Annotated in this window: 51 protein-coding genes and 1 tRNA gene (2 of these 52 running past the window's edge); 30 read left to right on the forward strand and 22 right to left on the reverse strand. The window is 63.5% G+C overall.

The window, feature by feature from the left end:
* The 10 genes from ACUXUR_RS09365 to ACUXUR_RS09410 all read left to right on the forward strand — a co-directional run.
* Nucleotides 1–91, forward strand: the end of a protein-coding gene (locus ACUXUR_RS09365; protein ID WP_116528134.1) for a cold-shock protein. Its footprint begins 119 nt before the window's first position; 91 of the gene's 210 nt are visible here — the last part of the coding sequence; its start codon lies beyond the left edge, outside the window; the stop codon is at nucleotides 89–91.
* Between the two features lie 97 nt (nucleotides 92–188).
* Nucleotides 189–464: a translation initiation factor IF-1 gene (gene infA / locus ACUXUR_RS09370; RefSeq protein WP_445502078.1), complete on the forward strand. Its 276-nt coding sequence runs from the start codon at nucleotides 189–191 to the stop codon at nucleotides 462–464.
* Between the two features lie 40 nt (nucleotides 465–504).
* A complete protein-coding gene (locus ACUXUR_RS09375) occupies nucleotides 505–768 on the forward strand; it encodes a hypothetical protein (protein WP_047187073.1) in 264 nt (87 codons plus the stop codon).
* A gap of 20 nt (nucleotides 769–788) precedes the next feature.
* The gene (locus tag ACUXUR_RS09380; protein ID WP_445502079.1) at nucleotides 789–1010 is read left to right on the forward strand and encodes a hypothetical protein; all 222 of its coding nucleotides are present in this window, start codon (nucleotides 789–791) and stop codon (nucleotides 1008–1010) included.
* A gap of 93 nt (nucleotides 1011–1103) precedes the next feature.
* Complete coding sequence (locus ACUXUR_RS09385; protein WP_445502080.1) at nucleotides 1104–2018, forward strand: class I SAM-dependent methyltransferase; 915 nt, start codon at nucleotides 1104–1106, stop codon at nucleotides 2016–2018.
* Nucleotides 2015–2764 (forward strand): pseudouridine synthase, encoded by a 750-nt coding sequence (locus ACUXUR_RS09390; protein ID WP_445502081.1) that lies wholly within the window; start codon nucleotides 2015–2017, stop codon nucleotides 2762–2764. The genes ACUXUR_RS09385 and ACUXUR_RS09390 overlap by 4 nt, the downstream gene beginning before the upstream one ends.
* Before the next feature lie 730 nt (nucleotides 2765–3494).
* On the forward strand, nucleotides 3495–4175 hold the full coding sequence (locus tag ACUXUR_RS09395; protein WP_445502082.1) for a TerC family protein: 681 nt from the start codon (nucleotides 3495–3497) through the stop codon (nucleotides 4173–4175).
* Nucleotides 4176–4329: 154 nt separating this feature from the next.
* Nucleotides 4330–4406: transfer RNA gene (locus ACUXUR_RS09400), tRNA-Arg, on the forward strand.
* Between the two features lie 182 nt (nucleotides 4407–4588).
* On the forward strand, nucleotides 4589–4906 hold the full coding sequence (locus ACUXUR_RS09405; RefSeq protein WP_445502083.1) for a VIT1/CCC1 transporter family protein: 318 nt from the start codon (nucleotides 4589–4591) through the stop codon (nucleotides 4904–4906).
* Between the two features lie 205 nt (nucleotides 4907–5111).
* Complete coding sequence (locus tag ACUXUR_RS09410) at nucleotides 5112–5546, forward strand: PilZ domain-containing protein (RefSeq protein WP_445502084.1); 435 nt, start codon at nucleotides 5112–5114, stop codon at nucleotides 5544–5546.
* Nucleotides 5547–5646: 100 nt separating this feature from the next.
* Here the strand turns inward: ACUXUR_RS09410 and iolB are convergent, their stop codons facing one another.
* The 4 genes from iolB to ACUXUR_RS09430 all read right to left on the reverse strand — a co-directional run bounded on the left by iolB (nucleotide 5647) and on the right by ACUXUR_RS09430 (nucleotide 11297).
* Nucleotides 5647–6450, reverse strand: a complete 804-nt coding sequence (gene iolB, locus ACUXUR_RS09415; protein ID WP_445502085.1) for a 5-deoxy-glucuronate isomerase — start codon at nucleotides 6448–6450, stop codon at nucleotides 5647–5649.
* Between the two features lie 74 nt (nucleotides 6451–6524).
* Nucleotides 6525–7409, reverse strand: a complete 885-nt coding sequence (gene iolE / locus ACUXUR_RS09420) for a myo-inosose-2 dehydratase (RefSeq protein ID WP_445502166.1) — start codon at nucleotides 7407–7409, stop codon at nucleotides 6525–6527.
* A 23-nt stretch (nucleotides 7410–7432) separates the two neighbouring features.
* Nucleotides 7433–9280 (reverse strand): 3D-(3,5/4)-trihydroxycyclohexane-1,2-dione acylhydrolase (decyclizing), encoded by a 1848-nt coding sequence (gene iolD, locus ACUXUR_RS09425; protein ID WP_445502086.1) that lies wholly within the window; start codon nucleotides 9278–9280, stop codon nucleotides 7433–7435.
* Nucleotides 9281–9383: 103 nt separating this feature from the next.
* Entirely contained in the window at nucleotides 9384–11297 is a 1914-nt protein-coding gene (locus ACUXUR_RS09430) for a bifunctional 5-dehydro-2-deoxygluconokinase/5-dehydro-2-deoxyphosphogluconate aldolase (protein WP_445502087.1), read from the reverse strand.
* 150 nt (nucleotides 11298–11447) lie between these two features.
* Between ACUXUR_RS09430 and iolG the strand changes: the two genes are divergently transcribed.
* Nucleotides 11448–12437 (forward strand): inositol 2-dehydrogenase, encoded by a 990-nt coding sequence (iolG, locus tag ACUXUR_RS09435; protein WP_445502088.1) that lies wholly within the window; start codon nucleotides 11448–11450, stop codon nucleotides 12435–12437.
* A 52-nt stretch (nucleotides 12438–12489) separates the two neighbouring features.
* Here iolG and ACUXUR_RS09440 read toward each other — a convergent pair whose 3' ends face one another.
* Entirely contained in the window at nucleotides 12490–13350 is an 861-nt protein-coding gene (locus ACUXUR_RS09440) for a MurR/RpiR family transcriptional regulator (protein WP_445502089.1), read from the reverse strand.
* 268 nt (nucleotides 13351–13618) lie between these two features.
* On the opposite strand from ACUXUR_RS09440, the gene ACUXUR_RS09445 reads away from it, so the two are divergent.
* The 4 genes from ACUXUR_RS09445 (at nucleotide 13619) to ACUXUR_RS09460 (ending at nucleotide 17987) form a co-directional block, all read left to right on the forward strand.
* Nucleotides 13619–14560, forward strand: a complete 942-nt coding sequence (locus ACUXUR_RS09445; protein ID WP_445502090.1) for a sugar ABC transporter substrate-binding protein — start codon at nucleotides 13619–13621, stop codon at nucleotides 14558–14560.
* A gap of 73 nt (nucleotides 14561–14633) precedes the next feature.
* Complete coding sequence (locus tag ACUXUR_RS09450) at nucleotides 14634–15776, forward strand: ABC transporter permease (protein ID WP_445502091.1); 1143 nt, start codon at nucleotides 14634–14636, stop codon at nucleotides 15774–15776.
* Nucleotides 15776–16561: an ATP-binding cassette domain-containing protein gene (locus ACUXUR_RS09455; RefSeq protein ID WP_445502092.1), complete on the forward strand. Its 786-nt coding sequence runs from the start codon at nucleotides 15776–15778 to the stop codon at nucleotides 16559–16561. The genes ACUXUR_RS09450 and ACUXUR_RS09455 overlap by 1 nt, the downstream gene beginning before the upstream one ends.
* A gap of 280 nt (nucleotides 16562–16841) precedes the next feature.
* A complete protein-coding gene (locus tag ACUXUR_RS09460; protein WP_445502093.1) occupies nucleotides 16842–17987 on the forward strand; it encodes a Gfo/Idh/MocA family protein in 1146 nt (381 codons plus the stop codon).
* 86 nt (nucleotides 17988–18073) lie between these two features.
* Here ACUXUR_RS09460 and recQ read toward each other — a convergent pair whose 3' ends face one another.
* Both recQ and ACUXUR_RS09470 read right to left on the reverse strand, forming a co-directional pair.
* Nucleotides 18074–19876, reverse strand: coding sequence for a DNA helicase RecQ (recQ, locus tag ACUXUR_RS09465; protein WP_445502094.1), 1803 nt, complete (start codon nucleotides 19874–19876; stop codon nucleotides 18074–18076).
* Entirely contained in the window at nucleotides 19873–21144 is a 1272-nt protein-coding gene (locus ACUXUR_RS09470; RefSeq protein ID WP_445502095.1) for a BaiN/RdsA family NAD(P)/FAD-dependent oxidoreductase, read from the reverse strand. The genes recQ and ACUXUR_RS09470 overlap by 4 nt, the downstream gene beginning before the upstream one ends.
* Before the next feature lie 156 nt (nucleotides 21145–21300).
* Here ACUXUR_RS09470 and ACUXUR_RS09475 point away from each other — a divergent pair, with 156 nt between their 5' ends.
* Together ACUXUR_RS09475 and ACUXUR_RS09480 are read left to right on the forward strand one after the other, a co-directional pair.
* The gene (locus ACUXUR_RS09475) at nucleotides 21301–21765 is read left to right on the forward strand and encodes a CAP domain-containing protein (RefSeq protein WP_445502096.1); all 465 of its coding nucleotides are present in this window, start codon (nucleotides 21301–21303) and stop codon (nucleotides 21763–21765) included.
* Nucleotides 21766–21862: 97 nt separating this feature from the next.
* Entirely contained in the window at nucleotides 21863–23641 is a 1779-nt protein-coding gene (locus ACUXUR_RS09480; RefSeq protein ID WP_445502097.1) for an SLC13 family permease, read from the forward strand.
* A 7-nt stretch (nucleotides 23642–23648) separates the two neighbouring features.
* Here ACUXUR_RS09480 and ACUXUR_RS09485 read toward each other — a convergent pair whose 3' ends face one another.
* On the reverse strand, nucleotides 23649–23921 hold the full coding sequence (locus ACUXUR_RS09485; RefSeq protein ID WP_445502098.1) for a hypothetical protein: 273 nt from the start codon (nucleotides 23919–23921) through the stop codon (nucleotides 23649–23651).
* A gap of 610 nt (nucleotides 23922–24531) precedes the next feature.
* Here ACUXUR_RS09485 and ACUXUR_RS09490 point away from each other — a divergent pair.
* Nucleotides 24532–25530, forward strand: coding sequence for a DMT family transporter (locus ACUXUR_RS09490; RefSeq protein ID WP_445502099.1), 999 nt, complete (start codon nucleotides 24532–24534; stop codon nucleotides 25528–25530).
* A 167-nt stretch (nucleotides 25531–25697) separates the two neighbouring features.
* On the opposite strand, the gene ACUXUR_RS09495 is transcribed toward ACUXUR_RS09490, so the two are convergent.
* A complete protein-coding gene (locus ACUXUR_RS09495; protein WP_445502100.1) occupies nucleotides 25698–26660 on the reverse strand; it encodes a hypothetical protein in 963 nt (320 codons plus the stop codon).
* A 231-nt stretch (nucleotides 26661–26891) separates the two neighbouring features.
* Here ACUXUR_RS09495 and ribA point away from each other — a divergent pair, with 231 nt between their 5' ends.
* Both ribA and ACUXUR_RS09505 read left to right on the forward strand, forming a co-directional pair.
* Entirely contained in the window at nucleotides 26892–28004 is a 1113-nt protein-coding gene (gene ribA / locus ACUXUR_RS09500; protein WP_445502167.1) for a GTP cyclohydrolase II RibA, read from the forward strand.
* A 146-nt stretch (nucleotides 28005–28150) separates the two neighbouring features.
* Nucleotides 28151–29833, forward strand: coding sequence for an L-lactate permease (locus ACUXUR_RS09505; protein ID WP_445502101.1), 1683 nt, complete (start codon nucleotides 28151–28153; stop codon nucleotides 29831–29833).
* Between the two features lie 69 nt (nucleotides 29834–29902).
* On the opposite strand, the gene ACUXUR_RS09510 is transcribed toward ACUXUR_RS09505, so the two are convergent.
* The 5 genes from ACUXUR_RS09510 to ACUXUR_RS09530 all read right to left on the reverse strand — a co-directional run bounded on the left by ACUXUR_RS09510 (nucleotide 29903) and on the right by ACUXUR_RS09530 (nucleotide 36526).
* Complete coding sequence (locus ACUXUR_RS09510; RefSeq protein ID WP_445502102.1) at nucleotides 29903–31072, reverse strand: M20 aminoacylase family protein; 1170 nt, start codon at nucleotides 31070–31072, stop codon at nucleotides 29903–29905.
* A gap of 201 nt (nucleotides 31073–31273) precedes the next feature.
* Nucleotides 31274–32485, reverse strand: coding sequence for a peptide ABC transporter permease (locus tag ACUXUR_RS09515; RefSeq protein ID WP_445502103.1), 1212 nt, complete (start codon nucleotides 32483–32485; stop codon nucleotides 31274–31276).
* A 253-nt stretch (nucleotides 32486–32738) separates the two neighbouring features.
* Entirely contained in the window at nucleotides 32739–33629 is an 891-nt protein-coding gene (gene mmsB / locus ACUXUR_RS09520) for a 3-hydroxyisobutyrate dehydrogenase (protein WP_445502104.1), read from the reverse strand.
* A 101-nt stretch (nucleotides 33630–33730) separates the two neighbouring features.
* Nucleotides 33731–34882 carry an isobutyryl-CoA dehydrogenase gene (locus tag ACUXUR_RS09525; protein ID WP_445502105.1) on the reverse strand — a complete coding sequence of 384 codons (1152 nt, stop codon included), beginning with the start codon at nucleotides 34880–34882 and terminating at the stop codon, nucleotides 33731–33733.
* Between the two features lie 147 nt (nucleotides 34883–35029).
* Nucleotides 35030–36526, reverse strand: coding sequence for a CoA-acylating methylmalonate-semialdehyde dehydrogenase (locus ACUXUR_RS09530; protein WP_445502106.1), 1497 nt, complete (start codon nucleotides 36524–36526; stop codon nucleotides 35030–35032).
* Between the two features lie 111 nt (nucleotides 36527–36637).
* Between ACUXUR_RS09530 and ACUXUR_RS09535 the strand changes: the two genes are divergently transcribed.
* Complete coding sequence (locus ACUXUR_RS09535; RefSeq protein ID WP_445502107.1) at nucleotides 36638–37528, forward strand: LysR family transcriptional regulator; 891 nt, start codon at nucleotides 36638–36640, stop codon at nucleotides 37526–37528.
* A 71-nt stretch (nucleotides 37529–37599) separates the two neighbouring features.
* Nucleotides 37600–38571 (forward strand): transaldolase, encoded by a 972-nt coding sequence (gene tal, locus ACUXUR_RS09540; protein ID WP_445502108.1) that lies wholly within the window; start codon nucleotides 37600–37602, stop codon nucleotides 38569–38571.
* Between the two features lie 164 nt (nucleotides 38572–38735).
* Here the strand turns inward: tal and ACUXUR_RS09545 are convergent, their stop codons facing one another.
* From ACUXUR_RS09545 to ACUXUR_RS09555, 3 genes are all read right to left on the reverse strand, one after another.
* The gene (locus ACUXUR_RS09545; RefSeq protein ID WP_445502109.1) at nucleotides 38736–40415 is read right to left on the reverse strand and encodes a thiamine pyrophosphate-binding protein; all 1680 of its coding nucleotides are present in this window, start codon (nucleotides 40413–40415) and stop codon (nucleotides 38736–38738) included.
* Nucleotides 40416–40489: 74 nt separating this feature from the next.
* The gene (amaB, locus tag ACUXUR_RS09550; RefSeq protein WP_445502110.1) at nucleotides 40490–42034 is read right to left on the reverse strand and encodes an L-piperidine-6-carboxylate dehydrogenase; all 1545 of its coding nucleotides are present in this window, start codon (nucleotides 42032–42034) and stop codon (nucleotides 40490–40492) included.
* Between the two features lie 346 nt (nucleotides 42035–42380).
* Complete coding sequence (locus tag ACUXUR_RS09555; protein ID WP_445502111.1) at nucleotides 42381–43514, reverse strand: saccharopine dehydrogenase family protein; 1134 nt, start codon at nucleotides 43512–43514, stop codon at nucleotides 42381–42383.
* Nucleotides 43515–43634: 120 nt separating this feature from the next.
* Between ACUXUR_RS09555 and ACUXUR_RS09560 the strand changes: the two genes are divergently transcribed.
* Nucleotides 43635–44063 (forward strand): Lrp/AsnC family transcriptional regulator, encoded by a 429-nt coding sequence (locus ACUXUR_RS09560; protein WP_445502168.1) that lies wholly within the window; start codon nucleotides 43635–43637, stop codon nucleotides 44061–44063.
* Entirely contained in the window at nucleotides 44060–45268 is a 1209-nt protein-coding gene (locus tag ACUXUR_RS09565; protein WP_445502112.1) for an NAD(P)/FAD-dependent oxidoreductase, read from the forward strand. Before ACUXUR_RS09560 ends, ACUXUR_RS09565 begins: the two co-directional genes overlap by 4 nt.
* A gap of 147 nt (nucleotides 45269–45415) precedes the next feature.
* Here ACUXUR_RS09565 and ACUXUR_RS09570 read toward each other — a convergent pair whose 3' ends face one another.
* On the reverse strand, nucleotides 45416–46132 hold the full coding sequence (locus ACUXUR_RS09570; RefSeq protein WP_445502113.1) for a hypothetical protein: 717 nt from the start codon (nucleotides 46130–46132) through the stop codon (nucleotides 45416–45418).
* A 208-nt stretch (nucleotides 46133–46340) separates the two neighbouring features.
* On the opposite strand from ACUXUR_RS09570, the gene ugpB reads away from it, so the two are divergent.
* The 5 genes from ugpB (at nucleotide 46341) to ACUXUR_RS09595 (ending at nucleotide 52584) form a co-directional block, all read left to right on the forward strand.
* Nucleotides 46341–47648 carry a sn-glycerol-3-phosphate ABC transporter substrate-binding protein UgpB gene (gene ugpB / locus ACUXUR_RS09575; RefSeq protein ID WP_445502114.1) on the forward strand — a complete coding sequence of 436 codons (1308 nt, stop codon included), beginning with the start codon at nucleotides 46341–46343 and terminating at the stop codon, nucleotides 47646–47648.
* A 124-nt stretch (nucleotides 47649–47772) separates the two neighbouring features.
* A complete protein-coding gene (ugpA, locus tag ACUXUR_RS09580) occupies nucleotides 47773–48654 on the forward strand; it encodes a sn-glycerol-3-phosphate ABC transporter permease UgpA (protein WP_445502115.1) in 882 nt (293 codons plus the stop codon).
* Nucleotides 48654–49499, forward strand: coding sequence for a sn-glycerol-3-phosphate ABC transporter permease UgpE (ugpE, locus tag ACUXUR_RS09585; protein WP_445502116.1), 846 nt, complete (start codon nucleotides 48654–48656; stop codon nucleotides 49497–49499). The genes ugpA and ugpE overlap by 1 nt, the downstream gene beginning before the upstream one ends.
* 118 nt (nucleotides 49500–49617) lie before the next feature.
* Nucleotides 49618–50697, forward strand: coding sequence for a sn-glycerol-3-phosphate import ATP-binding protein UgpC (locus ACUXUR_RS09590; RefSeq protein ID WP_445502117.1), 1080 nt, complete (start codon nucleotides 49618–49620; stop codon nucleotides 50695–50697).
* A 255-nt stretch (nucleotides 50698–50952) separates the two neighbouring features.
* Nucleotides 50953–52584, forward strand: a complete 1632-nt coding sequence (locus tag ACUXUR_RS09595; RefSeq protein WP_445502118.1) for an HAL/PAL/TAL family ammonia-lyase — start codon at nucleotides 50953–50955, stop codon at nucleotides 52582–52584.
* 49 nt (nucleotides 52585–52633) lie between these two features.
* Here ACUXUR_RS09595 and ACUXUR_RS09600 read toward each other — a convergent pair whose 3' ends face one another.
* On the reverse strand, nucleotides 52634–52939 hold the full coding sequence (locus ACUXUR_RS09600) for a hypothetical protein (RefSeq protein ID WP_445502119.1): 306 nt from the start codon (nucleotides 52937–52939) through the stop codon (nucleotides 52634–52636).
* Nucleotides 52940–53017: 78 nt separating this feature from the next.
* On the opposite strand from ACUXUR_RS09600, the gene ACUXUR_RS09605 reads away from it, so the two are divergent.
* Complete coding sequence (locus ACUXUR_RS09605; RefSeq protein WP_445502120.1) at nucleotides 53018–53533, forward strand: GNAT family N-acetyltransferase; 516 nt, start codon at nucleotides 53018–53020, stop codon at nucleotides 53531–53533.
* Here the strand turns inward: ACUXUR_RS09605 and ACUXUR_RS09610 are convergent.
* From ACUXUR_RS09610 to ACUXUR_RS09620, 3 genes are all read right to left on the reverse strand, one after another.
* The gene (locus ACUXUR_RS09610) at nucleotides 53530–53970 is read right to left on the reverse strand and encodes a GNAT family N-acetyltransferase (RefSeq protein ID WP_445502121.1); all 441 of its coding nucleotides are present in this window, start codon (nucleotides 53968–53970) and stop codon (nucleotides 53530–53532) included. The genes ACUXUR_RS09605 and ACUXUR_RS09610 overlap by 4 nt on opposite strands.
* On the reverse strand, nucleotides 53967–55205 hold the full coding sequence (locus tag ACUXUR_RS09615; RefSeq protein ID WP_445502122.1) for an allantoate amidohydrolase: 1239 nt from the start codon (nucleotides 55203–55205) through the stop codon (nucleotides 53967–53969). The genes ACUXUR_RS09610 and ACUXUR_RS09615 overlap by 4 nt, the downstream gene beginning before the upstream one ends.
* A gap of 434 nt (nucleotides 55206–55639) precedes the next feature.
* A protein-coding gene (locus ACUXUR_RS09620; protein ID WP_445502123.1) for an NAD(P)/FAD-dependent oxidoreductase crosses the window boundary here: on the reverse strand, nucleotides 55640–56296 show its 3' portion. Its footprint extends 387 nt past the window's final position; only the last 657 of its 1044 coding nucleotides appear in the window; its start codon lies off the right edge, out of view — the gene reads right to left on this strand; its stop codon occupies nucleotides 55640–55642.

Here is a 56296-nt window from a genome sequence, read left to right on the forward strand (position 1 = left end):
CGGCCTTCGCGAAGGCCAGAAGGTGTCCTTCGACACGGCTGAGGACCGCCGCTCCGGCAAGGTCGCCGTCAACAACATCCAGACGGCCTAATAGCCCCGTCTCATCAGGCGGCGTGGCGTTCCGCGCCGCCTGATAAAGCCGCCCTTCGGGAGCGGCTTTTTTGTTTTTCACAGCAAGGAATTTCTCAATGGCCAAAGAAGAGCTGATTACATTCGAAGGCGAAGTTGTCGAAATCCTGCCGGACTCCCGCTACCGCGTGAAGCTGGAGAGCGGCCACGAGATCGTCGCCTACACGGCTGGGAAGATGAAGAAGAACCGCATCAAGACGCTGGCAGGCGACCGTGTCACCGTCGAGATGTCGCCCTATGATCTCGACAAGGGCAGGCTCATCTTCCGTCACAAGGACAGCGGATCCGGCGGTCCTCGTCCTGCTGCGCGCCGTCCGCAATTCCGCCGCCGTTAAGCCGCACCCAGGCGATCATTCAGTCCAGCAAAGGTTCACGATGCCTGAAAAGACTTGGACGTTCGAGGCGGGCGACTTGGTGCCGGAATGGCTCATGCGCCAGACCAATTGCGTGCTGCGGTTCGGTCGCGATGCCATCGTCGTCGAGAGCAACAGCGAGTTCCAGATCTACCCCGCCAGTGCCATGGGGGCCGATGACACGATGGTGCTGGCCGAGATCATTGACCAGGATATCGACGCGGAAGTCGAGCACACTCTGCCGATCAGGGCTCACACTCTGCCCAGGTCGATGTCACTCAATTGACCGTCACACAGGAGGTTTTCATGAGCCACAAATACGTCTTGGGCCAGCTGGTCCACTCTGCCGGGACACGCTTCGCCGATCGGACGGATGGCATTTACGAGATCGTCCGCCTCATGCCGGAAAGCACCAACGGCGAGTTCGGCTACCGAATCAGGCACACGACGAGCGGCACTCAGCGCGCCGTCGGAGAATCGGAAATCCGGGCTGTTTCCGCCGAGCCGAAGCCTCTTTCGACGCATTGAGGCGATGGGCCGAAAACGGCCGATCCTTTGAGACTTACCTTTCAAGCCCTGGCATAATAAGAACACGGCTCGTTCAGCGTGGACCGAGCAGCTTTGCAAGACATCACATCAACCGGCGTCTTCGGAACGCCGCCGGCAGAACTGGCTGATGCGCCGGCCGGCAGCACCCAGTTCTCGCCCCTGATCCCCGGCTCCGGAAAGCTGGAGGATCAGGCGGAAGGCTCCCTGAGGGAAATCGTGGTGCTCGCCCCTCCCGGCACGGTGGAGCGGCGCTACACCGTCGCTCTGGCCCTGAGAGCGCTGGCTCCTGGCGGCGTGCTCACGGTTCTGGCACCCAAGGACAAAGGCGGATCGCGTCTCGCCAAGGAGCTGAAGGGCTTCGGCTGCACCGTGAGCGAAACCTCCCGCCGCCACCACCGCATCTGCACCTGCGAGCGGCCTGACCAGCTCATCGGGATCGAAGAGGCCATCGCCGAGGGCGCACCGCGCCTCGATGCCGTGCTTCGGTTGTGGACCCAGCCCGGCGTGTTCAGCTGGAACCGCTTGGATCCCGGCACCACCCTCCTCGAGGAGAACTTGCCGTCTCTCAGTGGAAAGGGCGCGGATTTCGGCTGCGGCATCGGCATTCTCTCCCGTGCCATCCTCTCCTCTCCGAAGGTCGAGCATCTGGTGATGCTCGACATCGACCGCCGCGCCACCGAGATGGCCCGGCGCAATGTCACGGACACCCGTGCCGATATCCGCTGGGGGGATGTGCGCAGTGGCGTGCGTCTCAGCGGCCTCGATTTCGTGGTGATGAATCCGCCCTTCCACGATGGCGGCGCCGAGGATCAGAGCCTGGGGCAGAGCTTCATCCGCAAGGCCGCCGAAGCCTTGCGTCCAGGCGGAGTGCTCTGGCTCGTCGCCAACCGTCACCTGCCCTACGAGAGCGTGCTGAAGCCCCTGTTCAAACGCGTGACCCCAAAGGTCGAGGCTGCCGGATACAAGGTGTACGAGGCCCAGAAATGAGCAAGGCTCCGACGTTCCGTCTCGACCGGCTGCTCGCCAATATGGGCTATGGCTCGCGCCGCGAGGTGCAGCAGCTCGTCCATGCCGGGCTCGTCACGCTCGATGGCGAGACCATCGAGGATGCGGATGACCGTATCATCGTGACCCGTGACCTCTCTGAGCGGATGCTCATCCGCGGCAAGCCGCTCGATCCGCCGCCCGGCCTCGCGCTGATGCTGCACAAGCCTCTCGGCGTGACCTGTTCGCACAAGGAGGCTGGGCCCATCGTCTATGGTCTGCTGCCCGAGCGCTGGCGCCGCCGCGATCCGGCGATCTCCACCATCGGCCGGCTCGACAAGGAAACCTCGGGCCTTCTGCTCATGACCGATGACGGCAATCTGCTGCACCGGATCATCTCGCCCCGCGCCAACATCTCCAAGCGCTACCACGTGACCCTCGACCGCCCCCTGCGCGGTGACGAGGAGGAAATCTTCGCCGCCGGAACGCTGATGCTGGAGGGAGAGGATAAGCCGCTCCTGCCGGCCAGGATGGAGGCGCTCTCGGACACAAGCGCCTATATCACCATCACCGAGGGGCGCTATCATCAGGTTCGCCGCATGTTCGCAGCCGTCGGCAACCACGTGACGGGCCTGCACCGGGACAAGATCGGAGACTTGGCTCTGCCCGAGGATCTGGAGCCCGGCCAGTATCGACTCCTGACCGAGGCCGATCTGGCGCTGATCCTGCCGCCCGCCAGAACCGCTTAAATTGCCCTAGCGCATCGTGCGGGCCTGAAGGGCCGCGTCAGCGAAAAGTGGTCCTGGTTTTCCGCTTTCCACGATGCGATGCTCTAGCCCGACGGCTCTGCCGTCGTAGGTTGTCTTGAGGGCCCTAATCCGGTAGGGAAGAGATCAGGCGAGACGCCTCACGCAACCGTAGCTCAGCTGGATAGAGCGTTGGCCCGATCCCGCATTTTCCGTCCCTTCGCCCAGGCGCTGCTCGGGTTGCTGTTCCTGGCATGGCTTCCTGTTACCGGGAGCGCAGGTTCTGAGAACCCGCTTCTGTTTCAAGCCGGAGAAACCCTCTCGCTCTGGGAGCTGCCAGACAGCGGAGAGACTGACCCAGAGACTTGCTTGGATGGGTGGAGCGACGGGGAGGGTGGCTCGGATGCTCTCATTCTGTCGAATATCCTCTACCGCCCGATCCCTGGCGTGAACGGGCAGGGTATTCGCAGGGTCGTTTCAGACGGAGTCCTCCCGGCCAATCTTCTCGGAGCCCGGCACGCGACAGGCCCACCGGGGCTCTGGCTCTGAGCTTATTCCGGAGGCAGCCTCGACGGCTTCCGGTCGATTGCCGCGCGCTTTTTGAAAGAAGCGACCCTTTCTGTCTTTCAGGAACAGCTTTGAAGCACTGGGCCAATCACTGCAGCCGGATTCGTGCGGCCTGCACGGAGCGCCAAGCACTCTGCCCTTCCTGAACCCAATCAAGTTCTCGATCATGGAAGTCTTTCTCCCTCAAGTTCTTAAGGTTCTTGGCATCATCTGGATCAACGTCATTCTGTCCGGCGACAATGCCGTGGTCATCGCCCTGGCATGCCGAGGCCTGCCGCAGGACAAGCGTCGCATCGGCATGATCCTTGGCGCAGGCGTGGCGGTTGCCCTGCGGATCGTCTTCACGGTTCTCGTCGCGGCGCTCCTGTCGACGCCCTTCCTCAAAATCGTGGGCGGCGCGCTTCTTCTTTGGATTGCCGTGAAGCTCCTGGCCGGCGATGACGAGGAAGGCTCAGTAAAGGAGACGGATCGCTTGTTGCACGCCGTATGGACAGTCGCGATCGCCGATGCGGTCATGAGCCTCGACAATGTTTTGGCGATTGCGGCTGTGGCACAGGATTCGACTTTCCTTCTCGTCCTGGGGCTGGCGATCTCGATTCCGCTCATCGTGGCCGGTGCCGCCCTCATCATGACTCTTCTGGATCGCCTGCCCCTTCTGGTCTGGGCAGGAGCGGCTCTCTTGGGTTGGGTGGCCGGTGAGATGCTGATCTCGGACCCGTGGCTCGTGGATCAGCTTGGCCAGGAGCTCGACCACGCCGCGGAAATTCCGACCGCCATTGCAGGAGCCCTCCTGGTCATGGCTCTGGGCTACATCATGCGGCAGCGGGCTGCCGCCGATGAAACCTAGCTCCTGCAGGGCCTTGCAGGCAGACACAGGGGCCTTGGCACTCTTCACTCGCTGGGCGCCAAGGCCTGAACCATTCGGACATGGGGCCTCTTCGTCAGAGGTTGTCTTGGGAGCCCTAATCAGGTAGGGAAGAGGTCAGGCCCATCGCCTTAAAGCACCCGTAGCTCAGCTGGATAGAGCGTTGCCCTCCGAAGGCAAAGGTCACACGTTCGAATCGTGTCGGGTGCGCCACCCTCTTTGGGCAACTCCCAAGAGAACCCGTTTCTCTGCGAGATTAACTCCTCCTCGCAAAACGGCGCCTTCTTCTATCCTGAAAAGCGCAACGACCTTGGGAAGTAACTCTTAGAACCCCAATGGAATGGGGCACCAAGTTCCCGACAAAAGGTTTATGCTCCTGACTTGGGAGCATAGAGATGCGTGTTACAACTCTTTTCATTCTTGGTTTTGCGGGCCTCGCTTCGGGGGACGTTTCCGCTCAGGACTGGACGTCCCTCTCGGTGGTTGAGCCTGATCGGGATGCCCGCTGGAATGCCTGCTATAAGGAAACAAGGTTGATCTACCGGACCCGCAACATGTCCGAGCAGCAATATCGGGTCATCATCAAAGACGCCCGCAGGGTCCACATGCGGGATTGCATGGTACGGGCAGTGCCTCCCCGTCCCTTGACCACACCCGATGCTGACAAAAAGAAGCTCCCCTCGAGCATTGCCGGTTGGGCAGCCAATCCTTAAGCACAATTTTGCAAGGCATTTTTGAAATATTGCCACGCTAGGTTGGCAAAATTATTGTTACTTTATAACAACAATATGTTGTGCCCTTCGGCTGCCTTTCAGGTACGGCGACCCGAACGGCTCGGCCAAACGGCCTAGAAGATATGGCCGACTAGGTTAGTCCTGGCATTTGCTGCCATATGGCGGGACATATAAAGGGGGGCCTATGAATCCGGTTGAGCAGCGTCGCGCCAGTCAGCGCTCGCGCACTCTTCTTGAGGGGCACATTATCTACAACAACCGCCTCTCTCGAATGGAATGTACCGTGCGGGATCTCTCCGAGACCGGCGCGCGGCTCGTATTCGCTCAACCTGTCAAAGTCCCTGCGGAATTCGAGCTGCAGATCCCGAAAAAGAAGCTCATCCGGCGTGCCCAGGTCATATGGTACGATGGCCAGAACCACGGCGTCATGTTCCTCGATGATGGTGAGGGAGCAGTCAGCGGCGCCCCCCCTCGTCTGCAGGATGAGGCCGGGGCGCTGCCTCTCGGCCGCGAGGCCTCGAGCGTGCCGGAAATTCTGGATGAGGCTCGCCACCGCATCGCGCGGCTTCTCGGCGTGTCCGTCGATGTGATCCAGCTGAAGGTCGAAATTGAGCGCTAGAGCTGTTTCCAATGGCATGAAATCAGCTCTCTTCCTTGCGGGGTCGCATTTTTAAGGGTGAACCGGATCCACTTCACCGAACAATGCTCTCACGGCTGCTTCAAGCCGTCTTCAGCATCCATTCGTGGTCTGGGTCGTTGTGGAATTTCCAGACCCGCTTCGGGCCCGCCATCACATTCAGGTAATAGAGCTCATAGCCGTGCGGTGCGCCGACAGGGTGATAGCCCTTCGGCACCAGCACCACGTCGCCGTTGCTGGCGGCCAGCGTTTCGTCGAGCGAGCGGTCATCCGTATAGACCCGCTGCAGCGCAAAGCCCGTGGGCGGGTTGAGCCGGTGGTAATAGGTCTCTTCCAAAAGCGACTCGTGGGGCAGCATGTCCCGGTCGTGCTTGTGCGGTGGATAGCTCGACCAATGGCCGGACGGTGTGATCACCTCCACCACGAGCAGGCTTTCCGCAGGTTCCGTCTCCGGCAGAATGTTGCGCACATGGCGCGTGTTGGTGCCCTTGCCACGGGTTTCCTGTCCCACCTGATCGGGACGGATCACACGCGCTGGAAGCCTTCCATCGGCTGGTGCGGTGCAGACAGCGATCTCGCAATCTGTCTCGGCTTTGAGCGACCACTCGGAATGAGCGGGCGCGTAGAGCGACCACGGATCCGGCTCGAACGGCGAGGCGCGCCCGCCGATCACGCCGAAATCCTGGTCCCCTGCACCCACATGTGCCTTACCTGAGAGCATCACGATGCAAGTCTCCCGATCCCCCGTCGGCCGCTTCAAGCTCTGATCGCTTCTGAGCTGGTAGACTTCGAAACCCACATAGGTCCAACCGGCCGATTCCGGCGTGATGGCATGGATACGCCCGTTGTGATCAGGCTTCGACGGCTTGACGAGAAGTTTCGACATCGTGAGCACTCCTTCACGCATTTTCCGGAGAAGTGGGTACCCACTTCTCCGAGGTGAAAATGCGTTCAACAAAACTAACGCAGGCCGGCTTCCTTCAGGAAGCGGGTGAGATTGGCATAGCCCATCTTGGCATAGGTCAGCGGATGAGCCTTCTGGGGATCCTGCTCCGCCTCGATCACCACCCAGCCGCTATAGCCGGGCAGCTCCTTGAACACGGAGACGAAATCCACCATGCCGTCGCCCGGCACCGTGTAGACGCCTTCGATGACGGAATCGAGGAAGCTCCAGTTCTCCGCACGCGACCTTTCCATCACGTCTTTCCGCACATCCTTCGTGTGCACGTGGCTGATGCGGCTGCGATAGCGGCGGGCGAGCGCTGCCGGATCCGCGCCGCCCCAGGTGGCGTGGCCGGTGTCGAGCAGCAGGTGAACCGCTTCGCCCGTGGCATTCATGAAGGCCTCGATGTCAGCCTCCGATTCCACGATGGTTCCCATGTGATGATGATAGACCACGCGTACGCCTTCCTGCAGCGTGCGCTCTGCAACTTCAGTGATGCGGCGGCCGAACTCGGCCCAGTCGCCCTCCTGCATCACGGGACGCTGCGAGAGGGGTTTCGAGCGATCCCCGTGAATGGCGTTCGAGGTCTCGGCAAACACGAGCACGTTCGAGCCCATGGCCTTCAGGAGATCGAGATGCGGGCGCAAGGCCTTCATCTCCGCATCCGCATCGCGCCTGAGCAGCTCAGCGGAATACCAGCCGGACACGCAGGCAAGACCAAAAGGCGCGAGCGCCTTCTTCAGCGCTTCCGACTCACGCGGGAACTTGTTGCCGAGCTCCATGCCCTCGAAACCGGCCTCCCTGGCCTCGGCAAGGCACACTTCCAACGGTGTCTCGCCGCCGAGCTCCAGCATGTCGTCGTTGGACCAGCCGATGGGGTTCGCCCCGATGCGGATCGTCATCGTCATTGTTCCTTCTGTCTTGATCAGTCGCCCACGCGCTGTGCGGCGAGAGCTGTTTCGTAATCTTTTCGCGCTGTCTTCACCTGCTCGCGTGACGATACTTCCGGCACTGCCACATCCCACCAGTGACCGCCTTCGTCCGTGGAGATGAGCGGGTCGGTGTCGATGACGATAACGGTGCTGCGATCAGCATTACGTGCCTGCTTCAGTGCATCTTCAAGTTCCGCGATGCTCTTCACCTTCATCGACTGTGCGCCAAGGCTCGCGGCATGGGCGGCGAAGTCGATGTCGGGCAGCGTCACGTGGTTCGTGTGTTGCAGCAGGTTGTTGAAGCTTTCGCCGCCCGTAGCGCGCTGCAGGCGGTTGATGCAGCCAAAGCCGCGATTGTCGAGCAGAACCACGATGAGCTTCTGGCCGAGCATCACGGAGGAGGCGAGTTCCGAATTCATCATGAGATAGGAGCCGTCGCCCACCATCACGATCACCTCGCGCGAGGGGTCGGCCATCTTCACGCCGAGGCCGCCCGCAATCTCATAGCCCATGCAGGAATAGCCGTATTCCATGTGGTAGCCGAGCGCGCTGCTCGCCTTCCAGTGCTTGTGCAACTCGCCCGGCAGGCCGCCTGCGGCGCAGACCACGACATCGGTCGGGGAGGAGGTGCGCTGCACCGCGCCGATCACCTGCGCGTCGGAGGGAAGCTCCGCATTGGTCGGATCGGTGAAGCGGGCAGCCGTCTCGAACCAGCGGGATTTCTCCTCGCGGCCCTTCGCAACCCAGGCCTCAGGCGCCTTCCAGCTGCCGAGCGCGCGGCTCAACTCGTCGAGACCCACGCGCGCATCTGACACGAGCGGCAGCGCGTTGTGCTTCGTGGCATCGAAGGCCTGCACGTTGAGGCCGACGATGCGTCGGTTCGGGTTCTTGAACAAAGCCCAAGAACCGGTGGTGAAATCCTGCAGGCGCGTGCCCACCGCAATCACCACATCGGCCTCTTCGGCGAGCGCATTGGCAGCGCCTGTGCCGGTCACGCCGACCGAGCCGAGATTGGCCTGATGATCATGAGGGAGACTGGATTTGCCGGCTTGCGTCTCCCCGACGAAGAGGCCGTGCTTTTGTGCAAACTCCGCCAGCACCTTCTCGGCGCCGGAATAGAGCACGCCACCGCCCGCCACGATGAAGGGCTTCTTTGCGCTGCGGATGAGGTTGGCGGCTTCAGCGAGTTCCGACTCGTCGGGACGGATGCGACGCGGTGTCCAGACTTTCTCCGCAAAAAAACTCTCCGGATAATCATAGGCTTCCGCCTGCGTGTCCTGGCAGAGCGCGAGCGTCACCGGCCCGCAATCGGCGGGGTCGGTGAGAACCGCCATCGCGCGCTGGAGTGCAGGGATGATCTGCTCAGGGCGCGTCATGCGGTCGAAGTATCGGGAGACGGGCTTGAAGCAGTCGTTGGCCGAGATCGTGCCGTCCGAAAAACTCTCGACCTGCTGCAACACCGGATCGGGCTTGCGGTTGGCGAAAACGTCGCCGGGGAGAAGCAGAACGGGAAGACGGTTGACGTGCGCGACGGCGGCGGCCGTCACCATGTTCGTCGCGCCGGGGCCGATGGAGGTGGTGCAGGCCATCATGCGCCTGCGACGCGAGGCTTTCGCGAAGGCAATCGCCGCATGGGCCATGCCCTGCTCATTATGCGCGCGGAAGGTGGGGAGCCTGTCGCGCACGCCGTGCAGCGCTTCGCCCATGCCCGCCACGTTGCCGTGACCGAAGATGGCCCAGACGCCGCCGAACAGCGGCAGGATTTGTCCATCGATTTCCGTCTTCTGCGCGGTGAGGAACCGGGCGATGGCTTGCGCCATGGTGAGGCGGATCGTGCTCATGGGCGTTTCTCTCAAAATGCGCCGAAAGTGAATTCGGCAGCGTTCTCAGGTTTTGCGTTTCATGAAAAGAGGCCGGAGCCTGTCATCGGTTTCGCTCTTGGTCTTAGGCGGCCTTCGCTTGGCCGGACACGCGCTGCCAAGCATCGACGAGACGCTGGAAGCGGCCTGCCATATCGGCAATGGCGGCTTCATCCGAGATCTCGCCCTTCAGCCAGCGGCGCGCGGCATCGTTGAAGATGGTGCGGCCCACCGCGAAGCCCTTCACCTGCGGTTCGCTCGCGGCGGCGGCGAAGGCGGCTTCCAGCTCATCCTCCGGCGCTTCGAGACCGAGCAGCACGATGCCGCGGCAATAAGGATCGTTCCTCGTGATCACCTCGCCAATGGCTTTCCAGGCAGCCTTGTCTTGCTGCGGTTCGAGCTTCCACCAATCGGGCTTGATGCCGAGATCGTAGAGATGCTGAACGATCCCCGCGACCGTATCGGCTTTCAGCGCGCCGTGCTTGCCCGCGATGATCTCGATCAGGAGTTCGCGGCCGATGCGGCGCGCGGCGTCGTGGATGCGCAGCAGCTCGCGTTCCTGCCGGATTTTGAGCTCCGGCGGATCGTCGGGATGATAGAAGCACAGGCATTTGATGGTGTGGCCCACGGGCCATTCCACGAGCTTCGCGCCGATGCTGTCGCCGCCTTCGAAATCGAGCGGGCGCGAGCCCGGCAGTTCCACGGGGCGACCGATCCAGAACGGATAATCGGCTGCGCGGAACAAAGCTTCACGGCCATAGGTGCCGTCGATCAACATGCCGAAGCCGCGACGGCCGTTCGCCACTTTGGCGGCGGCTTGCACGGCAAGAACCTTGAAGTCGGGAATGCGCTCGATCGAAGAGCCCACTTCCTTCGCCATCGTTTCCAGCTGCATGCGGTGATCGATGGCGAACGCCATGAGCGTGTCGGATTGAGGGCGGCGCGTTGTCGCCCAGTGGATGTGGTTGATCGTTTCGTCGAAGCGAAGAGCCTTGTGACGACTTCCCTCTTTGAGGAAGTGCTGCAGTTCAGGAAAGGTCGGGATCTCGGGAGAGCAGAGAAGACGCGACACGGCGAAGGCGCCGCTCGCATTGGCATAGGCGCAGCAGGTCTCGAGCTGTTCGTCACGCAGCCAGCCGCGCAGGAATCCGGAGAGAAAGGCATCGCCCGCGCCCAGCACATTGTAGACCTCGACCGGGAAGCCGGGTCCTTTCACGCCGTCATCGAGCGAAGCCGGGATGTCGCCGGGAAACACCACGCAGCCCATGGGGCCGCGCTTGCACACGATAGCGGCTTTCGAGATCGAACGGATCGCGCGGATCGCTGCGAGCGTATCCTCGGAACCGCCTGCAATGTGAAGCTCCTCTTCCGTGCCGACGATGAGATCGCAATCGGCGAGGATCGGCGTCAAGTGCTCGGTGACAGTTTCCGAGCGCACGTAACGCGATTCGCCTGCGCCGTGGCCGAGAAGGCCCCAGAGATTGGGGCGATAATCCACATCGAAGACTACCTTCCGGCCATTCGCCTTCGCGATGCGGATGGCCTTCTTCTGCGCGGCGGCGGTGTTCTCACGGGAGAAATGCGTGCCGGTGACGACGATGGCCGCAGCGGAGGCAATGAAGCTCTCGTCGATATCATCTTCGGTGAGCGCCATGTCGGCGCAATCGGCCCGGTAGAAGATGAGCGGGAAGGAATCCTCGTCCCGCACGCCGAGGATCACGAGAGCGGTGAGGCGTTGCTTATCCGTGATGATGCCTTGAGTGGCAACGCCCTCGCGCTCCATCTGCTCGCGGATGAAGCGCCCCATGGCCTCGTCGCCCACACGGGTGATGAGGCCCGATTTCAGGCCGAGCCGCGCCGTGCCGATGGCGATGTTCGCAGGGCACCCGCCGACCGCTTTCGAGAAGGAGGCCATATCCTCCAGCCGCCCGCCCACCTGCTGGCCATAGAGATCGACCGAGGCGCGGCCAATGGTGATCACATCCAAGGCTGGCTTCATGCTATTCCTCCCGCTGCCGGTCTTCTCGAGAGACCGTGCCTGGGCCTTCTCCTGGCCCTTGCAGTTATAGAACGTTTATTCTATTAGCATCTTACGCTGGAATATCAATTCTAAACTTCCCAATAGCCGGCAAAACACTTTGGAGGAAGCATGATCAGGATCGCCGTTCTGGGCGCTGGCCGCATCGGCCGTATCCACGGGCGCAACGCCGCCAACCATCCCGACGCCCGCCTCGTGGCGGTCGCCGATCCGCATGCTCCCGCGGCCGAGGCTCTGGCCGCGGAGACGGGCGCGGAAGTCGCGGCCCTCGACTCAGTCGTCGAGCGCTCTGATGTGGACGCCATTCTCATCTGCACTCCGACGACGACCCATGCCGATCTCATCGAGCGCGGCGCCAAGGCCGGGAAGGCCGTATTCTGCGAAAAGCCGGTGGACCTTTCAAGCGCCCGCATCGAGACCTGCCTCGCGAGTGTCGAGAAGGCCGGCACGCCGCTGATGATCGGCTTCAACCGCCGCTTCGACCCGAACTTCGCCTCCTTGCGCCGTCGTCTCGCGGACGGCGAGGTGGGCGAGGTGGAACTCGTGACGATCCTGTCCCGCGATCCCGGCCCGCCGCCGGTGAGCTACATCAAGACGTCCGGCGGTCTCTTCCGGGACATGATGATCCACGATCTCGACATGGCGCGCTTTCTGCTGCTCGGCGACGAGCCGGTGGAAGTGCACGCGGTCGGCTCTTCCCTCGTGGATCCGGCCATCGGCGAGGCGGGCGACGTCGACACGGCGGCCGTGATGCTGAAGACCGCCAAGGGCCGCATCGTGCAGATCTCGAACTCCCGCCGCGCCACCTACGGCTACGACCAGCGTGTCGAGGTGCATGGCTCGAAGGGTATGATCCGCGCGGGCAACATCCATCGCACCACCGTGGAAGTGGCAAACGCCTCCGGCATCACCGCCGATCCGGTGCAGGACTTCTTCCTGGAGCGCTATGCGGAAGCTTACCGTGATGAGCTCACCACGTTCGTGAATGCGGTCCGCGACGGCAAGCCGTGCAATCCCACGGGGCGCGACGGCCTCATGGCCCAGCGCCTGGCCGACGCGGCGACGGAATCGGCGCAAACCGGAAAGCCGGTGAGAGTTTAAACGAAAGGGCGCTTCGGCGCCCTTTTTCATGTCCGCTTGAGGAGCTGATCCTTCAACCTCCCGCCCGCTTCTCCGCCGTGCCGACGGCAAGCGCCATGGCCAGCGCGAAGGATGCGGAGAGGGAGCGGAAGGCCCCGAAGTCCGCTTCCGCCACCTCGAGCCATACATCGGCGCTCGACACCAGCGGGCTGAAGGCGGAATCCGTGATCGCCACCACCGGGATGTTGTTCCGCGCGGCGGCTGCCGCGAGGTCGGCGGTCACCGGCGAATAGGGCGTGAAGCTGATGGCGAGAACCGCATCACGCTCGGTGGCGGTGGCGAGCTGCTCGGGGCCGAGCTGCGCCACGTGGTCGATCAGGATCGCGCGCACGCCGAGCTTGCCGAAGGCATAGGCGCAATAGGCTGCGATCGGGAACACCCGGCGCGCGCCGAGAAGATAGACCGTGTCGGCCTTCGCCAGGGTCTCAATGGCGCGGGAGAGCTCTTCCGGACGCACCGAGTCGCGCATCTTTTCAAGCGAGATCGTGGCCGCATTGGCAAAGCCTTCGAGAAGGGAGGCCGCATGAACGTGGTCGCCTTCCAGGCCGCGCAGGACCCGCAGGCGCTCGCGGTAATCGGGAAAGCGCTCGCGCAGGCGGTCGCGAAAGATCTGCTGGAGGTGAGAGAAGCCGTCGTAGCCGAGGCTTTTCGCAAAGCGCACGAGGGTCGAGGGCTGTACGCCGGCATGCTCGGCAATGCCGGCCACCGTGCCGAAGGCCACTTCCTCGGGGTGCTCCATGGCGAAAGCCGCGAGCTGCTTGAGGCGCTTCGGCAGCGTCTCCCGGCGGCTGAGCAGCAGCGCGCGCAGGCCTTCGTAATCCTCTGGCACTTCTGTGGCAGCTCCTGCCACTTCCCGGCTTTTCTCGGTTTCCATACGTCTATCTTTAACCTCGGATCGGGACCTTGACACCGATCTCGGAAAAATGGAATGAATATTCCAATATATAAACAAAAAGGTTCTGGCGTTCCATCCTAGGGACGACCCGAGCGGCAGAGGAAACGTCATAAAGAGGGTGATTCGGTCACCTCAGGTCATTTGTTGATCCTCTGCAGACTCAAAGCACGGCGAAGGCCGTTGCCTTCACCGCACCCGGACGCTCTGGATGCGGTGCGCGAATGAGAACCCTTTTGGGAGGAAGCAAATGAAATCTTATCTGACCGGTCTCGTTGCCGCTGCCGCCTTGACCGTCGCCGCCTTAAGCCCCGTCGCGGCCCAGCAGAGCGGCCGCATCATCGTGGTCACCCACGGCCAGGCGAACGACCCGTTCTGGTCGGTGGTGAAGAACGGCGTCTCTGAGGCCGGCAAGGACATGAATGTCCAGGTCGATTACCGCGCACCCGAGACCTTCGACATGGTGGCCATGAGCCAGCTCATCGATGCCGCCGTGAACCAGAAGCCCGCGGGCCTCGTGGTCTCGATCCCGGACGCCTCGGCGCTCTCCGCGTCGATCCAGAAGGCGGTGGCCGCCGGCATCCCGGTGATCTCCATGAACTCGGGCTCCGACGTGTCGAAGAAGCTCGGCGCCATGCTCCATGTGGGCCAGGACGAGATCGAAGCCGGACGCATCGCCGGCGCGAAGCTGAAGGAAATGGGCGGCAAGACCGGCCTCTGCGTGAACCAGGAAGTCGGCAACGTCTCGCTCGATCTGCGCTGCAAGGGCTTCTCCGAGGGCTTCGGCGGCAAGGTGACGGTGCTGCCCGTCTCGAACGACCCCACCGATATCCGCGCCAAGGTGAAGGCGGCGCTTGCAGCTGACGGCTCGGTCGACACGATTCTGGCGCTCGGCGCGGGCACGGCGGGCGAGCCGAGCGTGGCGGCGGTGAAGGATGCCGGCAAGACCGGCGCCGTTCGCGTCGCGACCTTCGATATGTCCGCCGGCTTCCTCAAGTCGATCGCTGCGGGTGAGGCGGCCTTCGCCATCGACCAGCAGCAATTCCTGCAGGGCTATCTCCCCGTAACGTTCCTCGCGCTCAATGCGAAATACGGCCTGATGCCCGGCGGCAACGTGCCTTCCGGTCCGAACCTGATCACGAAGGAGAAAGCCAATCAGGTGATCGATCTGTCCGCGAAGGGCATTCGCTAGCCTCAGCTAAGCCCGCGGTCGCACTGGACCGCGGGCTTCTTTTTCATGTGATCATTTCCAAGGGAGGCTTTCCATGGTGAACACCACCCAGCCGACCGCCGATCTGCCTCCGGCTCCTGCCATCAAGAAGATCCAGGACGAGCGCCTGAAAGAGGTTTCCCTCCTGACGAAGATCATGCGCCGCCCCGAGCTCGGCGCGCTCGCCGGTCTGATCTTGGTCGCGATTTTCTTCGCCTCCACCGCCGATGCGTCGATGTTCACGCTGGCGGGCATCATGAACATTCTCTCGCCTGCGTCGCAGCTCGGCATTCTCGCCATCGCGGCGGCGCTGCTGATGATCGACGGCGAGTTCGATCTCTCCATCGGCTCCATGGTCGCCTTCACGGGCCTCGTCTTCGGCAGCTTCGTGACTCTCACCGGCTGGCCGCTGCTGCTGGCGATTGCGGCGACCTTCGTGGTCGCGGCGATTCTTGGTGGATTGAACGGGCAGCTCGTCATTCGCACAAGGCTGCCGTCCTTCATCGTCACGCTCGCCTTCCTCTTCATCCTGCGCGGATTGTCGCTCGTCGGTCTCAAATGGGCGACCGGCGGCTCCACGCAGATGCGCGGCATCGGCGCGCAAGCGAACGAGGATGTCGTGCGCGAGATCTTCTCAGGCACCGCGCTGGAGGGGCTTTTCTCCTGGCTCGCCGCCCATGACCTCATTGCAAAATTTCCGAACGGAACCCCCACGGTCACCGGCGTTCCGGTTTCCATTCTCTGGTTCATAGGCTTCGCGCTCGTGGCGACGTGGATTCTGCTGCGCACGCGCGCCGGCAACTGGATCTTCGCGGCGGGCGGGGATGCCAATGCGGCGCGCAATTCCGGCGTGCCGGTGGATCGCGTGAAAACCGGCCTCTTCATGCTCACCGCCTGCGCCGCGGCGCTGGTTGCCATCCTCACCGTGCTCGATGCGGGCTCGACCGATGCAAGGCGCGGATTCCAGAAGGAGTTCGAAGCCATCATCGCGGCCGTGATCGGCGGCTGCCTGCTCACGGGCGGCTACGGCTCGGCCATCGGCGCGTTCTTCGGCGCCATCATCTTCGGCATGGTGTCGATCGGCCTGACCTATACCCGCTTCGACTCGGATTGGTTCCAGGTGTTCTTAGGAGCCATGCTGCTGCTCGCCGTTCTCTTCAACAACTACATCCGCCGCAAGGTGACGGGAGAGCGCTGATGGAAACACAAGCTCCGCTCATCGAGATCCGCAATCTCGTCAAGCATTTCGGCTCTGTCATCGCGCTCTCGGGCGTGTCGCTCTCCGTCCATCGCGGCGAGGTGATGTGCCTGCTCGGCGACAATGGCGCCGGCAAGTCCACCCTCATCAAGACGTTGGCTGGCGTGCACAAGCCGACCTCGGGCGAGTTCCTGGTGGAGGGACAGCCCGTCTCCTTCACGAGCCCGCGCGACGCGCTCGATGCGGGCATCGCGACGGTCTACCAGGATCTTGCGATGATCCCGCTCATGTCGGTGACGCGCAATTTCTTCATGGGACGCGAGCCGGTGAAGGGCGTCTGGCCCTTCCGCCATGTGGATTTCGACCATTGCGACGCGGTCACCCGCGAGGAGATGCACAAGATCGGGATTGACGTGCGCGATCCGCATCAGGCGGTGGGCACATTGTCCGGCGGAGAGCGCCAATGCGTGGCGATTGCGCGCGCGGTCTATTTCGGCGCGAAGGTCCTGATCCTCGACGAGCCGACCTCCGCGCTCGGCGTCGCGCAGACCTCCATGGTGCTGAAATATATCCACCAAGTACGACAGAAGGGTCTCGGCGTGATTTTCATCACGCACAACGTGCGTCATGCCTATGCGGTGGGAGACCGTTTCACGGTGCTCAACCGCGGCAAGACGCTTGGCACCTACGCCAAGTCCGAGATCGCCATCGACGAGCTGCAGAACCTCATGGCCGGCGGCAAGGAGCTGCAGGCCGTCTCGAAAGAGCTTGGGGGAATGGTTTAGCCATTGCCGTCAGCACGCCCTCATCCTGAGGAGCAGATGAAGTCTGCGTCTCGAAGGAGGATCCAGTGCGTACGGGATCATCTTTCCCTCTTCTTGCGGGGAGGGGTGGAATGACTGGGTGAGAGGTTGACCAAGATCGCTCCTCGTCATCCCCGGACTTGTTCCGGGAATCCACGTCTTGTTAGCGCGACGTGTCCCAAGGCGCGGATGGCCGGGTCAAGCCCGGCCATGACGCCGCAGGGCTGATAGGCGCTCTGCCATCATTTCAGGAGCATGACGAATGAAGTCTCTGAACATCGGTCTCATCGGCACGGGTTACATGGGCAAGTGCCACGCGCTTGCCTGGAACGCGGTCGCGTCCGTGTTCGGCGACGTTTCCCGCCCACGACTTGCGGTGCTGGCGGAGGCCTCGCAGGATCTCGCGGAGAGAAAGGCACGGGAGCTCGGATTCGAGTGCGCGACCGGTGATTGGCGCAGTCTCGTGAACGATTCTGATGTCGACGTCGTCTCGATCACCACGCCCAATGCCTTCCATCCCGAGATGGCGATTGCGGCATTGGAGGCCGGCAAGCATGTGTGGTGCGAAAAACCCATGGCGGTGAGGCTGGCGGATGCGGAGCGCATGCTGGCTGCCGCGCGTGCCTCCGGCAAGGTCGCAGCGCTCGGCTACAACTACATCCAGAACCCGGTCATGCGCCTGATCCGCCGCCTTCTCGACGAAGGGCAGATCGGCGCGGTCAATCATGTGCGCCTCGAGATGGATGAGGACTTCATGGCGGACCCTGAGGATCTCTTCTACTGGAAGAGCGAGGCCTCATCAGGCCATGGCGCGCTCGACGATTTCGGCGTTCATCCTTTAAGTCTTCTGCGGGTGCTGCTCGGCGGTGTGCGCCGCGTGTGCGGCCATATGGCAAAGCCCTACTCGGATCGCCCTTTGCAGGGTGGCGGCCGCCGTGCCGTGGAAACATACGACATTGCGACCGTGCTGATGGAATTGGAGAACGGCGCCTCCGGCGTGCTCGCCCTCAACCGGTCGGCCTGGGGGCGAAAGGGCCGCATCTTCGTGCAGATCTTCGGCTCGAAAGGAACCATCGTCTATGATCAGGAGCGCATGAACGAGGTGCAGCTCTATACGGCCGATGGGTCGAGGGAGACACAGGGCTTCCGCACGATTCTCAGCGGACCGCAGCACCCGCCTTATGACAGGTTCATCCCCGCACCTGGCCACGGCCTCGGCTTCAACGATCTGAAAATCATCGAATGCCGAGAACTCATCCGTCGCATCGCAGGCGAGAAGGCGCACCTCATCGAATTCGAAGAGGGCATCCGCATCGAGCGGACGGTCGCTGCCATGGCGTGTAGCGCGCATGAAGGGCGATGGGTGGAGGTGGAAGTCTCGCCGTCATCACCGGGCTTGTCCCGGTGATCCACGCCTTGTTGGCGCAGCGTTCCTAAAGACGTGGATGGCCGGGACAAGCCCGGTCATGACGGGGGAGGTCTGCTTTCAGAACCTCAAGCCGCGTGCGCTTTCAGGACCTCGAGAAACGCATCCGCATAGCGATCCAATTTCGCCTGTCCGACTCCGTGAACCTCTCCGAAAGCGTGCACGGTCGTGGGGCGTTTCGCCGCCATGTCGATGAGGCTGCGGTCGGAGAAGATCACATAGGCCGGCACGCCCTCCTCCTTCGCCAGACGCGTGCGCAGCGCCTTGAGATCGAGGAGCAGCGGATCGTCGGACGGCACGATGGCTTCCGCTTCGATGCGCGAGCGACGGCGGCGGCGATCGGCAGGCTTCATGAGAACGTCGGAGCGCAGCTCGATCCGCTCCTGGCCTTTGAGCACGGCGACGCCCTTGTCGGTCAGGGTCCAGCGGCCGTATTCGGCGAGCTCCAGGCTCACAAGCCCGGCGGCGTAGATCTGGCGCAGGAGCGAGCGCCATTCGTTCTTGGAGCGGTCCTTTCCGACGCCGAAGGTTTTCAGCTTGTCGTGACCGAAGCGAAGGATCGCCTCCGTCCCGTCGCCCACGAGGATGCTGATGAGGTGCTCCGTGCCGAAACGCTCGCCGGTGCGCACGATGGCCGAGAGAATCTTTTGCGCTTCGATGGTGCCGTCGAAGGACATGACGCCTTCGATGCACAGATCGCAATTGCCGCAAGGCTCGGTGGTCTCGCCGAAATAGGCGAGCAGCGTCTGACGGCGGCAGCGCGGTGCCTCGCACAAGGCGACGAGCGCATTGAGGCGTTGGAGTTCGACACGCTTCTGCTCGCCGGCCGCATCGCTCTGTTCGATCTGCAGGCGGCGCAGGCGCATGTCGTCGAGGCCATAGAGAGTGAGCGTGTCGGCAGGCGCGCCGTCGCGGCCCGCGCGGCCGATCTCCTGGTAATAGGCCTCGATGGATTTCGGCAAAGCCGCATGGGCGACGAAGCGCACGTCGGGCTTGTCGATGCCCATGCCGAAAGCGACGGTGGCGACCATCACCACGCCGTCCTCTTGCAGGAAGATGTCCTGGTTCTTCGCGCGCTCGGCCTGATGCATGCCGGCGTGATAGGGCAGCGCGCGATAACCTGCCTGGCTCAGCGAATCCGCGAGCTTCTCCGTCGCATCGCGCGACGAGCAATAGACGATGCCGCTCTCGTGCCGGTGCTTGTCGAGGAAGGAGAAAAGCTGACGGCGCGCATGCTCCTTCGCCTGCATGGCAAGACGCAGGTTCGGGCGGTCGAAGCCGTGGATGAAGAGGCGCGGTTCCTCCTCGAACAGGCGATACATGATGTCGCCGCGCGTCGCCACGTCGGCGGTGGCGGTGAGCGCGATGGTCTGCACGTTGCCGAGACGACGGCGTACCTCGCCGAGCATGGCGTATTCGGGGCGGAAATCGTGGCCCCATTGCGAAACGCAATGCGCCTCGTCGATGGCGAGCAGGTTCACGCCGGAGCGCCCGAGCCATTCGGTGGTGCCGGTATTCGCCAGGCGCTCGGGCGAGGCATAGAGAATGCGCATGCGCCCATCGCGCACGGCGTCCGCTACGCGGCGGTTCTCCTCCGGGTCGTTGGCGGAGTTGAGGCTTCCCGCCTCGATGCCGAAATGGCGCAGGGCCGCCACCTGATCGCGCATGAGGGCGATGAGAGGCGAGACCACGAGGGTCAGGCCTTCCCGGGCCAGGGTCGGCAGCTGATAGCAGAGCGACTTGCCCGCGCCCGTCGGCATGATGGCGAGCACGTCCTCTCCGGACAAGACGGCGCGCACGATCTCCTCCTGTCCTTCGCGGAAGGAGGGAAAGCCGAAGACGTCGTGGAGAATCTGAGCGGGATCGATCACGTATGCCGTGTGGCCGATGACGGATTCGAGGTCAATGCGGCATCGGGAATCCGAAGGAAGGAAAGCACGCCTTTGGCCGCCGCGATGCCGGTGGCGAAGGTGGCCTGGAGCAGGTAGCCGCCGGTCGGGGCCTCCCAATCCAGCATCTCGCCCGCCACGAAGACCCCCGGCATGCGCCTGAGCATGAGGTTTGGGTCGAGTTCGCTGAAAGGCACCCCGCCTGCCGTGGAAATGGCTCTTTCTAAGGGTTTCGTGCCGGTGAGCGTCAGCGGCATGGCCTTGATGAGCCGGGCGAGAGCCTCGGGTTCCGCCGGCAGCTGGGGCGCTGATTCGCGTAAAATGGCGATGCCGAGGGGGCTCAGGCCCGCCGCCTTGCGCAGGAAGGTGGAGGCGGACTGGCCCTTGCGGGGGGCGCTCAGGCGCTTTTCGAGGGTTTCCAGGGAGAGGTCGGGCCGCAGATCCACGAGAAGCGTGGCGCTGCCCTTACCTTCGATCACGTTGCGCAGGGGACCTGAGAGGGCATAGACCGCGCCGCCCTCGATGCCGTCCGCCGTGACGATCGCTTCGCCCTTCACCGTCACGCCCTCGAAGGTGAGGGCGATTCGTTTCAGGGGCTCGCCCTCGAAGCGGCTGCGCATCACCTCCGACCAGGGCAGGACGAAGCCCATATTGGCCGGGCGTAAGGGCGCGACAGCGATACCCTTGGCCTGAAGCACGCCGGCCCAGGAGCCGTCCGAGCCGAGGCGGGGCCAGCTCGCTCCGCCGAGGGCGAGGATGGTCGCATCCGGCTTACGTTTGACAGTCCGGCCTGCGGCATCGGTGAAGACCAGGGCTCCTTGCGCATCCCAGCCCTGCCACGTGTGCCGCAGGGCAAAGCGCACACCAAGGCTCTCCGACCGTGTCAGCCAGGCCCGCAGGAGAGGGGAGGCCTTGAAGGCCTTCGGGAACACGCGTCCGCTCGAGCCCACGAAGGTCGCCTGCCCCAGGCCCTCGCACCACGCTCGCAGGTCTTCCGGAGTGAAGGCTTCGATGAGGGGGCGCAAGGCGGGTTCGGCCTCGGCATAGCGGGTGACGAATCGCTCGAAATCCTCGGAATGGGTCAGGTTCAGGCCGCCTCGTCCCGCCATCAGGAATTTGCGCCCGACCGAGGGCATCCGGTCGTAGACGGTCACCGCGACGCCCGCGCGCGCAAGAACTTCCGCCGCGATCAGGCCGGCAGGGCCCCCGCCGACAATGGCGGCCTTGAGGGAAGAGGAGGGCAGGGACATGCGCTCAGCTGACGCGGAAAGGAACAAGGGGATGGTCTGGACCCTCGCGCTGCAGCATGGCATTCAGCGCATCGGGTCGTGGCTTTTCCACATGACCACCACGGGACTTTTTTGCAAGAGGAGCGGTGTCTCAAGCCGCCCCCAAGGGGAATATCGATGCGTGTTCTTTTCGTCTCGGCCCTGATCGTGCTGGCGCTTGCGGGCTGCGCCGGCGATACGGCGCTCAACAATGGGGACGTCGTTCTCGCCAGCTCCACCAAAGATGCCGCGGAGGCCGCCAAGCTCATCTCCGCCTACCGCGTCTCCAGGGGCTTGAGCCCGGTGACGGTCGACCCGAAGCTCAATGAGGCAGCGGAATACCAGGCGCGCGTGGTGGCGGCCGCCGGCAAGCTCAGTCACGGCAATTTCGCGGGCCGCATGGATAAGTTCGGCGTCATCGGCTACTCGGCCGAAAATCTCTCGGCGGGCGCGGATAGCGTCGACGGCACCATCACCCGGTGGAAGAATTCTCCCGGCCACAACACCAATCTGCTGATGCCTCAGGCCAGCAGAATCGGCTTTGCCCGTGCCGACGCCAACAACCGCTACGGCCGCTATTGGGCTCTCGTGCTGGGGCAGTAAGCAGGCTTTCCCGCGCCAGGGGCCCGTATCAGGGGCCGGGCACAAAGAAGGGCGGTCGCGCGTTAGGAGCAAGGTTCTCCTCTTTCGCGCGTCCTCCATGACCCATCAGCAAATGCTCTCCTTCGCCATCATCGCCGGGATGATGGCGCTCTTCGTCTGGGGACGCTTCCGGTACGATCTCGTCGCGGTCCTGTCGCTATTGGCGGCGGTGCTGGTCGGCATCGTGCCCGCCGACAAGGCGTTCTCGGGATTTAGCGACGATATCGTCATCATCGTCGCCAGCGCGCTTCTGGTGAGCGCGGCGGTGGCGAAATCCGGCGTGCTGGAGGCCGCTCTCAACCGGGTGGCGCCTTATCTGCGCAGTGAGCAGAGTCAGGTGATCGTTCTGGTTACGGCGGTGACGGTGCTCTCCGCCTTCGTGAAGAATATCGGCGCACTGGCGATGATGATCCCCGTTGCGTTCCAGATCGCGCGGCGCACGAACACGCTGCCCTCCAGCTTCCTCATGCCCATGGCCTTCGGCTCGCTGCTCGGCGGCATCGTCACGCTGGTCGGCACCTCGCCCAACATCATCGTGTCGCGGGTGAGAGGCGAGCTGTTGGGCGAGCCGTTCGGCATGTTCGATTTCACGCCGGTGGGCGTCGGCATCGCGCTGGCGGGCGTGGCGTTTCTGGCCTTCGGCTATCGTCTTTTGCCGAAGGGCCGCAAGGGCGCGGCCTCGCTGGACGAGGCGCTCAACATCAAGGACTACATCACCGAAGCGCGCGTCATTCCTGAATCCGATGTCGTGGGGCAGACGGTGGCGGACCTGCACCGGCTCGCCAATGGCGAGGTGAAGGTGGCGGCCATCATCCGCAACGAGACGCGCAGCTCCAGCCCGCTGCCGGACGTCAGGATCCGCGAGAACGATCTTCTCATGCTGGAGGGCGAATCCGAGGCGCTCGAGAGCACCGTGGCCCGCGCCGGCCTCAAGCTCAGTCGCGAGCATCGCCAGCCTGAAACGGACGAGGCTTCGGACGAGATCGGGGTGATCGAGGCCATCGTCGGTCCGAGCTCCGCGCTCGCCGGTTTGTCGGCCGAACGGATTGGCCTCTACGAGCGATTCGGTGTGAACCTCATTGCCGTGAGCCGCAGCGGCGAGCGCTTCAAGGAGCGCCTTCGCACCATCACCTTGCGGCCCGGCGATGTGCTCGTGCTGCAGGGCAATCTCAAGAGGCTGCCGGATACCCTGCGCGATCTCGGCTGCCTTCCCCTGGCCGAGCGCGAGATCCGTCTCGGCAACGCCCGCAGGAGCTTCGTGCCGATCGCCATTCTCGGCGTCACGATGGTGCTCGTCGCGTTCAACGTGCTCCCTGTGTCCATCGCCTTCTTCGGCGCCGGCGTGCTGCTCGTTCTCTCCGGGGCACTCACCCTGCGCGAGGCTTACGAGACCATCGAGTGGCCGATCATCGTCATGCTCGGCGCGCTGATCCCGGTCAGTGAATCCATCCGCACCACGGGCGGTACGGATCTGATCGCGGGCTGGCTGTCATCAGCGGCGCAGATGCTGCCGCCCACCGGCGCGCTCGTGCTCATCATGGTGGCGGCCATGGCGGTGACGCCGTTCCTCAACAATGCCGCGACCGTGCTCGTGATGGCGCCCATCGCGGCGAGCTTCGCCACGCAGCTCGGCTTCAGGCCCGATGCGTTCCTGATGGCGGTGGCGATCGGGGCGGCCTGCGATTTCCTCACGCCCATCGGCCACCAATGCAATACCCTGGTGATGGGTCCCGGCGGCTATCGCTTCGGCGATTACTGGCGGCTTGGCCTGCCGCTTTCGCTCATCGTGGTGGTGGTCGGAACGCCGCTGATCATGGTCTTCTGGCCCCTCCGTTAAGGAGACATCATCGCAGGATGGCGGTCAGAAGAAGGGTCGTGCCGGCGGCCGATGAGGCCAGCGCGATAATCATGGACCAGAGATGCATCCTGTTCCGCTCAGCCTGGTTCAGCAACGGGCGGATGCGCGAATCCGAGCGGCCGAAGATGAAGCTGGCATTGCGCTCCGGCCGCTGTGTATGCGGCATGATGCAGAAACTCGACCGCACGGAGCTGCGCGATTGGCCATAACGGTGATCGCCGGCGCTGTAGGACGGGTGGTGAGAGCTCTGCAGGTTCATGCTGGAGGCTTCCAGGGGCGGGTGAGGCCTCTAACCTCGGCTCAAGGGATGAACGAGCGGTAAAGGTCCGGAGCGATCCACAATCTTCGTAAATCAAATCTTTCCAATCTGCTTCTGCGGTGCGGGCATCATGCGTCGGAAGCGATACGGCCAGAAGACGTGAATCCCCGGCACAAGTCCGGGGATGACGAGAGGGGCTATTTCGGTTCCCGCCCACGTCATGGCCGTCCCCGGACTCGATCCGGGGATCAGACCCGGCCATCCACGTCCTAAGCTCCCGCGCGTCGAAAACACGGGTTTCCGAAGCGGATTCCACCTCTCACGTCTGGTGCTCTAAGCAGCCTGCTCAGCAGACAGTCATGTTGAGCATCGGGTCTCACTTCGAGACCCTTTCGCGAAATTGAGCTCTGTCTCGCGCAACATCTTGCCTCCGATGGCGGCAAATCCATCCGGCCCGGCACGCTGGGATAAGCTATCTCAATACCTTGGAGGATGTTGTTGAAGGGAGACTTCGGGCCGCTCCACAGCCGATGACATTCATCACAGAAATCGGGTCGCGGACGCCTCTCTCCTATGGCATGAGATGTCTCCAAACATCCGGGACAGCCTCATGACTCAAGCGCCCATCCAAAAGACCATCGCAGCCTCCGATTGGGCGCTGCTCGGCCTGCTCTCCGTCATCTGGGGCGGCTCCTTCCTGTTCGTCGGCGTGGCAGTCAAGGAATTGCCGCCGCTCGTCATCGTGGCGCTGCGGGTTTCGCTGGCTGCGCTGACCCTGCAGATCGTGCTCCGGGCCATGGGCATGCGCCTGCCGCGCGAGCGTCAGGCCTGGGCCGCCTTTTTCGGCATGGGCATCCTCAACAATGTGATTCCCTTCAGCCTGATCGTCTGGGGCCAGAGCCACATCGCAAGCGGCCTCGCCTCGATCCTCAACGCCACCACGCCACTCTTCACGGTCGTCGTGGCGCATTACCTGACCAGCGATGAAAAGCTCACCGGCTCGCGCCTCGGCGGCGTGATCGTCGGCTTCATCGGCGTCGCGGTGATGATCGGCTCGGCGGCCCTCACATCGCTGAACACCAATGTTCTGGCACAGCTCGCGGTCCTGGGCGCAGCATTGTCCTATGGCTTTTCCGGCGTGTTCGGGCGCCGCTTCAAGACACTCGGCATTCCGCCCCTCGTGGCGGCCGCCGGGCAGGTCACGGCATCGAGCTGCATTCTCCTGCCCGTGAGCTTCATCGTCGACAGGCCCTGGACTCTGCACATGCCGAGCATGACGACCATTCTGTCGCTGCTTGCCCTTGCGCTCGTCTCGACGGCGTTCGCCTATCTCATCTTCTTTCGCCTGCTCGCGCGGGCGGGGGCGACGAATGTGGGCCTCGTGACCTTCCTCATTCCGGTCAGCGCCATTCTCTTCGGTGTTCTGCTCCTCGGCGAGACGCTGGAAATGCGGCACATGGCGGGCATGGGACTGATCGCGGCGGGTCTCATGCTGATCGACGGGCGGCCCGTGGCTGCGATGCGCCGGTGGTTCAGCGCCAGAGCATTTTTCGGCGAAGTGGATCCGGTTCGCCGTCAAAAAATGCGTCTCAGCAAAGAAAAGAATTGATCCCGCGTGAGAGCACCGGACGAGAAAAGTGGATCTGCACTTTTGGGATTGGTCCTTCTCCCGTCGTCATGGCCGGGCTTGTCCCGGCCATCCACGTCTTTGAACCACCGCGCCAGAAGACGGGATGACGGAGGAGAGTTTTCGACCGGGGCAGGATTGAGCGGCTCTTACCGCGAAAGGGCCGGTTCCGCGCGGAAATGGTTGAACATCATGTCCGGTGCGCTGGTGTTGTGGCGGGAGGGCACGAGCCGTCCCATCCAGGCATCGGTCGCCTTCGCGTCGCGGAAATTCATGATCATCTCCTCGCGCCAGGAGCGGGCCTTCTCTTCGCGCACGGCGATGCGCGCCACATCGGCGTTGAACTCAGTCACGTACATCGAGCGCAGCGTGGCGAAGGGCACGCCGGTGACCGTCTGATCGAAGCTTACGTCGAGCGTCATGCGCTCCTCGTTGAGATTGACGACCGTCACACGGGCCTGTCCGCCTTTGGCGAGGGTGAGCGTGAAGCTCATGGTTTTGGGGTCGAAGGCCACATCCTTCAGGTTTGTCACCGGGCGCTGATCGAACTCCACGGGGCCGACGATGAAGGACGAGCCGTAGGCTGTCCATTCCAGGTGTTGCGGCGGCAGCGGCTTGATGCGCCAGTAGCCGTCGCCCGGATACAGGGCGATCACCTCTTCCGCCTTGCCCTTGTGCTTCTTCAGAAGCTGCAGCAGGTGGATGTCGCGTGAAACCTTGCCGCCGATCGTCACCGTGGTGTCGCTCGGGCGCCAGAATTCGGTGAAGGAGAGGCCCATGATGCGCACCTGATCGTCCTCGAAGAGCGTGTGCATCACAGGGTGCGGCTTCGCGGAGGTCGCTTCCGAGATATCCTCGCAGGCCGTCCAGTCCGGCTCCCAGCGGTCCTGTTTCAGGCTGCCCATATAGGCCGGGTGTACGGCCTCGATCCTGAAGCTCCTCACCTCGGGCGAGGCGAAATTGACGGCCACATTGTCCTTTTCCGCGCAGAGCACCGGCTCGCTCGTATTGGTGACCTGAACGGCCAAGCCGTCGAGGGTAGCGGCCTGCGCCAGGGAGGTGAGGCCGAGGAAGCCGAGAGCGAGAAACCGGGGGAGGAGCGTGCGGACCATCAAAACCATCTTTTGGAAAAACTGTCTGAGCCGTATCGAACGGCACAGATAGCTTGGCTGAGGGGCTCCGTCGAGCCGGCCTGTTGATAGGGCATGGCAGCCATCCCATCTCCAGGATTAGAGTTCCAGGCCCGCCTGTGATAAGGTCCCTCCAAGCGGCAAGCTTGGCTTTAAGCAGCCAGGTGCCCGAATTCTCCATCACGAAAAGGGTCTTCCCTGAGTTCATCGATGATGCGCCTGACTTTGAGCCTGTCCGACAATCCCGCCACGACCTCGGTCGAGCGGGCGATCATGGAGTTCCGCAGCGCCCGTCCCGTCGTGATCGACAGGGCTGATGGCAGCGCGCTCGTGGTCGGCGTCGAGGACCTGGATGAGGCCAGGACTGCCGAGATCGAGGCCGTCGCCGGAGGCCGTGCCCATCTCGTGCTGCCGGCTGCGCGCCTGCGCCGTCTGGGGCTCGAGCGGGACGTGCCCGGACGTGTGGCTCTGCCGGTCGTGGAGCGGGAGCGGATCGAGGCGCTGGCCCTCAAGCTCGACAGCCGCATCGATGCGCCGGTCCGGCCGGCCTGCGGCCTGGACGAGGAGGCGCTGGAGCTCGCCCGCCTCTCCCTGGTCCTGCCCGCCGTGATCGTGGTGCCTCTGTCCGACGGGATCGACATCGATCCCTCCCTGGTGCGCGTCTCCGGGACAGCCATTCGCGATTATCGCCGCGCCAAGGCGGCGGATCTCTCCCTCGTCAGCCGTGCGCCGGTGCCGCTCGAAGGTGCGCCCACCAGCGAGTTCGTCGTGTTCCGCGGAGGCGAGGGCCTGCGCGATCAGGTGGCGATCATCGTCGGCAAGCCCGATCTCTCCAAGCCCGTGACCGTGCGGCTCCATTCCGCCTGTCTCACGGGCGATCTCTTCGGCAGCCTCAAATGCGATTGCGGTGACCAGCTGCGCGAGACCGTGCGCTTCATGGCGAATAACGAGGGCGGCATCCTGCTCTATCTCGATCAGGAAGGACGGGGGAACGGCATCGCCAACAAGATCCGCGCCTATAAGCTCCAGTCCCAGGGCTACGACACCTACGAGGCCGATGAGGTCTTAGGGTTCGAGGCGGATCAGCGCCGTTTCGATTTCGCTGCCGTGATGCTGAAGAAGCTCGGTGTGAGCGCGGTGCATCTCATGACCAACAATCCGGAGAAGATCCGGGCGCTCTCGGAATCCGGCCTTCAGGTGATCTCCGACCACCGCGTGCTGGGGCGCCCGACGGCGGAGAACGTGAGCTACCTCGCCGCCAAGCGGGATCGCGCCGGGCATTACATCGATCTGGAAGGTCTGCTCGCCTGCTCCAACAAGGATTGATGGGCGCTCAGATCAAGATTCCCCTTAAGTCCATATTGCCGCACTGGAATAACCTTCTAGCTTTTCCCGAAGGCGGAACGACCGCTCCGGCCTGACCGCCTCGCCATGTGTGCCAGCTTGCGCTGGCGGGTTCAGGGGAAAAGCCCATGTGGAGCCAAGTCTATAATCCGTTCGGCAGCGCCACGTTGTCGACAATAGCAGCGGCCATTCCGGTGGTCCTGCTTCTGGTGATGATCGCCTCCGGCAAAGTGAAGGCGCATATCGCCGCCGTGATCGCCCTCCTGGCGGCGATTGCCGTTTCCGTCTTCCTGTTCACGATGCCCGCCGGGCTTGCCACGCGTGCTGCGTTGTTCGGCGTTGCAACCGGCATGTTCCCGATCGGCTGGATCATCCTGAACGTCATCTTCCTCTACCGGCTCACGGTGGAGAGGGGATGGTTCGCCACGCTTCAGCAATCCGTCGGTGGCATCACCACGGATCGCCGTCTGCAACTGCTTCTCGTCGCCTTCGCCTTCGGCGCGTTCTTCGAAGGCGCCGGCGGCTTTGGGACGCCGGTTGCCGTGACGGGCGCGATCCTCATCGGCCTCGGCTTCTCGCCGCTCGCCGCCTCCGGTCTCTCGCTCATCGCCAACACGGCTCCGGTGGCCTATGGCGCGCTCGGCGCGCCGATCCAGGGCCTTGCTTCCGTCACGGGCTTCGACCCTTACGTGCTCGGCGCGATGGTCGGCCGCCAGCTGCCCTTCTTCTCGCTGATCGTACCGTTCTGGCTGATCTGGGTCTTCGCGGGCTTTCGCGGCATGCTGCAGGTGTGGCCGGCAATCCTGATCTGCGGTGTCTCCTTCGCGATCCCGCAGTTCCTGATCTCGAACTACATCAATCCGTGGATCGTCGATATCGGCGCCTCCCTCATCTCCATGGCCTGCCTCGTCGGTTTCATGCGGATCTGGCATCCGAGAGAGATCTGGACCTCCCCGGCTCTGCGCACGCACGACGTTTCCGCGGGCACTCTGACGCGGCCCGCGCCTTTGAGCGCCGGCACGGCCAATGTGACGCCGCAGGCGTCCCGCAACGAGATCATCTGGGCCTGGGTGCCGTGGATCATCCTGTCGGTGATCGTCGCGATCTGGGGCACGGGCTGGTTCAAGTCGCTCGTCAACCCGATCTTCACCTGGAGCTACCCGATTCCGGGCCTGCACAACATGGTGCAGAAGGTGGCGCCCATCGTGGCCAATCCGACGCCGGAGCCTGCGGTCTTCGCCTTCACCTACATGTCCTACACGGGCACGGGCGTGCTGATCGCGGCGATCATCTCCGGCCTGGTCATGGGCTTCTCGCCGTTGCGGCTCATCACGGCCTGGTTCGAGACGATCTGGGTGCTGCGCTACTCGCTCATCACCATCGCGGCGATGCTGGCCATCGGCACGCTGACACGCTTTTCGGGCCTCGATGCCACGCTCGGTCTCGCCTTTGCCGGAACGGGCATCCTCTATCCGTTCTTCGGCACCTTGCTCGGCTGGCTCGGCGTGGCGCTGACGGGGTCCGACACAGCCTCGAACGTGCTGTTCGGCGGATTGCAGAAGATCACGTCCGAGCAGCTCGGATTGTCGCCTATTCTCATGGCCGCCGCGAACTCATCCGGTGGCGTGATGGGCAAGATGATCGACGCGCAGTCCATCGTCGTGGCCTCCACGGCGACGAACTGGTTCGGTCATGAGGGCAGCATCCTGCGCTTCGTGTTCTGGCACTCCATCGTGCTCGCCTGCCTGGTGGGCATGCTCGTGATGCTGCAGGCCTACGTGTCTCCGTTCACGTCGATGGTTTTGCATTAGCAGAACGCAGGGTTGAGAAAGAAAATCGCCGCCGGAGATGATCCGGCGGCGTTTTTGTTTCGAAGCCGTTCAGCGGGCCGGCATTCCGGTTTCGATGATCTTCGCCCAGAGCGACACACCATAGGGCGTGGCGGCATCGTTGAAGTCGTAAGCCGGGTGATGCACGCCTGCCGTGTCTCCGTTGCCGAGGAAGATGTAGGCGCCCGGGCGCTTCTCCAGCATGTAGGAGAAATCCTCCGCGCCCATCTCCGGCGGGAAGTTCGTTTCCACCGCGCTCTCGCCCGCGACGGCTTTCGCGACGGAGGCGACGAACCCGGTTTTCTCCGCATCGTTCACCGTCACCGGGTAACCGCGATTGTACTGGATGGTCGCCGTCGCGCCGAAAACCGCGCAGGTGTTCTCGACGATGGTGCGGATGCGGGTCTCTGCCAGCTCGCGAATGGCCGGTGAGAGCGTGCGTACGGTGCCGAGCAGCGTTGCCGTCTGCGGGATCACGTTGAAGGTGTCGCCCGCCTTGATGGTGCAGACGGAGACGACCACCGATTCCAGCGGGTCGACGCTGCGCGAGGCGACGCTCTGCAGGGCCGTGATCACGTGCGACGCCGTGACGATGGGATCGATGCATTTATGCGGATAGGCCGCGTGGCCGCCCTTGCCTTCGATGGTGATCGTGAAGCGATCGGCCGCCGCCATGGTGGGGCCCGTGCGCATGGCGAAATGGCCGACAGGGATGCCCGGCCAATTGTGCATGCCGTAGACCTCCTGGATGCCGAAGCGCTCCATGAGGCCGTCCTTCACCATGGCGTCGCCGCCACCGCCGCCTTCCTCCGCCGGCTGGAAGATCACGACCGCCGTGCCGTCGAAATTGCGCGTCTCAGCCAGATATTTCGCCGCGCCCAGGAGCATCGCCGTGTGGCCGTCATGGCCACAGGCATGCATCTTGCCCGGCGCCTTCGATGTGTAGGGCAGATCGGTGGCTTCCATGATCGGCAGCGCGTCCATGTCCGCCCGAAGGCCGATCACCTTGCCGGATGAATTGACCCGTCCCTTGATGACGCCGACCACGCCCGTGCGGCCGATGCCGGTCACCACCTCGTCGCAGCCGAAGCTCTTCAGCTTCTCGGCCACGATCCCGGCGGTACGATGCACGTCATATTCGAGCTCGGGATTCTCGTGAAAATCCCGGCGCCAGGCCGTGATCTCATCGGCCAGATCGGCAACGCGGTTGATGATGGGCATGGGACATCCTTTGCGTGAATCGATAAGCCTTTAGCGCATCGTGCGGAAAAGTGGATCCGGTTTTCCGCAATCAACGATGCGCTCCTCTCAAGAATGAGCATCGGATGGATCCCAAAAGTGCATCCCACTTTTGGGTCCGATGCTCTAGCGAACCAGAGGCAGGGGGCGCCGGTCAATCCTCAAGGGACGATGCGCTTCGTCTCAGCGCAGGCGGCGCAGGATGGCCTTCGGCCGCTTCGTGCGGAATTGTCCGCGCTCGACCGCCACGAAGACCAGGACCAGCACGACGAGCGCGGTGAACCACCAGACCTGGGCGGTGCCGATGCCGCAGGCGCCAAGGGCGAAGGCCGAGGCGAAGGACGCCATGATTCCCGGGCCAAGGATCGGACGGTCTCCACCTGCATTGAAAGCCGCCTGAGAGAGCAGGATAGCACCGGAGACGGCTCCTAAGACGCCAAGTTCGTACCAGATATCGAACAGGACGCTGAAGGGAGCTGCAGGAGGCACGAGGCCGAACAGGCGTCCGCGCCAGGCTGTCTCCAGGCCGTGGCCGGTCAGAAGGCGTAAGGGTTCCTTGAGAATGAGCGCCTGCCATGCATCGAGGCTGGCCACAGCGTGGGAGGTGGATCCGAGAATACCCCCGGCAACAGGCTTCAGCAGAAATGGCAGGGCCGGAGCGGCAATCAGGAGGACCGCCATGAGGAGGCCGATCAGGCGGGTGCCGGTTCTCGGGCTCATCGCCGTCAGGGCAAAGGCGACGGCGCCGGTGGTCAGGCCGATGAGCGGCAATTCATCCATTGTCAGGAAGGTGCTCACCGCCACTGCCAGGGCGAGGGTCACGGCCTCGAGGTTGCGTCCGCGGGAATGGAGCCAGGTCACGGCGGGCCAGAGCAGCAGGACGAGCACGACGATGCCCCGCTCCACGCCGGTTCCGTCAGGGTCGAAATTTCCGCCTTCCCGGAACAGCATCGCGATGGCGATCAGGGCGGCGAGACCAACGCCGAGGGGCAGCAGGTAGAGATTGGCCGAGCGCATCCGTTCCGGCAGTGCCAGATATCCCGCCAAGGCCATCAGACCCATGGCGATGATGTTGAGGAGCCGCTCCGAAGCCTGCGGCACGAAGGGGGTCCAGATCAGGGAGAGCCCGGCCCAAAACACCAGAACGAGTCCGGAGAGCCCAGCCCGCGAGGTCACGAAGCTGACGGTTCTCTGCCATGGGTTCCTGGCTGTGCCGTCGAGAAAGGCCGCGAGGACGATGAGGGCCACGGCCAGGGGAGCCATCACCACGAGGGCGCGACGGGTGAAGAGGGCAGCCAGCGGAATGGCAAACAGCAGAATCGCGAAGCCAAGGCGCCGCAGCAGGGCGGCGGCGTCGGCGGACGGACTGGCCGTAGGAAGGGCGGAACGGACCATGCAGGCGAGCAACCCTAGGTTGGGCGATCAAGGAGAGGTTAAGCTAATGGATGTGGGGTTCAAAAGCTGTAGGTGCGGTGCAACACATCCGAAAACCTTTGCTGTTCCCGAGGGCACAGGGTCCCCTCACCCTTTTCGTCATCACCGGCCTTGTGCCGTTGATCCCGATGCAGTTTGAGTGGGTCGAAAGCCGGTTGGCCAGGAACGATCCCCGGATCAAGTCCGGGGATGGCCATGACGAGAGAGATCCCAGTCAGCCTTTCTGCCCGCGCAGGAAGTTGATGATGCCGGAGAAGTCGTCGCCTTCGTGGCCTGCGCCGTTGAAGAGCGCGTAGAGCTGAGCAGCCTCTGCACCGAGCGGCGTCGAGGCACCGGAGGCGAGTGCCGCTTCCTGAGCGAGCTTCAGATCCTTCAGCATCAAAGCTGCCGCGAAGCCCGGCTTGTAGCCGTTGTTCGCGGGCGAGGTCGGCACCGGGCCGGGAACGGGGCAATAGGTGGTGAGCGACCAGCACTGGCCCGAAGAGGTGGAGGCCACGTCGAACAGAGCCTGATGCGAGAGTCCGAGCTTTTCGGCCAGAACGAAGGCCTCCGCGACACCGATCATCGAAATCCCGAGGATCATGTTGTTGCAGATCTTCGCCGCCTGCCCCGCGCCGGCCTCGCCGCAATGAACGACCTTCTTACCCATCTTGGCCAGAATGGGCTCGGCACGGTCGAACGCCTCCTTGGCGCCACCTGCCATGAAGGTGAGCGTCGCGCCCTTCGCGCCGCCGACGCCGCCGGAAACGGGCGCGTCGAGGCTCATGAGGTTGCGCTCCTGCTCGCGCGCCATGACATGCGCCTTGCGGGCGCTTTCCACGTCGATGGTGGAGCAGTCGATGAGAAGCGTGCCTTCCCTGACGGAGGGCAGGATGTCGGTCCAGACCGAGAGCACATGCTTGCCGGCGGGCAGCATGGTGATCACGACCTCCGCATCGCGCACCGCGTCAGTTGTGGAGCCTGCGACGCTCACGCCGTCCGAGCGCGCGTGATCGCAGGACGCGGGCGACAGATCGAAGCCGGTGACGGCATGGCCTGCCTTGGCGAGATTGGCGGCCATGGGTCCGCCCATGTTGCCGAGGCCGATGAAGGCAATGTTGGTCATGGTTCCTCCGTTCCGTGTTTTCTTGATTGGATGGTCGTGAGCAGTTTGTGGCTGGTGGTGAGGCGCCGTTGCCGGCGTCTGCGTCACCCGCCAACCACCACTTACCGATTGCCACGTCCCACCAGATCGCGCGCCACGATGAGGCGCATGATCTCGTTGGTGCCTTCGAGAATCTGGTGCACGCGTAAGTCCCGCACGATCTTCTCGACGCCGTAATCGGCAAGATAGCCGTAGCCGCCATGGAGCTGCAGCGCGGCATTTGCCACCTCGAAGCCTGTGTCGGTCGCCATGCGCTTGGCCATGGCGCAGAGCTTCGTGGCATCGAGCGCCTTGGCGTCGAGCGCGGAAGCCGCGCGCCACAGGAAGGTGCGTGCTGCTTCGAGTTCCGTCGCCATGTCGGCGAGCTTGAACTGCAGCGCCTGGAAATCGACGATGCGCTTGCCGAAGGCCTTGCGGTCTCCTGCATAGGCGAGCGCCTTGTCGAGGGCTGCCTGCGCGCCGCCGAGGGAGCACGCGCCGATATTGAGGCGCCCGCCGTCGAGGCCCGACATGGCAATCTTGAAGCCCATGCCCTCGTCCGACAGGCGGTTCGCCACGGGCACGCGCACGTCCTCGAAGATCACGGCGGCGGTGGGCTGTGCGTTCCAGCCCATCTTCTTCTCCTGCGCGCCGAACGAGACGCCGGGCATGGTCTTCTCGATCACGAGCGTCGAGATGCCGGAGGGGCCTTCCTCGCCCGTGCGCACCATCGTCACGTAGATGTCGGATGTGCCGGCACCCGAGATGAACTGCTTCACGCCGTTGACGATGTAGTGATCGCCGTCACGCACGGCGCGGGTCTTCAGCGCCGCCGCGTCAGAACCCGAGCCCGGCTCGGTGAGGCAATAGCTGCCGATGGTTTCCATCGTGCAGAGAGAGGGCAGAAAACGCTGGCGCTGCTCTTCCGATCCGTAGCGGTCGATCATCCACGCGACCATGTTGTGGATGGAGAGGAACGCCGAGATGGCGGGACAGCCGGTGGCGAGCGCCTCGAAGATGAGCGCCGCGTCGAGCCGCGTCATGCCCGAGCCGCCCACATCGTCGCGGGTGTAGATCGCGGCCATGCCGAGGCTTGCTGCTTCGCGCAACACGTCCACGGGAAAATGCTTCTTCTCGTCCCATTCGAGCGCATGGGGAGCAAGGTTGTCCGCCGCGAAGGCAAGGGCCATGTCGCGGACGGCGATTTGGTCTTCGGTCAAGGAGAACTGTGTCATGGCTCTAAATCGGCATGAGAGGGGCGCCTCGTGCACCCCGACTTTGGATCTAGAGCATCTATCGGCGAAGTAGTCTCAGGTCGCCGCCGAAAAGATGCGCCCATAAACAAGATGGCCGGGAACGAGCCCCGGCCACCATGAGTGTTCTTATTTCATCGTCGGAATGGAGAATTCCGCGCCTTCCTTGATGCCGGACGGCCAGCGGGAGGTGACCGTCTTCGTCTTGGTGTAGAAGCGGATCGCGTCCGGGCCGTGCTGATTGAGATCGCCGAAGCCCGAGGCCTTCCAGCCGCCGAAGGTGTAGTAGGCGATCGGAACCGGGATCGGCACGTTGATGCCGACCATGCCCACATTCACGCGTGAAGCGAAGTCGCGGGCGGCGTCGCCGTCGCGAGTGTAGATCGCAACGCCGTTGCCGTATTCGTGCTCGGAGGGCAGGCGCAGCGCCTCGTCGTAGTTCTTGGCGCGCACGACCGAGAGAACGGGACCGAAGATCTCTTCCTTGTAGATGCGCATCTCGGGCTTCACCTCGTCGAAGAGGCAGCCGCCCATGTAGAAGCCGTTCTCGTAGCCCTGCATCTTGAAGCCGCGGCCGTCGACCACGAGCTTCGCGCCTTCCTGCACGCCGAGATCGACGTAAGCGCGCACCTTCTCCATGTGGGCCTTCGTGACGAGCGGGCCGTAATCGGCGGACGGATCGGTCGAGGGGCCGACCTTCAGGCTCTCCACGCGCGGGATCAGCTTGTTCATCAGCGCGTCGGCGGTGGCCTTGCCGACCGGAACGGCAACCGACACGGCCATGCAGCGCTCGCCCGCCGAGCCGTAGCCGGCACCGATGAGCGCATCAGCCGCCTGATCGAGATCGGCATCGGGCATGATGATCATGTGGTTCTTCGCGCCGCCGAAGCAGTGCGCGCGCTTTCCATGCGCTGTGGCGCGGGAATAGACGTACTGGGCGATCGGCGAGGAGCCGACGAAGCCCACGGCCTTGATGTCCGGATCGTCGAGGATCGCGTCCACCACTTCCTTGTCGCCGTTGACGACGTTGAGGATACCGGCGGGAAGGCCCGCCTCGACCATGATCTCGGCGAGGCGCATCGGCACGCCGGGATCGCGCTCGGAGGGTTTGAGGATGAAGGCGTTGCCGCAGGCGATGGCAGGCGCGAACTTCCACATCGGGATCATGGCGGGGAAGTTGAACGGCGTGATGCCGGCCACGACGCCGAGCGGCTGGCGGATCGAATAAATGTCGATGCCGGGGCCGGCGCCTTCCGTGAACTCACCCTTCATGAGGTGCGGGATGCCGCAGGCGAATTCCACCACCTCGACGCCCCGCTGGATGTCGCCCTTCGCGTCGGGAATGGTCTTGCCGTGCTCGCGGGCGAGCAGCTCGGCCAGCGAATCCATCTCCTTGGCGATGAGTTCGAGGAACTTCATCATCACGCGGGCGCGGCGCTGCGGGTTGGTGGCGGCCCAGGCGGGCTGGGCGGCCTTGGCATTCTCGACGGCCTGGCGCAGCTCGTCCTTGGAAGCGAGTGCGACTTTAGCGATGACCTCGCCCGTCATCGGTTGGAACACGTCGGCCGTGCGGCCCGATTGGCCCCGAACCTGCTTGCCGCCGATGAAATGTCCGACTTCGCGCATGGCGTTTCTCTCCTGATTTAGGTGTCCTGTTCTAGCATTGTCGAAACTGCACGACTATGGGCGAAGGTAGGCTTCCGTTGTGCAAAAATCCCAATATGCTAAACCGTCGGCATGAGCGCTTTCGACTGGGACGATCTCCGCTTTTTCCTCGCCGTCGCCCGAGCGGGCCGGCTGACGGTCGCCTCCCGTCGCCTGGAGGCCGATCATACCACGGTTTCCCGCCGCATCTCGTCTCTTGAAAAGGCGCTTCAGGCCAAGCTCTTCGAGCGAAAGCCTCAAGGCTACACCCTCACCGAGCAGGGAGAGCGTCTGCTGGCGAAGGCCGAGAGCATGGAAAGTCAGGCTCTGGCGGTCGCCAGCGAAGTAGGCGGCTCCGATCTTGCGCTGTCCGGCACCGTACGCGTGGGCGCGCCGGACGGCCTCGGCACCTACTTTCTGGCGGCGGAGCTCGGCGCGCTGGCCGAGCGCCATCCCGATCTCACGATCCAGCTCGTGGCGCTTCCGCGCACCTTCTCCCTCTCCAAGCGCGAGGCGGACATCGCGGTCACCGTCGAGCAGCCGACGGAGGGGCGGCTCGTCTCGCGCAAGCTCACCGATTACCGGCTGCGGATGTACGCCTCGCAAGACTATATCAAACGGCATGGGGTTCCCGCCGTCCCGGAGGACCTGTCGGGCCGTCTGCTCGTCACCTATGTGCCCGACCTCATCTTCAGTCCGGCGCTGGAATATTTCTCCGGCCTCGAGAAATACGGCCCCCGGCGCTACGAATGCGCCAGCGTGGTGGCGCAGCTGGAAGCCGTGCGGGCAGGGGTCGGCATCGGCATCCTTCACGATTACGCCGCCCGACAATATCCGGAGCTGAAGGTGGTGCTGCCGGAGATCTTCTTCACCCGCACCTACTGGATCGTCACCCATGCGGAGGTCCGCAGCCTCCACCGCATTGCCGAGGTCCATGCCTTCATGCTCGACCGGGTGAAGGCGAATCGCGGCCTTTTCATGTGACGCATTTTCCCTTCACTCAGGCCCCTCAAACCACTAAGTCTGACACTAGAAAAAAATCCACGGAGACCGGAATGCCCTCCAAGCTCGACCAATTGCGCGCCATGACGGTGGTCGTCGCCGATACCGGCGATCTCGACGCGGTGCGTCGCCTGAAGCCTCAGGACTGCACCACCAACCCGACCCTGCTGCTGAAGGCGGTCGAAAACCCTGCCTATGGGCACCTCCTCGAGGAGACCCTGGCCTGGGGCCGGAAGCAGGGTGGATCGCGCGAGGGCGTCGTGGCGGCCATCTGCGACCGCCTCGCCGTTGCCTTCGGGGCGGAGCTCGCCGGCATCGTGCCGGGCCGCGTCTCGACGGAGGTGGATGCGGACCTTTCCTTCGACACGCAAGGAACGATCGCCACGGCGCGGGAGATCATCAAGGCCTATGAGGAGCGCGGCGTCGGGCGCGAGCGCATCCTCATCAAGATCGCCTCCACCTGGGAGGGCATCCGCGCGGCGGAGATCCTCCAGAGGGAAGGCATCGACTGCAATCTCACCCTCCTGTTCTCCATGGCCCAGGCGCAGGCCTGCGCGGAGGCGGGCGTGTTCCTCATCTCGCCCTTCGTCGGCCGCATCCTCGACTGGCACGTGAAGGCGGGCGGCGGCCCCTATACGGGCGAGACCGATCCGGGCGTGATCTCCGTGCGCAACATCTACGCCTCGTACAAGGCGCAAGGCTTCAAGACCGTGGTGATGGGCGCCTCCTTCCGCAATATCGGTGAGATCGAAGCGCTCGCCGGCTGCGACCGCCTCACCATCTCGCCCGCGCTCCTCGACGAATTGGCGAAGGCGGAAGGCGAGCTGCCGCGCAAGCTGTCACCGGAGAGCGTCGAGAGGATCGCGCCTCTGCCGCGCATGGACGAGAAAACCTTCCGCTTCGCGCTCAACGAGGACGCGATGGCGACCGAAAAGCTCGCCGAAGGCATCCGCTCCTTCGTGAAGGACCTGCGCAGCTTGCGCAGCCTCGTCGCGAAGCATCTCGACGAAGCGAAGGCGGCATAAGCCTGTACAGCACTGTCATTCCGGGTCGGCCAAGGGCCGAGCCCGGAACCCATAACCACAATGATAAAAGGAAAAGGCGCTACGATCACCGTAGCGCCTTTCTTGTTTTGCGTCGTGTTTATGGATTCCGGGCTCTCGCTGCGCTCGCCCCGGAATGACAGTGCTCATTTTTTATCCGACAGCGCCTTGTCGCGGATCGCGGAGAGCGACAGGGCGGGCGTGATCGCCTCGGGGTCGAGCATGCAGTGCAGGATCGCAGGCTTGCTGGAGGTCAGAGCGCGCTGGAGTGCGGCAGGGAAATCCTCGGTGGTCTCCACACGCTCGCCATAGCCGCCGAAAGCTTTCGCATAGGCCGCGAAGTCCGGGTTCTTCAGCATCGTCGCCGAGACGCGACCCGGATATTCGCGCTCCTGGTGCATGCGGATCGTGCCGTACATGCCGTTATCAAGCAGGATGACGAGGATCGGCAGGTCGTATTGCACGGCGGTCGCGAATTCCTGACCGTTCATCAGGAAGTCGCCGTCGCCCGCGAACACCACCACCGTGCTGTCGGGCTGAATGCGCTTGGCGCCGACGGCGGCAGGAACGCCGTAGCCCATGGAGCCGGAGGTCGGCGCAAGCTGCGTGCCGTAATGCCGGAAAGGCCAGAAGCGGTGCACCCAGGTGGCGAAGTTGCCCGCGCCGTTGCAGTAGATCGTGTCGGAGGGCATCACCTCGCGCAGGTGCGCCATCACCTCGCCCATCTGCAGATGGCCCGGCACGCGGATCTGCGCCGGGTTGCTCCAGGCGAGATAATCGGCATGCGCGGTCCTGGTGCTCTCGCTCCAGGGCAGTGAGGCTGGCGGATGCACGCCTTCCAGCGCTGCCGTGAAGGCGATGGGCGAGGCGTTGATGGCCAGATGCGGAGAATAGACGCGGCCGAGTTCGCTCGGATCGGGATGGATGTGAACGAGCGTCGAGCGCGGAGCCGGAATATCGAGGAGCGTATAGGCCTGGCTCGGGATCTCGGAGAGACGACCACCCACGAGCAGGACGAGATCGGCTTCCTTGATGCGCGCCAAAAGCTTCGGATTCACGCCGAGGCCGAGATCGCCGATATAGGAGGCATGATCGGCGGGGAAGAGCATCTGGCGGCGGAAGGTGCAGGCGACCGGCAGCTCGAAGCGCTCGGCAAAGCGCACGAAGCGCTGCACCGCGACCTCGGACCAGCGGCTGCCGCCGAGGAGCGCAACAGGATTCTTCGCGCCCTGCAGCAGCTTCTGCAACTCGGCCATCTGCGCGAGCGACGGATGCGTCTCGATCACCTGATAGCGCGGCGCGTCGGCGACGTTCGCCATCTCGGTGAGCACATCTTCCGGCAGCGCGATCACGACAGGGCCAGGGCGGCCTGACGTCGCGACATGGAAGGCGCGCGAGATGATTTCGGGGAAGCGAGCCGGATCGTCCACCTCCGTCGCCCATTTGGCGAGCGGGCCGAAGGCGGCGCGGTAGTCGAGTTCCTGGAAGGCTTCACGCTCGCGCATGCCGCGCTCGATCTGGCCGACGAAGAGGATCATCGGCGTCGAGTCTTGCTTCGCGATGTGAATGCCGGGCGAGGCGTTCGTCGCGCCGGGGCCACGGGTGACGAAGCAGATGCCGGGACGGCCGGTGAGCTTGCCATAGGCCTCGGCCATCATCGCAGCACCACCTTCCTGGCGGCAGACGGTGACGTTGATGTTCGCATCATGCAGCGCGTCCAGGGCCGCGAGATAGCTCTCGCCCGGAACGCAGAAGATGTGATCGACTCCGTGCAGAGTAAGCTGATCGACAAGAATCTGGCCGCCGGTGCGGGAGGTCGCTTTCATGGAAGGCTCGCGATGTAAGAGGATAGATAAAGAAACGGAGGGCATCTCTGCCCTCCGCAATGTTTTTAAGATGATCAGGCGCCGACGTCGAACTTCACGCCCTGGGCCAGCGGAAGCGTGGTGCCGTAATTGATCGTGTTCGTGGCGCGGCGCATATAGGCCTTCCAGGCATCGGAGCCCGACTCGCGGCCGCCGCCCGTTTCCTTTTCGCCGCCGAACGCGCCGCCGATCTCGGCGCCCGAGGGGCCGATATTCACGTTGGCGATGCCGCAATCCGAGCCGGATGCGGACACGAAGGCCTCGGCCTCGCGCAGGTTGAGCGTGAAGATCGAGGAGGAGAGACCGGCGCCAACCGCGTTGTGCTGCTCGATCACCTGGTCGAAATCCGTGTAGCGCATCACGTAGAGGATCGGAGCGAAGGTCTCGCGCAGGACAGGGCCGGTCTGGCTCGGCATCTCGACGAGGGCGGGACGGGCATAGAAGCCGTTGCTGATATCCGTGTAGCGTCCGCCGCCATGCACCTTGCCGCCGGCATTGCGTGCCTCGTCGAGCGCGCGCTCCATGCCCTCGAACGCGGCCTTGTCGATCAGCGGGCCGACGAGCGTGCCCTGCTCACGCGGATCGCCGATCTTCACGCTGCCATAGACCTTCACGAGGCGCGGAACGAGCTGGTCGTACACGCTGTCATGCACGAAGAGGCGGCGCAGCGTGGTGCAGCGCTGACCGGCCGTGCCCATGGCCGCGAAGGCGATGCCGCGAAGCGCGAGATCGAGATCGGCCGAGGGAGCAACGATCGCGGCGTTGTTGCCGCCGAGCTCGAGGATCGCGCGGGCGAAACGCTGAGCGAGCTTCGGACCGACCTGACGGCCCATCGCGGTGGAGCCGGTGGCGGAGAGAACCGGCACGCGATGATCCTCCACGAGGATCTCGCCGATCTCGCGACCGCCGAGGAGAAGTCCGAGCAGGCCTTCCGGCACACCGCCGAAGCGCTTGGCCGCGCGCTCCGCGATGGCATGGGTGGCGAGCGCCGTCAGCAGAGTCTTCTCGGAGGGCTTCCACACCACGCTGTCGCCGCAAACGAGGGCGAGCGCCGCATTCCACGACCACACGGCGACAGGGAAGTTGAAGGCGGAGATCACGCCGCACACGCCCAGCGGATGCCAGGTTTCCATCATGCGGTGGTCGGCGCGCTCGGTGGCGATGGTGAGGCCGTAGAGCTGGCGGGAGAGACCGACCGCGAAATCGCAGATGTCGATCATCTCCTGAACCTCGCCGAGACCCTCGGACACGATCTTGCCGGCCTCCAGCGTCACGAGACGGCCGAGATCGTCCTTGGCCGCGCGCAGCTCCTCGCCGAGCAGGCGGATGAACTCGCCGCGCTTCGGGGCGGGAATATTGCGCCAGGCCTTGAAGGCCGCGTCGGCACGGCCGATGGCGGCCTTGGCCTCCTCCGGCGTGGTCTCGCGGACATGGGCGATCACCTCGCCCGTGATCGGGGAGAGGGCGGGACGGCCCGTGGGAGCGAAAGCGCTGTCCGGCACGCCAAGACGGGCGAGAATGGCGCGGGCTTCCTCCGCCACGCTGGCGGACGAGGTCGAAACGGATTGCAGGGCGGACATTGTCATTCTCCCATGGAACGGGGTTCGGGCTTCTTCTCAAGCCCGCCACCTTCGTTTGTCTTTAAACAGAAACGACGGCAGCCTTCAGGCCACCGTCTTAAAGCATGATCGCAAAAGGTGGGAACTGCTTTTCCCGAATAGGATCATGCGATTTCGGAAAGAAGCTGGGCAGGCTCCCGATACTCCTCGTCATGGCCGTCCCCGGACTTGATCCGGGGATCAGCCCGGCCATCCACGTCTTCAGGAGCCGCAGCGCCAGTAAGACGTGGATCCCCGGCACAAGGCCGGGGATGACGAAGAGGGTCCGCACGATGCGGCCGTGAGAGCCCTGGGCGATTCCGAGGCGTCATGCAACGGCGTCGAGGCGGATGTTCTTCACCGCCGGCTCGTGGCCCTCGTCCAGGCGCTCGCCCGCATAGACGCGGCCGAAGCGGTTGGCCAGGAAGGTGTCGAGGTCGATCTCTTCCTGGCGGACGAAACCCTGTTTCGGAAGCTTGCCCGCAACCAGCAGGTCGAGCATGGCGCAGATACCGGCAGCCGTTGTCACCTGGATCGCGGTGCGCTGGGTGCCTGCGATCTTCTGGCCGTAAATGCTGCGGGCATAGGTCTCCTGAACGTAGCGGCCATCACGCTCGCCGGTCACGGTCACGAAGACGATGACCATGTCCTGCATGGTGGCGGGAACGGCGTTCTCCAGGATGTCCTTCAGGACCTCGCGGCGGTTGCGCAGCTGCAGGTCGTTGAGGAGGACGCGCATCAGGGCGCAGTGGCCCGGATAGCGGATCGTCTTGTAATTGAGGTTGCGCACCTTGCCTTCGAGCGTCTCGCAGAGCGTGCCGAGGCCGCCCGAGGTGTTGAAGGCCTCATAGCGCGTGCCGTCGAGGGAGAACTCTTCCAGCTCTTCCATGGCCGGAACTTCACGCAGCTTTCCGTCGACCACCGCTTCGCAGCGCTCGATATACTCGTTGATGACGCCGTCCGTGCTCCAGGTGAGGTTGTAGGACAGGGCGTTCGAGGGGTACTGAGGCAGCGCGCCGACGCGCAGGCGCACCGTGTCGAGCTTGTCGAAGTGGCTCGCGATGTCGTGCGCCACGATGGAGATGAAGCCCGGGGCAAGGCCGCATTGCGGAATGAAGGCGGTGGTGGCGCCCTCCGACAGCTCCTTCACCATGCGGGTGGTGGCGACGTCTTCCGTGAGGTCGAAATAGTTCACGTCGGCAAGGCGCGCAGCCTGGGCCACATGGCCGGTCAGGTGATAGGGCGCGGCGCTGAGCACGGCGTAATGGCCCTTGAGGGCGTTCTGCAGAGCCACCGCGTCGCTGAAGTCGAGCTGGACCGTCTTGATACCGTTCTTGGCCACGGCCTTGAGGGCTTCCGCGGAGGCGTCAGCCACGGTCACGGTGTAGTCGCCGGTCTCGTTGAGCATGTCGACAATGGTCGAGCCGATCTTGCCGGCGCCGATGACGAGGATGGATTTCATGATGTTCGAACCTCCCTGGTGATCAGGGGAGAGAACAGCAAAGCCTTGCAAAGCGCCATAGACAAGCCGACGGAAAGCCGAGTAGTTATCGGCATATTGCCGTTAAGACTGGTCAAAGTGATGCTCGACGCCACAGATCGTGCCCTGATCGCTCTCTTGAGGGAGAATGCCCGCATCGGCCATGCGGAAGCCGCCCGCCGCTTAAAACTCTCCCGCACCACCGTACAGGCGCGGGTAGAGAGCCTGGAGCGACGCGGAGTGATCGTCGGATATACATTAAGGCTTGCGGAAGAGATCAGCCGCCGCATGGTGCGCGCGCATGTCACCATCGTCGTTGCGCCGAAAGCGTCCGCCGCTGTTGCCACGGCGCTGCAGCGTATGCCAGAGTTGCGCGCGCTTCATTCCGTTGCCGGTGTCTTCGACCTTCTGGCGGTGGTAGAGGCAGAAGACGTTCCCACCCTCGATGCCGCCATCGACAAGATCGGTGCGTTGGAAGGCGTAGAGCGCACGCAATCCTCCATCATCCTCTCAACGAAATTCGAACGATGACCACTTCCGCCTCAAGCATTGCCGATGTCGTGATTGTGGGTGGCGCCGTCATGGGCTCCTCCACCGCTTACCACCTCCTGGCCGATTCCGGTTTCAAGGGGCGCGTCGTCGTCATCGAGAAGGATCCGACCTATCAGCTGTCGGCGTCCGCCTTGTCGGCGGCTTCGATCCGTCAGCAATATTCGAGCGCGGTGAACATCCGCATCTCCCTTTATGGAATCCACTTCCTGCGCAACATCGCCGATTACCTCACGGTCGATGGCGACAAGCCGGAGATCGGCCTGAAGGAGGGCGGCTATCTCTATTGTGCGTCCGAGGCAGGCGAGCAGATCCTCCGCGAGAACCAGGCGCTGCAGGCCGCGGAAGGCGCGGACATTCTCTTCCTGAAGCCGGACGAGCTGAAAAGCCGTTTCCCCTGGCTCAACGTGGAGGATCTCGCGGCCGGCACCTGGGGCCGCTCGGGCGAGGGCTGGTTCGACGGCTGGGGACTCCTGCAGGCTTTCCGCAAGAAGGCGCGTTCGCTCGGTGCCGAATATGTGAAGGGCGAAGTCGCGGAAGTGGAGCGCGAGGGCCACCGCGTCGTCGCCGTGCGCTTGAAGGACGGCATGCGCATCGCCTGCGGCACGCTCATCAACTGCGCAGGCTCAGGTGGTGCTGCGCTCGCGGCGATGGCCGGCATCACGATTCCGGTACGGGCGAAGCGCCGCTACGTGTTCACCTTCTCGTGCAAGGAGCCGGTGGAGAACCTGCCGCTGCTCATCGACACCTCCGGCGCTTACGTGCGCCCGGAAGGCGAGGGCCACTTCATCTGCGGTGCGTCGCCGGAAGCGGATGTGGATCCCGATTGGTTCGACGAGGATCCCGCAAGCCAGGAGATCGACTTTTCCTTCTTCGAGGAATTCATCTGGCCCTCGCTCGCGCACCGCATTCCCGCCTTCGAGGCCATCAAGCCCGGTCGCGCCTGGTCGGGTCCCTACGACATGAGCCTGCTCGATCACAACGCCATCATCGGCAAGACGAACGAGATCGAGAACTTCTATCTCTGCAACGGCTTCTCGGGCCACGGCCTGCAGCAGGCTCCCGCTGTCGGCAGGGGCCTGTCGGAGCTCATTGTCCACGGCGGCTATCGTACGCTCGATCTCTCAGAGCTCGGCTATGAGCGCGTCCTGGCGAACCGTCCGCTCCTCGAGCGCAACGTGATCTGAGGGCGTCTGACGAAACTGTCTTGAGCCTCATCCTGAGGAGGATTGCGCAAGCAATCCGTCTCGAAGGATAAGGCGTCTCCAGTGCTTTCTGGACCCTCCTTCGAGACGCCTGCTGCGCAGGCTCCTCAGGATGAGGAGGTAGAAGCTCTAAACCCCGCCCTCATCGAACGTGCGATAGGCCCAGATCCGGCCGCCGCGGTTCATGTGCCGCTGCATCAGGCCGGGCTGATCCGGTGACGGCTGGGAGGCGACGGCGAGTTCGTTCACGCCCTCCCGGTCCGCCCTTTCGTCACTGCGGCGCGCGCCCGTTCCCGTCGTGGTCTGTGCGCCTGCGTTCGGCTGGCCGGTCTCGCCCGTGCGCAGATCGGCGGTGCCGAGATCGTCCGAACCCTCCGCCATCAGGCCCATGCCGGGAAGCGAGCCCGTATTGGTCTGGCCCGCCTGAGTGCCGCCGGTAATGCCCGCGGCCAGAGGCGCGCCCGGGTCGGCGCCACGCGCTTCTCCGGCCTTCAGCCATTCCCGGCTGCTGCTGTCGAGATCCACGGGGTCGAACATCTCCAGCACCCGCGCGGCTTCTTCCATGTCATTGCGATCGACCCGGGCTGCGATCATCGTGCAGCCGTTGTGCAGCCCCTGCTCGAAGACGCGCAGGTCCTCATGCGGCAGGTTCAGGTCGCGAAGGGCCTCGAGGGAATCGTCCCGGGCGGACAGGGCGCGGAAACCGGAAATCGAGGAAATCTCGCGGGCGTCCTCGGTGCCCACCGCCACGATCCGGTGTTGGGCAATTCCCATTTCCAGGAGCGCCTGAAGCGCCTGGCGGGCCTGGGCGGGGTCCCTGAAAAGGGCTGTGATCATCTGGGGCATGTGCTGCTTCCCTATGGATACTCTCTCAACGAAAAGCGCTTCCGGCCTGTTCCCATCCCCAGTTGTTAAGTCTTTTCAATGAAAAGGGCTTCCATTTTGAAGCCGGCTATGATTGTCATGGATGTGTCATTAAAACGTCATCCAGCTTTCGCGCGAGGATGGTGAACGACAATAACATCCCCGAGGGGATGGTATGGGAGAGATGAATATGATGAAGAAGTCCCTTCTCGGCGCCTTGGCCTTCGGTCTCGCGACGAGCACTTCCGCTTTTGCTCAGACGGAAATCCAGTGGTGGCACGCCATGACGGGCGCCAACAATGAGGTCGTTAACCGTCTCGCCGAAGAGTTCAACAACTCGCAGAAAGACTACAAGGTCGTCGTCAGCTACAAGGGTCAGTACGCCGACACCCTGAACGCCGGTATCGCCGCGTTCCGCGCGGGCAACGCTCCGCACATCCTGCAGGTCTTCGAAGTCGGCACCGCGACCATGATGGGCGCGAAGGGCGCGATCAAGCCGGTCTACCAGATGATGGCGGAAGCCGGCGAGAAGTTCGATCCGAAGTCCTATCTGCCTGCGATCACCGGTTACTACTCGACCGCCAAGGGCGAGATGCTCTCCTTCCCCTTCAACTCCTCTTCGATGGTCATGTGGATCAACAAGGACGAGCTGAAGAAGGCCGGTGTGAACGAGATTCCGAAGACCTGGCCCGACGTGTTCGCCGCTGCCAAGAAGCTCAAGGCTGCCGGCCACGACACCTGCGGCTTCTCGAACGCCTGGGCTTCGTGGGCCAATATCGAGCAGTTCTCGGCCTGGCACAACCTGCCGATGGCCACCAAGGCCAACGGCCTCGATGGTTTCGATACGGAGATGAAGTTCAACTCTCCGACGCACGTGAAGCACCTGCAGAACCTCGTCGACCTGCAGAAGGACAAGACCTACGACTATTCGGGCCGCGACTCGAAGAGCGAAGGCCGCTTCACCTCCGGCGAATGCGCGATCTTCCTCACCTCCTCGGGCTTCTACGGCAACGTGAAGGCCAACGCGAAGTTCGACTTCACTTCCGTGCCGATGCCGTATTATCCGGACGTCCAGGGCGCTCCGCAGAACTCCATCATCGGCGGCGCTTCGCTGTGGGTCATGGGCGGCAAGTCGGCCAACGAGTACAAGGGCGTTGCCAAGTTCTTCGCCTTCCTGTCGGACACCGACCGTCAGGCGAAACTGCACCAGGAATCGGGTTATCTGCCGATCACGAAGGCTGCCTACGAGAAGACCAAGGCTTCGGGCTTCTATGAGAAGAACCCGGTCCTTGAGACGCCTCTGAAGGAGCTGACCAACAAGGAGCCGACCGAGAACTCCCGCGGTCTGCGCTTCGGCAACATGGTCCAAATCCGCGACGTGATCTCCGAGGAGATCGAGGCGGCTCTCGCCGGTCAGAAGCCTGCCAAGGACGCTCTGGACGCCGCGGTTTCCCGCAGCAACCAGATCCTGCGTCAGTTCGAGCGCACCGTTCGCTAAGCCCGACTGACTCAAAAGACTTTTCATCCCGGGCAGCCGAAAGCTTCCCGGGATGATCTTATAGATAACCTCGCAGACCGGTTGATGCCGTCCTCTGCACCATCACCGGACAACCGTAAGCGCGATGGAAAAACGAGCTCATTTCTCAGGGTGGATGCTGCCTCTGCTGCTGATCCTTCCGCAGATGGCGATCACCATCATTTTCTTCTACCTGCCGGCCTCGCAGGCCATCTGGCAATCCTTCCTGCGGGAAGATGCCTTCGGTCTCGCTTCCGAGTTCGTCGGCTTTGAAAACTATGTCGCAGTGTTCGAGCAGCCCGAATATTACCGGGCGATGGTCACGACCGTGATCTTCTCGACGCTGGTGGCCTTCTTCTCGCTCTCCGTCGCTCTTCTTCTCGCCACGCAGGCCGACAAGAACCTGCGTGGTGGACATGCCTTCAAGACGTTGCTGATCTGGCCCTATGCGGTGGCTCCGGCCATCGCGGGCGTGTTGTGGATCTTCATGTTCCATCCGACGCTCGGCACTCTGGCGCGCCCGATCCGCGCGGTCGGCATCGACTGGAATCCGATGCTCAACGGCAATCATGCCATGATCCTGCTGGTGCTCTCCGCCACCTGGAAGCATATCAGCTACAACTTCCTCTTCTTCCTCGCAGGCTTGCAGGCGATCCCGAAGAGCGTGATCGAGGCAGGTGCCATCGACGGCGCCGGTCCCTTGCGTCGTTTCTGGACGATCATCTTTCCGCTTCTGTCGCCCACCACCTTCTTCCTTCTTGTCGTCACGGTCGTCTACGTGTTCTTCGAGACGTTCGGCATCATCGATGCCGTGACGGGCGGCGGCCCGGCCGGTCAGACCACGACCCTGGTCTATAAGGTTTATGCGGATGGCCGCCTTGGCGGCGATCTCGGCGGTTCGGCCGCGCAATCGGTGATCCTCATGGTCATCGTGATCGCGCTCACGGCCATCCAGTTCCGCTATGTCGAACGCAAGGTGCAGTACTGATGGTCGAGAATCGTCCCTTTAGAGACTTCATGGCCTATCTGACGCTCGTCGTCGGCGTCGTCGTCGTGGCCTTTCCGGTCTATCTCGCGATCATGGCCTCGACCTTCGACGCCGCCACCATCATCAACGGCAACATGCCGCTGATTCCGGGCGATCAGGCGGCCGAGAACTACACCCGCACGCTTTTCTATGGCGGTAAGGCAGCCCGCGAGCCCGTGATGGACATGATGATCAACTCGATGATCATGGCGATGGGCATTGCGCTCGGTAAGATCCTGATCTCGATCCTGTCGGCCTATGCGGTGGTCTATTTCAAGTTCCCGTTCCGCAAGACGGCCTTCTGGATCATCTTCATCACGCTGATGCTGCCTGTCGAAGTGCGCATCTACCCGACCTACAAGATCGTCGCCGACTTGGGATTGCTAGATACCTATACGGGTCTCGTCCTGCCGCTGATCGCATCCGCGACCGGCACGCTCCTCTTCCGTCAGTTCTTCATGACGGTTCCTGATGAGCTTCTGGAAGCTTCCAAGATCGACGGCGCGGGCGCGTTCCGCTTTTTCAAGGACACGCTCCTTCCCCTCTCCATGACGACGGTCGCGGCGCTCTTCGTGATCCAGTTCATCTACGGGTGGAATCAGTATCTCTGGCCGTTGCTGATCACGACCAAGAGCTCGATGCAGACCATCGTCATCGGCATCAAGAAGATGATCACGACCACGGACGCGCTCACCGAATGGCAGATCGCGATGACCACGGCCGTGCTCGCGATGGTGCCGCCCGTGCTGGTCGTCATCTTCATGCAGCGGCTCTTCGTGAAGGGTCTCGTCGAAACGGAAAAGTGACGCGCGACTTTCGCGCGTCGCCCTTCGTGCCGCGGCGGGAGGGGCTCACAAAGAATATCGGAATTTTCCAGCCTGGCGCTCTTCTCGAGCACCGGCTGACGTGAAAAGGAATGAACCAATGGCAGGGGTTACGCTCGATACCGTTCGAAAGATCTATGCGGGCAATGTGGAAGCTGTGAAAGGTGTATCGCTCGACATTGAGGACGGCTCCTTCTGCGTACTCGTCGGCCCGTCGGGCTGCGGCAAGTCCACCCTTCTTCGCATGATCGCGGGCCTGGAGACGATCTCCGGCGGCGACATCAGGATCGGCGACCGCGTCGTGAACCAAGTGGAGCCGGCCGATCGCGACATCGCGATGGTGTTCCAGAACTACGCGCTCTATCCGCACATGAGCGTCTACGACAACATGGCCTATGGCCTGCGCAATCGTAAGACGCCGAAGGACGAAATCGAGAAGCGCGTGAAGGAAGCCGCCCGCATCCTCGCCATCGAGCCGTTCCTCGACCGGAAGCCGCGCGCCCTCTCGGGCGGCCAGCGCCAGCGCGTCGCCATGGGCCGTGCCATCGTGCGCAAGCCGCAGGTCTTCCTCTTCGACGAGCCGCTCTCCAACCTCGACGCCAAGCTGCGCGTGCAGATGCGCGTGGAGATCAAGCGCCTGCAGAAGGCGCTCGGCGTGACCTCGATCTACGTGACGCACGATCAGGTCGAGGCCATGACGCTGTCCGACAAGCTCGTGGTGATGTCCGGCGGCCAGATCGAGCAGGTGGGTTCCCCCTCGGAGGTCTATCGCCGTCCCGAGACGCGCTTCGTCGCCACCTTCATCGGCTCCCCGCCCATGAACATCCTGCCGGGCCAAGTGGAGGGCCCCGGCCGCGTGTCGGTCGGGGGGCAGTCCATCGTCGTCACCGATATGCGCGAAGGCCTCGCTCCGGGTTCGGCCATCGAAGTGGGCCTGCGTCCCGAGGACGTGCAGGCGGGCGGCGCCGCCGGTTCCAGCAGCCTCAGCATGGATGTGGATTTTGTCGAGGAGCTTGGTGCGACCCAGCTCTTCCATGGCAAGGTCGCCGGCACGGAATTCGTGGTGCAGGCCTCCACAGGCCAGATTCCGGCGGAAACCCGCAAGCTGACCCTGTCCATCGACCCGGCGAACGTCCATCTTTTCGATCCGCAGACCACGAAGCGCCTGGGCCGGATCTGAGAAAGACAACACGATCGCAGAACAACGTCATGGCCGGGCTTGACCCGGCCATCCACGTCTTTGAAACCACTCTGCATCAGAGACGTGGATCCCCGGCACAAGGCCGGGGATGACGAGGATCTTGTTGAACGTCTCACCCGGTCAGCCCCAACCCGGTCCTCCCCCGCAAGGGAAGGGAGAAGCCTTGCCCTGTAACGGCTGTTGCGCGTTCAAGGCTGCCCCATTATCCCTTTAGGGAGAACATGAGGGATAGCGATGACGGTCAAGCTCGATGGAGCGACGCTCCAGATTCAGGATGTGGTGCGCGTGGCACGGCCCGATGCCCAGGGACGCTTTGCGCAAGCGGAGCTGACGCCCGAGGCGCGGGAGCGGATTGCGGCGACGAGGGCCTATATCGACCGCACCTGGATGCATGACGACGCGCCGCTCATGTATGCCTTCAACACCGGCGTCGGCCTGTTCAAGGATCAGCGCGTTCTGGTCGCCGACATGGCGGCCTATCAGCAGAAGACCGTGTATGCCCACGCCACCGGAATCGGCGAGCCTTTCGCGGAGGACGTCACGCGCGCCATGATGCTGCTGCGCGCCAATGCCTTCGCGTCGAACTATTCCGGCCCGCGCGTCGAGCTGGTCGAGCGTCTGCTCGCTTTCCTCAACGCAGGCTTGCACCCGGTCATTCCGCAAAAGGGTTCCGTTGGCGCTTCCGGCGATCTCGCGCCGCTCGCCCACATGGCCGGCGCCGTCTGCGGCTTCGAAGAGGCTCACATGGTCTATCAAGGCCGCGTGATGCCAGCGCGCGAGGCGATCCGCGCGGCAGGCTTCGAGCCCGATTTCGAGCTTGGTGCGAAGGATGCGTCCGCGCTCATCAACGGCTCCACGACATCGCTTGCGCTCGCCTCTCTCGCCACCAGCGATGCGCGCCGTATTCTGAAGCATGCAGACATTGCCATGTGCCTGTCGCTCGAAGCCATGCGCGGCGAGCTTGCGGCCTTCGATCCGCGCGTGCACAAGGCGCGTCCGCACCCTGGCCAGGCGCGCGTGGCGCGCAATCTGCTGCGCATTCTCGAAGACTCGAAGCGTTGTTCGCAAGCCGCACGCGACATCGTCTTCCCCGACGAGCCGCGCCAGCCCGGAACGCCCGCTGCTCCCCGTGTGCAGGATGTGTATTCCCTGCGTTGCACGCCGCAGGTTCACGGACCGGCCGTCGAGGCGGTGGAATATGTGGAGCGCATCGTCGGCACGGAGATGAACTCCGCCACAGACAACCCGCTCATCTTCGACGATGGCCAGGGCGGCTACGTGTCGATCTCCGGCGGTCACTTCCATGGGCAGTACATGGCGCAGGCCATGGATTTCCTCGGCATTGCCATGGCCGATCTCGGCGCCATTTCCGAGCGCCGCCTCGCGCGTCTCATCGATCCCACCATGTCCTACGGCCTGCCGCGCAATCTGCTGGCGGGCAAGCGCGGATTGAACACGGGCTTTGCGACCGTGCAATGTTCCATGTCGGCCCTGGTGATGGAAAACCGCGGTCTTGCCACGCCGGGCTCGGTGGATTCCATCCCCGGCAAGTCCAACGCGGAGGATCACGTCTCCAACTCCACCTGGTGCGGGCGCAAAGCGCGCATCATCATGGAGAACGTGGAACAGATCGTGGCCGGCGAATTGCTGATGGCGGCACAGGCCCTCACGCTCGTGGAGCCGCTCGCCAAGGATCATCCGCTGGGCAAAGGCTCGCGCGCCGCAATGGAAGCGATCCGCGCCGTCATCCCACCGGCATTGGACGGCGATCGCTGGTACGCGACCGAGATGCGCCAGGCGCTCGACCTCGTGCGCTCCGGCGCCGTTGTGGAGGCGGTCGAGAGTGCTGTTGGAGTCTTGGAATAGGAAAGGGCCCGGAATGATCCGAGCCCTTGCGATATCCGACGTTCCTGGATCAGCGGCAACGACGCACGTTGCGCACGATCACATTGCCGTTCGGGCGATAAACCCGCTCCTGGACGACGCGGCAGCGCCGATCCCTGAGCTGCCAGGCAGGTACGCCGCAGCGCCGGACGGTGCGATAGACGACGCGACCGTTCGGACGCACCGTGCGCACGCGGCGGGTGACGCAGGCCACGTTCTCGACAAGGGAGGGCGCTTCGATCTGCTGCGGACTGAAACGGGCCTGCGCTTCCGGGGCGGAGGCAAGAAGGCCGGCGCTGAAGACAACGGCGATGGCAGGGATGATGTACGCTCGCATGATCCTATCTTTCGTTGCAAAGGGACAAACGACAACTTCAATGTCTAAGCCATGGTTCCTGAAACAAGGATGAACCGCATGCAGCCGCGCGTTACCGTCAACCATGTCCGGTCTGCCGATGGACCCGAATTGGTCTCCGCCAATCTCGCAAGCCTCGCGCTGCATGGACCATGGGTATCGCCCTGCCGCGATCTCGCAAGTTTCCAGGGCTATCTCTCCCGCTGCGATGGAGACAGGTCCATGGGATTCATCGCGCGCGAGCGCGCAAGCAACAGGATCGTCGGCGTGATCAACCTGAGCGAGATCGTGCGCGGCTTCTTCCTGAATGCCTATATGGGCTATTACGCCGTTGCGGGCATGAATGGACGCGGCCTGATGAGCGAGGCTGTCGGCCTCGTGGTGACCCATGCCTTCAACGAACTCGGGCTCCATCGCCTGGAAGCCAACATCCAACCCGGCAACGAGCCGTCACGCGCGCTCGTGAAGCGTCTCGGCTTCCGGCAGGAGGGCTACTCGCCGCGTTATCTCAAGATCGATGGCGAATGGCGCGATCACGAGCGTTGGGCCATCCTCTCCGAGGATTGGCGCGGCTAAAATGGATCAGCAGCGAGCTTCTTCTGCAGGAAGAATCGGCTCGAGCCTTTCGGAAAATCCTTGAGTTCGCCGAAGCGCTCGTACCCAAGCCGCTCGTAGAGAGCGAGAGCCTCGGAATTGAGCGTGTCGAGCCACGCGGAATGGCAACCGCGCTCGACGGCCTCTTCCTCCGCCATGGCGATCAGGTTGCGCGCGATCCCTTGCTTGCGCAGGCTCTCCGGCACGAAGATCAACTCGATCGTCAACCATTCCCAACTGGTGTGAGCCCATAAGCCGCCGACGATGGTCTTGGAGTCGACGGCGCGGATGACCACGGCCAGATCCTCCGTCTTCAGATCCGGCATGAAAGCGTTGCGATTGAAGTCGGTGAGGCCGTTGCGAATGATCTGGCGGACGATGGAGTGCGGCTTCGGGAGAAGCTCGAGATGGAAGTTCAAGCAACGATCCTTTTGACGGCCTGCAACAGGACGCGGGCCGCCGTGTCCGCATCCTCGACCGTGATCGATTCGGCCGGGTTATGGCTGATACCGCCCTTGCACCGCACGAACAGCATGGCGGCAGGGCACAGATTGGCGATGGCCACCGCATCGTGCCCCGCGCCTGAGGCAAGGCGCATCGGCTCGATCATTGAGCTTTTCACGGCTTCCTCCAACTGCGCCATGAGATCCTCGTCCATGGGTGTCGCAGGCGATTCCATGAAGGGTTCGATCGTGAAGGAGACGCCGCGCCGCTGAGCGGCGGCTTCGCACTCGGTGAGGATGTCCTGCACCATGGCATGGCGCACCGCATCGTCGGGCGCGCGGGCATCGAGCGTGAAATCGACGCGTGCCGGAATGACGTTGATCGCACCGGGCTGAACCTGGGCCACGCCCACGGTCGCGACCGTGTCGCTACGCTTGGAGCTTGCGCGCTCCACGATGCCGATCATCTCGGCAACGGCCGCCAGCGCATCGCGGCGCATAGTCATCGGCACCGTGCCCGCGTGTCCGGCCTCGCCGATCACGGAGGCGCGGGCGCGAGTAATGCCGTTGATGGCAGAGACGATGCCGACGGGAAGGTTGCGCGCCTCGAGCTGCGGGCCCTGTTCGATATGCACCTCGAGATAGCCACGATAACGCGCCGGGTCCCGCGCCAGGGCTGCAATGCCGAGAGGGTCGCCGCCGAATTCGAGCAGCGCGTCGCGCAAGCTGATGCCATCCGCATCCTTGCCGTCGAGCCAGGCAGGATCGTAGCGTCCTGCAAGCGCATAGGACGTGGAGAGATTGGTGGGAAAGCGGACATTCTCCTCGTCCCCGAAGGCCACGACTTCGATGGGGCAGGAGGGTGTGATGCCTTCGGCCTTCAGGGCTTCGGCCACGACGATGCCGAGCACGACGCCGAGATTGCCGTCATAGCGGCCGGCATCCACGACAGTGTCGATATGGGAGCCGATGAGGAGGGCAGGGGCTTCGGGATCGGCGCCCTCCAGGCGGCCCACCACGGAACCGAGCGCGTCGATATGGGCCTTGAGCCCGGCTTCGCGCATGAAGTCCAGCGTCGTATCGGCTGCGGCGCGATGGGCCGGCGAGAGGTAGAGGCGCGTCAGGCACCCATACTCGTCCGTATGCTGGGCCAGATCCTCAATCATCGCCATCACGCGGCGGCCGAGGGTGAGATCGTCTTGGTTTGTCATAGGGACAGAGTTTCAGGAACGGGCCTGCTCCGCAAGAGGCGGGCAGGTTGAAGTCGCCCCGAGCATGAGCTGAAAGTCTCTGCCTTCACGCTGAGAGCCTGACTCGCCAATCGCACCGACCTATTCCCTCCCCGCAAGGGGGAGGGGTAGGGGTAGGGGTGGGGGTGGAACGACCGGGTGAGCGATTGAACACGATCAATGCTCGTCATCCCCGGCCTTTGCCGGGGATCCACGTCTTTGATCCGTTGTGGTTCCCAAGACGTGGATGGCCGGGCCAAGCCCGGCCATGACGCTGTAGGGCGGTCGTGTTTTCTGGATGACGCGCAGTGCTCCGACTTTGCGCCCCCATCCCTATCCCTCCCCGCAAAGGGGAGGGAACACACGCCACGGCTTGATGGCCGGCCTCTGAGGAGGTCGACACTGGGGGAAACAGGTTAAGCCGCGACGCCCAGCTTCTTCTGAAGGCTGGTGGACGACGTCGTGTATTGGAAGAGAAGCTTCTTCTCAGGATAGACGTAGCGGTGCACCTTCTGGGCCGCGAGCGCACCCTCGTGGAAGCCGGAGAGGATCAGCTTGAGCTTGCCCGGATAGGTGTTGATGTCGCCGATGGCGAAGATGCCGGGAACGTTGGTCTCGAACTTCTCCGTATCGACGGGGATCAGGTTCTCGTGGAGGTTCAGGCCCCAATCGGCGATAGGGCCGAGCTTCATGGTGAGCCCGAAGAAGGGCAGCATCACGTCGCAATCCACCGTGAGCTCGGAACCGTCGTCCTTGCGGATCACGGCGCCTTCGAGAACGGGAGCTTCGCCCTTCAATGCGCTGACCTGGCCGAGATGCAGATCCATCTCGCCGGAGGCGACGAGCGAGCGCATCTTCTCCACGGTGTGCGGGGCGGCGCGGAAGGCGTCGCGGCGGTGGAGGAGCGTGAGGCGCTTGGCGATGGGCTGCAGGTTCACGGTCCAGTCGAGGGCGGAATCGCCGCCGCCGACGATCAGCACCTTCTTGTTGCGGAACATCTGCATGTGTCGCACGGCATAGAAGACGCCGGTGCCCTCATAGGCCTCGATATTGTCGATCGGCGGCTTCTTGGG

This window comes from Microvirga medicaginis, assembly GCF_052658925.1.

Bases quoted from the DNA above. Each gene is read 5' to 3' on its own strand.
- ACUXUR_RS09480 (WP_445502097.1), top strand. From the start codon at position 21,863: ATGACCCATCAGCAAATGCTCTCCTTCGCCATCATCGCCGGGATGATG.
- infA (WP_445502078.1), top strand. From the start codon at position 189: ATGGCCAAAGAAGAGCTGATTACATTCGAAGGCGAAGTTGTCGAAATC.
- ACUXUR_RS09510 (WP_445502102.1), bottom strand. From the start codon at position 31,072: ATGCCCATCATCAACCGCGTTGCCGATCTGGCCGATGAGATCACGGCC.
- ACUXUR_RS09495 (WP_445502100.1), bottom strand. From the start codon at position 26,660: ATGGTCCGCACGCTCCTCCCCCGGTTTCTCGCTCTCGGCTTCCTCGGC.
- ugpB (WP_445502114.1), top strand. From the start codon at position 46,341: ATGATGAAGAAGTCCCTTCTCGGCGCCTTGGCCTTCGGTCTCGCGACG.
- ACUXUR_RS09440 (WP_445502089.1), bottom strand. From the start codon at position 13,350: ATGGAAACCGAGAAAAGCCGGGAAGTGGCAGGAGCTGCCACAGAAGTG.
- ACUXUR_RS09535 (WP_445502107.1), top strand. From the start codon at position 36,638: ATGAGCGCTTTCGACTGGGACGATCTCCGCTTTTTCCTCGCCGTCGCC.
- ACUXUR_RS09545 (WP_445502109.1), bottom strand. From the start codon at position 40,415: ATGAAAGCGACCTCCCGCACCGGCGGCCAGATTCTTGTCGATCAGCTT.
- ACUXUR_RS09405 (WP_445502083.1), top strand. From the start codon at position 4,589: ATGCGTGTTACAACTCTTTTCATTCTTGGTTTTGCGGGCCTCGCTTCG.
- ACUXUR_RS09525 (WP_445502105.1), bottom strand. From the start codon at position 34,882: ATGACACAGTTCTCCTTGACCGAAGACCAAATCGCCGTCCGCGACATG.
- mmsB (WP_445502104.1), bottom strand. From the start codon at position 33,629: ATGACCAACATTGCCTTCATCGGCCTCGGCAACATGGGCGGACCCATG.
- iolE (WP_445502166.1), bottom strand. From the start codon at position 7,409: ATGACGATCCGCATCGGGGCGAACCCCATCGGCTGGTCCAACGACGAC.
- amaB (WP_445502110.1), bottom strand. From the start codon at position 42,034: ATGTCCGCCCTGCAATCCGTTTCGACCTCGTCCGCCAGCGTGGCGGAG.
- ribA (WP_445502167.1), top strand. From the start codon at position 26,892: ATGCGCCTGACTTTGAGCCTGTCCGACAATCCCGCCACGACCTCGGTC.
- ACUXUR_RS09375 (WP_047187073.1), top strand. From the start codon at position 505: ATGCCTGAAAAGACTTGGACGTTCGAGGCGGGCGACTTGGTGCCGGAA.
- ACUXUR_RS09615 (WP_445502122.1), bottom strand. From the start codon at position 55,205: ATGACAAACCAAGACGATCTCACCCTCGGCCGCCGCGTGATGGCGATG.
- ACUXUR_RS09595 (WP_445502118.1), top strand. From the start codon at position 50,953: ATGACGGTCAAGCTCGATGGAGCGACGCTCCAGATTCAGGATGTGGTG.
- ACUXUR_RS09475 (WP_445502096.1), top strand. From the start codon at position 21,301: ATGCGTGTTCTTTTCGTCTCGGCCCTGATCGTGCTGGCGCTTGCGGGC.
- ACUXUR_RS09565 (WP_445502112.1), top strand. From the start codon at position 44,060: ATGACCACTTCCGCCTCAAGCATTGCCGATGTCGTGATTGTGGGTGGC.
- tal (WP_445502108.1), top strand. From the start codon at position 37,600: ATGCCCTCCAAGCTCGACCAATTGCGCGCCATGACGGTGGTCGTCGCC.
- ACUXUR_RS09555 (WP_445502111.1), bottom strand. From the start codon at position 43,514: ATGAAATCCATCCTCGTCATCGGCGCCGGCAAGATCGGCTCGACCATT.
- ACUXUR_RS09605 (WP_445502120.1), top strand. From the start codon at position 53,018: ATGCAGCCGCGCGTTACCGTCAACCATGTCCGGTCTGCCGATGGACCC.
- ACUXUR_RS09430 (WP_445502087.1), bottom strand. From the start codon at position 11,297: ATGAAGCCAGCCTTGGATGTGATCACCATTGGCCGCGCCTCGGTCGAT.
- iolG (WP_445502088.1), top strand. From the start codon at position 11,448: ATGATCAGGATCGCCGTTCTGGGCGCTGGCCGCATCGGCCGTATCCAC.
- iolB (WP_445502085.1), bottom strand. From the start codon at position 6,450: ATGTCGAAACTTCTCGTCAAGCCGTCGAAGCCTGATCACAACGGGCGT.
- ACUXUR_RS09590 (WP_445502117.1), top strand. From the start codon at position 49,618: ATGGCAGGGGTTACGCTCGATACCGTTCGAAAGATCTATGCGGGCAAT.
- ACUXUR_RS09600 (WP_445502119.1), bottom strand. From the start codon at position 52,939: ATGCGAGCGTACATCATCCCTGCCATCGCCGTTGTCTTCAGCGCCGGC.
- ACUXUR_RS09505 (WP_445502101.1), top strand. From the start codon at position 28,151: ATGTGGAGCCAAGTCTATAATCCGTTCGGCAGCGCCACGTTGTCGACA.
- ACUXUR_RS09530 (WP_445502106.1), bottom strand. From the start codon at position 36,526: ATGCGCGAAGTCGGACATTTCATCGGCGGCAAGCAGGTTCGGGGCCAA.
- ACUXUR_RS09395 (WP_445502082.1), top strand. From the start codon at position 3,495: ATGGAAGTCTTTCTCCCTCAAGTTCTTAAGGTTCTTGGCATCATCTGG.
- ACUXUR_RS09570 (WP_445502113.1), bottom strand. From the start codon at position 46,132: ATGCCCCAGATGATCACAGCCCTTTTCAGGGACCCCGCCCAGGCCCGC.
- ACUXUR_RS09470 (WP_445502095.1), bottom strand. From the start codon at position 21,144: ATGTCCCTGCCCTCCTCTTCCCTCAAGGCCGCCATTGTCGGCGGGGGC.
- ACUXUR_RS09410 (WP_445502084.1), top strand. From the start codon at position 5,112: ATGAATCCGGTTGAGCAGCGTCGCGCCAGTCAGCGCTCGCGCACTCTT.
- ACUXUR_RS09490 (WP_445502099.1), top strand. From the start codon at position 24,532: ATGACTCAAGCGCCCATCCAAAAGACCATCGCAGCCTCCGATTGGGCG.
- ugpA (WP_445502115.1), top strand. From the start codon at position 47,773: ATGGAAAAACGAGCTCATTTCTCAGGGTGGATGCTGCCTCTGCTGCTG.
- ACUXUR_RS09560 (WP_445502168.1), top strand. From the start codon at position 43,635: ATGCTCGACGCCACAGATCGTGCCCTGATCGCTCTCTTGAGGGAGAAT.
- ACUXUR_RS09445 (WP_445502090.1), top strand. From the start codon at position 13,619: ATGAAATCTTATCTGACCGGTCTCGTTGCCGCTGCCGCCTTGACCGTC.
- ACUXUR_RS09380 (WP_445502079.1), top strand. From the start codon at position 789: ATGAGCCACAAATACGTCTTGGGCCAGCTGGTCCACTCTGCCGGGACA.
- ACUXUR_RS09455 (WP_445502092.1), top strand. From the start codon at position 15,776: ATGGAAACACAAGCTCCGCTCATCGAGATCCGCAATCTCGTCAAGCAT.
- ACUXUR_RS09460 (WP_445502093.1), top strand. From the start codon at position 16,842: ATGAAGTCTCTGAACATCGGTCTCATCGGCACGGGTTACATGGGCAAG.
- iolD (WP_445502086.1), bottom strand. From the start codon at position 9,280: ATGAGCACGATCCGCCTCACCATGGCGCAAGCCATCGCCCGGTTCCTC.
- ACUXUR_RS09485 (WP_445502098.1), bottom strand. From the start codon at position 23,921: ATGAACCTGCAGAGCTCTCACCACCCGTCCTACAGCGCCGGCGATCAC.
- ugpE (WP_445502116.1), top strand. From the start codon at position 48,654: ATGGTCGAGAATCGTCCCTTTAGAGACTTCATGGCCTATCTGACGCTC.
- ACUXUR_RS09450 (WP_445502091.1), top strand. From the start codon at position 14,634: ATGGTGAACACCACCCAGCCGACCGCCGATCTGCCTCCGGCTCCTGCC.
- ACUXUR_RS09515 (WP_445502103.1), bottom strand. From the start codon at position 32,485: ATGGTCCGTTCCGCCCTTCCTACGGCCAGTCCGTCCGCCGACGCCGCC.
- ACUXUR_RS09390 (WP_445502081.1), top strand. From the start codon at position 2,015: ATGAGCAAGGCTCCGACGTTCCGTCTCGACCGGCTGCTCGCCAATATG.